Genomic DNA, 56,442 nt, shown 5'->3' with positions numbered 1-56,442 from the left:
TGCCACACGGCCGTGGCGGCGGCCGGGTGTCACCTTCGGCAGGGGGTCGCGCCGAGGGCGTCGAGGGGGCGCGACATCATGGGACGTACCGGCGCATGGCCGGCCATCCGTATCGGCGCGGCACCTGGGAGCACCCATGTCCGACCTGTCCGTTGATCTGAACGCCGACCCGGCCACGCTGGTCGACGCGCTGGGCTCGTTGTCGGAGTCCCAGACGGAGACGGTTCTGCGTGGCCCGTCGGGCGACGCCGTCCTCGACGAGCTGTTCGCCCGGATGCGCGACAGCTTCCAGCCCGAGAAGGCCAAGGGCGAGGACGCGCTGGTCCAGTTCGTCCTCAGCGGTGGGCCGGGCGGTGCGACGCGGGTGTATGTGCTGGCCGTCCACGGTGCGGCGTGCGAGCTGACCATCGACCCGCCCGGCGGCCCGGCGCCGGGCGGCGGGCGGACGGTGACCATCACGACCGACCGCGTGCGGCTGGTGCGCGTTGTCACAGGGCAGGCGAATGCCGCCAAGCTCTACCTCACTCGCAAGATCAAGATTGACGGTGACCTCAAGTTCGGCGGGCAGGTCGTCTCCTGGTTCGGGGTTCCCTCCGAGAACTGAGCGCCGCCGGTTACCGAGCGCACACCGCTGCGGGATCGCGTTATGGTCCGGCGGGGATCCGTAAACGGGCTGTAATCGATCCGCAGGACGGGTCGCGTCGCCTCGAGGTCCGTTCCGGTGGCCGGTCTGGCAGGCCGCCGGAACAGCTGTTGTGCAGGGTGTTGCCAAGACTTCCTGCTCACGCAACCATCTATCACCGTGACATGTGACGAGGTAATGCAGGTAACTGACCCGATCGAACGTGCGGGGCTTGCCGACGAGCTGATGTGGACGTCACATCCGCAGCGTTCGGCCCTGCGCGCAATCAGGGCCGCCGCCATCAGGCAGGCGCTCGAGGGCGGGTACGCCCCCACCGATCTCGCCAGCCGGATGAAGGTGACGGTCGCCGACGTCGGATGGATGGCGGACCACCCGGTGTCCGTGCTGCCGGCGGCGCCGCGAATGGCCGAGCGGGCGACACGCATCGCCTGAGCTCGCGGTCGGGACCGCGACGAGGGACGTAGTCCGGTCAACGGCGACCGGGCACACCTTTCGCCGGCCCCCTGGAACCGCCGAATCCCGGGGTGGCTCCCGCAGGCGGATCCGCTTTCTGCCTTTCTCCTCGCCAGCCCACCCTTGGCCCTTGGCCCTCGCTCGTCGCGGAGCAGGGCGACGTCGGCCCGCCGGGCGGCCCCGGTCGCAAAAGCTTGACCTGAAGTCAACTTCAGGTATTAGCGTCCGAGCCGGCTCGTGATCCCCCGGCCGTCCGGCCGAGGGGCCGCGTGCCCCGAACGCCGCCGGCGCGCCCACCTGGGACGCGCGGAAAACTGTCGGACCTCCGTGTTCCGATACGTGCGGCCGTACGGACCTCGGCGACGGACAGGTGGTGTTCAGATGAGCATGGAGTTCGCGGCCTGGAACTCGATGTATTCGGCGATGCACGCCCAGGAGGAGCGGCGCCCGTTCTCCCGGGCGACCGTGCGCCGGATCGCGGGATTCGCCCGGCCGCACCGCCGCACCCTGGGCCTGTTCCTGGTGACGAGCATCGCCGGAGCCGTCCTGGCGGTGGCGACGCCGGTGCTGGCCGGCCGGGTCGTCACCGCGATCGTGGACGGCTCCCGCCCCCGCACGGTCATCGTCCTCGCGGCGCTGATCGCGGCGATCGCGGTGGCCGAGGCCGCCCTCGGCGTACTCAACCGCTGGCTGTCCGCCGGCATCGGCGAGGGCCTCATCCTCGACCTGCGCACCGCGGTGTTCGACCACGTCCAGCGGATGCCGATCGCCTTCTTCACCCGCACCCGCACCGGTGCCCTGGTCAGCCGGCTGAACAACGACGTGATCGGCGCCCAGCGCGCCTTCAGCGACACCCTGTCAGGAGTCGTCGGCAACCTCGTCGCGCTCCTGCTCACCCTCGTCGTCATGATCAGCCTGTCCTGGCAGATCACCCTGCTCGCGCTGGTCCTGCTCCCCGTGTTCGTCCTGCCGGCACGGCGGATGGGCTCCCGCCTCGCCCGTCTGGAGCGCGAGGCCGCCCACCACAACGCCGTCATGGGCTCGCGGATGACGGAACGCTTCTCCGCCCCCGGCGCCACCCTGATCAAGCTGTTCGGCCGGCCCGCCGACGAATCCGCCCAGTTCGCCCGCCGCGCCCAGCGGGTGCGCGACATCGGCCTGCGCACCGCCATGGTCCAGTGGGTGTTCGTGACGGCCCTGACCCTCGTGTCCGCCCTCGCACTGGCGCTCGTCTACGGGCTGGGCGGCTACTACGCCCTGCGCGGCGAGCTGGAGCCCGGCGCCGTCGTCGCCCTGGCGCTCCTGCTCACCCGCCTCTACGCGCCGCTGACCTCACTGGCCAGCGCCCGGGTGGAGGTGATGAGCGCCCTGGTCAGCTTCGAGCGGGTGTTCGAGATCCTCGACCTCGAGCCCCTCATCGTGGAGCGCCCCGACGCCCGCCCGCTGCCCGCCGGCCCGGTGTCGGTGGAGTTCGACCACGTGCACTTCGCCTACCCCTCGGCCGACGCCGTGTCACTGGCGTCGCTGGAGGAGGTGGCCGTCCTGGACGAGCGCGAGAACGGTGAGGTGCTGCACGACGTCTCGCTGCGGGCCGAGCCGGGCCAGATGATCGCCCTCGTCGGTTCGTCCGGGGCTGGAAAATCGACGATCGCCCAGCTCATCCCGCGTCTCTACGACGTGGGCTCGGGCGCGATCCGGCTGTCCGGGGTGGACGTCCGTGACCTGACCGCGGACTCGCTGCGCGAGACCATCGGCATGGTCACCCAGGATGACCACCTCTTCCACGACACCGTGCGGGCGAACCTGCTGCTGGCCAGGCCCGAGGCCACCGAGGCCGAGCTGTGGGACGTGCTGGGCCGGGCCAGGCTGGCGGACCTGGTGACCCAGCTTCCCGACGGGCTGGACACCGTGGTGGGGGAGCGGGGCTACCGCCTCTCCGGCGGGGAGCGCCAACGCCTCACGATCGCCCGCCTGCTGCTGGCCCGCCCCCGGGTGGTGATCCTGGACGAGGCCACCGCGCATCTGGACTCCACGTCCGAGGCGGCCGTGCAGGAGGCGCTCGGCGAGGCGCTGGCCGGCCGGACAGCGCTGGTGATCGCGCACCGGCTCTCCACCGTGCGGTCGGCCGACGTCATCCTCGTCATCGAGGCCGGCCGGATCGTCGAGCGCGGCAGCCACCCCGAGCTCATCGCGGCGGGTGGTCGTTACGCCGAGCTGTACCGGACCCAGTTCGAGCAGCGGGACCCCGTCGCGGAGGTGCCGCTTCAGCCTGCGCCTGCGCTCGCCGGCGCCGAGTAGGCCCGGTGGCGGCGAGCGCAGGCGGCGGTTGGCGCGGCAGCGTGCCAGCCATGGCGAGCGCGGCGGCCAGCGCCGTGGCGGGCGCGGTGGGTACGGCTGCGCCCGCCACGGTGTGGTCAGCCGGCTGGCAGCGCCTTCGACCACAGGACACCGCCGGCCGCGTCACGCAGCTCGACGGTCAGCGCGCGGGAGCCGCCGTCGATCGCGAGGCGGCCGAAGAACTGCAGCCCGGCGGAGGGAGGGAGGTTCGACTGGCCGGGCGGAGGCGTCCGGGCGAAGACCTGCTCGGGACCGAAGGTGGGATCGAGCGCGTTGGGGCCGAACGTGCCCGCGTTCAGCGGCCCCGCCACGAACTCCCAGAACGGGTCGAAGTCCCGGGTGGCGGCCCGGTCGGGGTGATAGCTCAGCGCCGCGGTGTAGTGCACGTCCGCGGTGATCCATACGGTGTTGCGCACCCGGTTGCGCCGGATCGCCGAGAGGACCTGCCCGATCTCGACCTCACGACCCAGCGGCACCCCGGGCGAGCCCTGCGCCACTCCCTCGATGGCGGTGGTGCCGTCCGGAACGACGATGCCGAGCGGCAGGTCGTTCGCGATCACCTTCCAGGTCGCCCTGCTCCTGGTCAGGCCGTCGATGAGCCAGTCCCGCTGCCGGGTGCCGAGAATCGCCGCGCCGGCCGGATCCGTCTGCCCCACCCCGTTGTTGTTCTTGTAGCTGCGCATGTCCAGGACGAACACGTCCAGCAGCGGGCCGTAGGAGATCTTGCGGTACAGCCGGCCCGCCGGGTCCGGCCGGCCCGGCAGTGTGGGGGTGTACTCGAACAGAGCCTGCCGCGACCGGGCGGACAGGACGTCCACGCGCTTCTCGGTGTACCGGTCATCGGTGAGGATCTCGCCCGGATACCAGTTGTTCGTGGTCTCGTGGTCGTCCCACTGGAACACCCAGGGAACCTCGCGGTTGAACGCGAGCAGGTTCGCGTCCATGAAGTTGTAGCGGAAGTTCCCGCGGAACTCGGCGAGGGTCTCGGCGACCTTGCGCTTCTCGTCGGTGACCAGGTTGCGCCACACACTGCCGTCGGGCAGCGCGACCGTCTCGGCCAGCGGCCCGTCGGCGTAGACGAAGTCACCCGAGCAGATGGCGAAGTCCGGCGACAGCCGGCGCATCGTCTCGAAGATCGTCATTCCGCCGCGGTCGGGGTTGATTCCCCAGCCCTGGCCGCAGACATCACCGGACCACACCAAAGACACGTCCCGGGGGCGGACCGGCGCGGTCCGCAGACGTCCGACCAGGGTCTCGCCGACGCGGCGCGGATCATCCGCCGCCGCCAGCCGCACCCGGTAGAAGACCTCGCTGCCGGGCGGGAGCCCGTTCACGGCGACGACCCCGGTGCGGTCCGTGGCATCGGTGAGACGCGTGACGCCCACCGTCCGCGCCGACCGGAACGACTCGCTGCCTGACACCTCCACGGTCATCAGCGCCGGGCGGTCCGAGCGGGCCCAGATCACGGCGCCGCTGGTGTCGACATCGCCCGCCTGCACCCCGGAGGTGAACGCCGGGCGCCCGCCCAGCACCTGCCCCGGCCCGCCGGCGGCGACCGCCGGCGCACCGGTCGCGGCGCCGGCCCGCCCGGCCCCGCTCCCCAGCCCGACGACGCCGGCGGTCGCCACGACGGCGCCGCCGCGCAGCAGCGCCCGGCGTCCCACTCCGGCCGGCCCGAGCTCCGCCGGACCGTTCTCGAGGGGTGACGTGGATCGGTGGTCAGGTGCGGTCATGAGCGTCCTTCCTCCGGCCGCACCGGCCCCGCGCGCGCCCCGGCGGTCGCTCCCCCATGGCCGCCATCCCGCGCGGTGGCTCCGGCGCGGCGTCAGCGCGATGGCCCCAGTGGGGAGAAGCCTGGCAATCACGGCGATCCGGCGACCGACTCCCCGCCGACGCTCCGCGTACGGCGCGATGAACGTTGCGGAACGCGATGAACATCGCGCAGAGGTATGAGCGCTGCGGATCGGGCGGGCCAGTCAGCCCGGCAGCCGGCCAGCCGGCTGGTGAGGCCCCGATCCCGGCTGGTGAGGTCAAGAACCCGGCTGGCGAGGTTCTGAACCCGGCCGCGGGCGGCGCGGAACAGCCCCCGTGGCGATCTGGCCCGGTCGGAGGGTGTCTCCGCGTGGGCGCTCCTGACCAGCGCGGACGGGACCACCGGGTGGTCCCGTCCGCGAGTGCATAGCCTATGATTTCCGCCCCAAGCGCTGTTTTCCGTGTGGTGCGCCGGAGGGAGACCCTGGATTGGGCGGGCGACCGGGTGTGCCACGGGATCCAGAGCGGCGATCCAGAACGCTCCCGTTCGACCTGCGCGGCGGAGGCCGGCCGCGCCGCAGCGCCTCCTCGCAGCTCTACCGGGTGCTCCTCGGCTTCCTGTCCGTCCTGGTCTTCGCCGTCACCGCGGGCGGATGGGCCGTCTACACGTACGCCAACGGCCGCATCGGGCAGGTCAACCTCGACCTCGGTGACGACCGGCCCGAAGAGTCCGAGGGCGCCACCAACTTCCTGCTCGTCGGCACGGACAGCCGTGCGGGCCTCGAAGGGCAGCGCTCCGATACCACGATCCTCGCCCACTTCGGTGAGGACGAGACCGTGACCATGCTGTCCATCCCGCGCGACACCTACGTCACGATCCCCGAGTACACCGACACCGACGGGCGCAAGCACGCCCGGCACAAGGCCAAGTTCAACTCCGCGATCTCCGACGGCGGCCCGTCACTGCTGGTCCGCACGATCGAGTCGCTGACCAACATGCGCATCGACCACTACGTCTCGATGGACCTGGCGGGCTTCAAGTCGATCACCGACGCGATCGGCGGCGTGGACGTCTGTGTCCTACCCTCGGACCACAAGGAGTTCGTCGCCGAGAACGGCCGGACGAGCCGCAACACCAACGACCCGATGAGCGGCTTCGTCGGCGGCCCGGGGACGGTGCACGTCGGCGGCGAGCAGGCCCTGGCGTTCGTCCGGCAGCGGCACGGCCTGCCCGGCGGCGACATGGACCGCATCCGCCGCCAGCAGCAGTTCATGGGCGCGGTGTTCCACAAGGTCGTCGGCGGCGGGGTCCTGACGAACCCCAGCCAGCTCGAGCAGCTCCTGTCCACGGCCACCGGCGCGCTCACCCTGGACGACAACACCGATCTCCTGGACCTGCGGAAGCTCGCGACCAGGCTGAAGGGCATCGCCTCGGGCGGGGTCGGCATGCAGACCCTGCCGACCCATCCGCCCACCAGGGCCGAGGGCGCGGTGAACGACCGCGGCGAGATCCTCGTCGGAGGGCAGAGGGTGTCCGTCCAGTTCTACAACCCGGCCGATCTGGAGCGCATCGTCGCCCCGCTGGGCGGCTCCACAGGTTCGGCCCCGGGCGCCGGCGGCGCCGACGCCACCGAGGTCGCCGTCCAGGTCTTCAACGGCAGCGGGATCGCCGGACTGGCCGCCGACGCCGTCGACGAGCTGAACGGCAAGGGCTTCCGGGCAACCAACGCCGGCAACGCCTCCACCAGCAACTACGTGACCTCGCGGGTCCGCTTCGGCACCGGCCTGGACGCCGCGGCGGCCACCCTGCAGACCCTCGTACCCGGGGCACGGCTGGAGAGCGACCCCGGCATCGACGGGCTCCAGCTGATCCTCGGATCGTCCTTCGACGGCATCGCCGACGTCCCGGTCACGGCTCCCGCGGCCGCTCCGGCCGCCACCGGCGCCGAGACCGCCGCCGCCGGTACCACGGCAGCCGGAACCGTCCCCGGCGCACCCGCGCCCCCCGCGGCGGCCACCCCACCCCCCCCGCCGAACTGCACCTACTGACCGTGGGATGTCCACCCGACCGCGGGACGCCGTAGTCGGCCCGGGGGCTGACCGGGGTGCCGGGGCGGGTCAGTCGGGGTCCGGTTCGTCCGTCGCGTGGCTGGCGGAGCCCTTCGGGATCCGTTGGCGTGGACTCAGCGCGACCCAGTCCTGGGCCCAGGCGGACAGCGGCTCCAGAACGCCCAACAGCCGACGTCCATGGCTGGTCAGGCGGTACTCGCCGGCCTCGTCGACCTCGACCAGGCCGGCTTCGCGCAGCTCGCGCATCCGCTGCGAGAGCTGGGACTCCGGCGCGCCGACCCGTCCGGTGAGAGACCGGAAGGAGGACGAACCGCCGCGAAGGCTCCAGAAGGCGGCCAGCGTGTACCGGCGTCCCAGCAGTTCCAGGATGGCGGCGAGCTCCTCCGGCACACCGGCCGCAGCCTGCCCGGAGCCGGAGCCGGAGCCGGAGCCGGAGCCAGGCCCGGACCCGGCACCTGACCCCGGCGTGGCACCGCCGGCATGCGTGGACGTCCGCCGGCCGCCGGGGCCGCGCCGCCCCCGGTCAGCGCGCACGGACACCGGTGTGGCCGCCGGCGGCCGGGTGGACCCGTGCCGAGCGCTCGCCAGCGGGACGGACCCGGACGGCCTGCAGCCAGACCGCCCGGAACCGGCGTTTCCTGGGGTGGTCCCCCAAATGGGGCAGGGCCCACACCGCGGTGTGGTGGGAGATGCTGGTCGTCGTCAGCGCGAGTGCACCCCCACACCGTTGGAGCTGTGCGCTCCCAGGGACGCGGCGAAGGTGGTGCCGTCGCTGTCCTGGGCGCTGCCCAGCACGGTGCGGACCCGCTGGGCGAGGGCCCCGGCCTGGGCCGAGACCACCCCGGCGACGCTCTGGACCTCCGGGCGTTCCCTGACCTCGCGCGCCTGGCGCATGATCGCGTCGTAGTGGTCACGCCCCGCACGGGCACCGAGGACGTACCCGATGCCGAGGGCAACGACCACACTGGGCCTGATGCGCATGGTTCCTCCCGGGGCAGGGGCCGGGCGTTCGCGGCTGACACCGCGCTTGCTCCGGCTTGTCACAGGCTTGTTTACTACCCCACCGACAGCCGTGCCGGAACCTCAGGTAGGCTGACGACGTCAGGCACGATCCGTCGCCGCCACCCGCCCGGTTCGGGCGGCTAGATCCAGGCGGCACGGCGGCCAGGCCGCGGAGCATCTGGTCGCTCGGCGGAACCTGGGCGGTTCGGGCCTGACGGAAATGACGGTCCCGCGTAGCTCAATTGGCAGAGCAGCCGGCTGTTAACCGGCAGGTTATAGGTTCGAGTCCTATCGCGGGAGCATCGCCGCAGGTCAGAGACCTGCAACCTCCTTCTCGTGTAGATCATCTCCACAGATTATCCACACTTTATGGGCCGTGCCTGGCCACAGGTTTGCCGTCGAGCCGAGAGCGCATGACCGACATCCTGCGTCCGCCTCGCGCGCGGAGCGCGATCGAGATAATGTGACTGGCGCCATATTGATCTTGGTTGTGGTCCCTCACGGAAGTGCGCTCCCGCGTCGGTCTGTGGACGACGGGCGATCTGCGCAACGCCCTCGGAGGTCCGCCGAAGGCGGACCTCCCTATGTGCCGGTGCCGATCGGGTGACCACGGTGGCGCTGTCGGGAACCCTTGTCGTTTGCGTTTAAGGATCATTTTGTGATCGTTCTGCCGTGCGACCGTCGGCTCGCCGGGATCATGACGGGCGGAGGTCAGGGCTGCCTTCGCGCGGCTTCGCGGGGTGCGGCGTGAGGCACGGGTGTCGTCAGGTGCGTCCAGGACAAAAGATGATCATCCGGTGTCTGGCGGGTCCGGCCTGAGTGAGTGTGGGATGGCCTCGCCTGTTCTTGCATGAGACTGCGCCGCGATACCGTGGACGGCGGCCTGTCGCGGGCGCTCGTGGCTATGCCGATGAGATCTGACCGCGTTCGTTGACGGACCAGACCACGTGGTCGTCGCTCGAACCTGACTGAGGGCGCCACGACCTGACTCGCTGTGACCGGTTCGGATCCGGCAGGATCAGTCGCATGGCGGCCCGTTGGTTCAGCGTCGTCGTCGACTGTGACGATCCTGTGGCCTTGGCCGAGTGGTGGGCGACGGTCCTGGGGTTCCGTGTGGTCTACCGCAACGAACGCGAGGTCGACATCGCGGCGGACGCGGCCAGCTTTCCCGGCCTCGTCTTCCTGCGAGCGCCTGACCGGAAACGGTCCAAGAATCGGCTGCACCTCGACCTCAACCCCGACGACCAGGCTGCTGAAGTCGCCCGCCTCCTCGAATTCGGAGCGACCCGTGTCGACGTCGGGCAGGGCGACAGCGTCGACTGGGTAGTCATGGCAGACCCAGAAGGCAACGAGTTCTGCGTCCTGGCTCGTCAGGACGGCTGGTAGAGGGCTCCAGCATGCCCAAGCCAGGCCCCGCCAAGTGGTGCCCCGCAACAGTACCGACGGCCATCACGTGATCGGTTCATCCTGAGTTTGGGCACCACTCGGGGCCGGGCGTGGGAAACGTCCGGTGGGGAGGTGTCCTTTGACATCGAACCTGCCCCGCGTGCCATCGAATGTGGTCCGGTCATGGTTCGTGCCATCGAAGTTGACCCGGCTCGGGGCCTGGTGATCTACCGTCCGGCGGGTGTCGGTGGGTGGCGGGTTCGTGCTGGAGTTGGTGGAGGCGGCCGGGTCGCGGTGTCGGGAGGCGCTGGCGACGTGCTGGGACGTGCCGTTCGAGAAGGTCTCGCCGGTGCGGCCGTTCGGCTGGCCGCGAGGAGGACGCAGTTTTCCGGGCTGGTGGTGGCCGGCCACTCTCGGTGATCATGTGGGGTTCGAGTCGTGGCTGGAGCGGGATCACCTGATGCTGCTCGACTTCGATCCGGACGTGGTGGGCCTGGCCGCGCAGCCGTTCTGGCTCCGCTGGCAGGACGGTGTCCGCCAGCGGCGGCACGCGCCTGACTTCTTCGTCCGGCTCGCCGACGGCGGGGGCGTGGTCGTCGACGTGCGGGCGGACGACCGGATCGAGCCGTCGGACGCCGAGGCGTTCGCGGCGATGGCGCGGGCGTGCGTGCGGGTCGGCTGGCTGTTCCGCCGGGTCGGGGTGCCCGATGGGGTGTTGGTGGCGAACGTGCGCTGGCTGGCGCGTTATCGGCATCCCCGCTGCGGCGGCTCCGGGGCGGTGGCGGACCGGCTGGTGGAGGTGTTCGCCGGGCCGAGGTCGCTGTTCGACGGCGTCGCTGAGGTCGGTGACCGGCTGGCGGTGCTGCCGGTGCTCTAGCACCTGCTCTGGCGCCGGCTGTTGGCGGCGGACCTGACCGGCGGGCTGCTGGGGCCGTCGACGGTCGTCGGTCCCGCGGCGTGGTCTCGATGAGGAGCGCTGGGTGGGTGTCGCCGCACGGGGTCCTGGAGGGCCTGCCCGCCGAGGCGGTCGAGCGGGCGCTGTGGTGGGAACGGCACGTTGTCGAGGTGCTGCGCGGCCTTCCACCGGACAGCCCACCGGGGACGGCGCCGCGGCCGGACTACGACCCCGGCCGGTGGTCGCTGACCCGCCGAGAGCAGGTGAAGGCCGCGGAGCTGGCCGCGGCAGGCCACCCGGTGAGCGCGGCGACGGTGAAGCGCCATCGGCAGCGCTACCAGGCTCGGGGTGTTGTCGGCCTGGTCGACCATCGGGTGGACCGGCGCAGGGCGGTGTTCGGCAGGCTCGCGCACGGCCGCCACGTCACCGGTTCGGCGCGCGCCCGCCGGTCGCTGGTTGCGCGTCCCGACGGCCCGTTCTCCTGACACCGTCGGTTGCATAGAGGCGCCCGCTGATCGGCGTCCCTCCGTGAGTAGCCGCAGGTAGGGCGGTCGGGTGCGGCGCGCTACGGAAGCATCCGCGCGGACCGACCAGCCCCCAGACGCGTCTCGGCCTGCACGGCCGTCTTGATCGCTCCTAACTGTTGCCAGCTGGTGGGGTACTGGCAACAGTCGTAATGTTGGCCGGATTCCGGCAACTACACCTCGTGAAGACCGAGCCCTTCACCGGCAGGCGCTCCGCGTGACCTCGCGCCGACGGCGACACATGGGCCTTCGCGGAGACCGTGGCTGAGCGACGGGTACTGAGGCGGGCCAGAGGGTGCCGGGCCGAGCGGCGCCGGCACCCTCCCTCTCAACGTCAGACGATGATCAGCGTCGCGAGGTCGGTGCTGTCGGTGATGCCCGTAGTCGAGCACTGGAGCAGGTTGAGCTGCGGGATCTGGATGGTCTCGACGGCCGTCCGGCCCTTGAACCGGCCGGCGGTGATCGTCCCTGCCAGGGTGACGACGGACGCGGCCGGGAGCGTCTGGATCTGTGCGGTGAAGGTGAAGGTGCTGGTTTGGCCGTCGTTCCACGTGATCACCCGGGCGCCTGGACCATTGAACGCCGCCTGGACGCACGAGGCACCCGGGCGGTTGAAGACCTCGGTGTAGGTCGCGGAGGTGATACCGGTGCCTGGCGCCACGCAGGCGCCCGGTCTCGCGGCGGAGCCGAGGGAACCGAGGGAGCCGTTGATCGTGACCGTGGTGTCGTGCGGGGTGTAGGTCAACCCCGGGCTGTAACTGACTGCTTCCGTCCCCGTACAGGTGACGAGATTGATGTCCGCCGAGGCCGCGGCGGGCGCGAGCCACAGGCCGGCCGCCGCCGCGGACACGGCGACGACGCCGGCGAACGCGCGACGTGGCAAGAAAATCAGCTTCATGATTGCTCCTCCTGGTCATGGAACCCATCACTCGCCCACGGTGCTCACCCGGTACCTGGTGGCCAGGTTTTCGTTATCCTGCCGGGGCACGGCGACCTACCCGCCGGCTGGCCGAGGGCTCGCCTTAGAGTAGGGGCCCGCGGCGGCATGAATGAACTTTTCCATCTAACGCCGTTCCTCCAAGGAGGCCTCAGGAACAAGCCTGCCATAGAAAAGCTTCACTGTTACGCTGGAGGAGCTTCTCGGCTGGCTCTGGCGGGTGAGTGTGCATGCTGACCCGCTATTCAGTACCGAAGTCCTGGGCTGTGCGGCATCGGAATGTTACGGGACACGCAGCCGGTTCGGCGCGATGCCGGCAGGCGTGTCGCGCCGCGCAGTGCGGTGCCCAAACGGTTGATGGACATATATCCGGCGGCGCCGGCTTCAGTCCCCGATGTCATCATCGTCGACGCTGTCGAAGCAGAGGAGATCGTCCAGTTCCGCTCGAACCGCGGGCGCACGAAGGCGCAGGTAGAGCCGGGAGTAACCTGCGACGCGCACGATCTGGTGGGCGTCTGCAAGGTGCCCACGCTTCGGTCCCTTTTTCAGGCCCCGGGCGAACGACGGGGGCGACTTTCACCGCACGTTGCTGTCCGGTGGCTGTCGCGCGAGCGGCGGGGGCGCATCAGCAGCGGCGAAGGGTGACGGTTCGGCCGGTGGGGCTGGTGGCAGTGATCTTGGTGCGGGGGGTCTTGCCACCGCGGTCGTCGAAGATGATCAGGACGGTAGAAGCCGTTCTGATGCCATTCTGAAGCCGGGTGGCTCTGCTCGTGTGAACCGACCGCAGATGTTCGCGAGCGGCGACCGCACCCCTGTTGTCTCTGGGGTTGCTGTTCGCGAGTTCCGACCGCACCCTCCGAGCGACGACGGGAAGATCGGCACCGTCGAGCGAGGGGTGCCGGTGGCCAGGCTGTCGAGGGTCGAGTTGTACGCGGCGATCCGCCGTGACGCCCGGACGGGGATGTCGAGCCGGCCGATCGAACGCAAGCACGGGCAGGCCGGCGCACGGTCTGAAGGCATTGGCGTCGGCGTGACCCGAGCCGCGGAAACAACAGGTCGCCCGGGGTTCGAAGCTCGACCCTGTGGGGCTCCGAAATTCGGGTTTCGGCCTGTGCGCTGCTCTTTTATGGCTGACGTGATCGTCCGGGGGGTGTCGTCGGGCGGCGTTGCGGTATTCGTTGATCAGCCCGTCGAGGATGCGTGTGTGACGGACGGTGGAGTCCGGGGTCGGGGCAGTGGCGGGTCGGGTGGGTGCTGGCTGAGGGAGTGGTGGGGCCGGTGGGTGTTGAAATGCTCGGAGTAGCTGGTGAGGGCGGTGGTCAGGTGCCGTTCAGAGACGATCAGTAGTCTGTCGGTGCATTCGCGGCGGGCGGTGCCGACCCAGCGTTCCGCGATCGCGTTCGCCTGGGGTGACTGTGGCGGTGTGCCTACCACGTCGATGCCGGCTGCGGTGAAGACGGCGTCGAACGGAGCCGTGAACTTTGTGTCGCGGTCACGGATGAGGAACCGGAACTGGTGGGTACGCTCCTCGAGATCCATCGGCAGGTTTCGTGCCCGTTGGGTGACCCAGGTCGTGGTTGGGTGTTTCGTTGCTCCGAGGACATGGGCACGGCGGGTGGCGTGGTCGACGACGAAGAACACGTAGATCCGTTGGAGGAACGCGGTGTCGACGGTGAAGAAGTCGCAGGCCAGCAGGCCGGAGGCCTGGGCGCGTAGGAACGTGTGCCAGGAGGTGTCGGCCCGGCGGGGTGCGGGGTTGGCGCCGGCGTGGTGCAGGATCCGCCAGACGGTGGCGACCCCGACCGGGTAGCCCAGCCCGACGAACTCGCCGTGGATCCTGCGGTGGCCCCAGGTCGGGTTCTCCCGTGCGAGGCGCAGGACCAGCTCGCGGATCTCCCGGCGGATCGGTGGCCGACCGGGTGACTTCCGCGGGTGGGTTCATTTTCGGGCGAGGAGGTCACGGTGCCAGCGCAGCACGGTGGCGGGGGTGACGAAGAACGAACCCCAGCAAGCCCGGGGTAACAGCCGGGACAGGGCTGCGAGGATCATCCGATCCGCCGGTTCCAGCGTCGGACGGTGGACCTGTCGTCGCAGCACCGCCACCTGGTGCCGTAGGACGAGGAGCTCCACGTCTTTCGCGGTGTCGCCGCGCACGCGGAGCAGCATCAGTCCGAGAGTGTTGCGTGTCAGGGCGTAGAGCAGCGACCACACCATGACCATCCAGCCTGCGTGACATGGGCCCCGTCCGGCAGGTAAACGCGCAGGTCACCGCCCAAATCGGGGTTCTGGAGCCCCACAGGGTCGCTCCGACCTCACGGCTGCACCTGCTTCGGCAGGGTGAGGATTTCGGCTCCGTCGTCGGTGATGGCGATCGTGTGCTCACTGTGCGCTGTCCGGCAGCCTGTCGCGCTTCGGAGGGTCCAGCCATCGGCATCGGTGACGAGCTCGGCGGTGTCCGCCATGACCCACGGCTCCAATGCCAGCAGCAGCCCGGGGCGCAGTCTGTATCCACGGCCGGGCCGTCCGGTGTTCGAAACGTGCGGGTCCTGGTGCATCGTCGATCCGATGCCATGACCTCCGAACTCGGTGTTGATCGGGTACCCGGCCTCGCTGAGGACGGAGCCGATGGCATGGGAGATGTCACCGATGCGAGCTCCGGGGCCGGCAGCGGCTATCCCTGCGTACAGCGCGCGTTCGGTCGCGTTGATCATCGCGACGCTCTCCGGGGGCTTTGAGTCGCCCACGATGAAGCTGATGGCGGAGTCCGCGGCGACTCCGTCTTTGGAGACGGCGAGGTCGAGCGTCAGCAGGTCGCCGTCGGCAAGCGTGTAGTCGTAGGGCAGGCCGTGGAGCACGGCGTCGTTGACGGCCGTGCAGATGTAGTGGCCGAACGGCCCGCGTCCGAAGGACGGCTCGTAGTCGACGTAGCAGGACTGCGCTCCAGCCTCGACGATCATGGTCTCGGCCCACCGGTCGATGTCCAGGAGGCTCGTGCCGACCGTGCTGCGGCTCTTCAGCGTCTGCAAAATGTCAGCGACCAGGGCGCCTGTGTCCTTTGCTTGGGCCAGTTTGGTGGGGCTCAGGATCTCGATCATGCGGCGCCCTTCTCGCACTACCAATAACTATCCCGGCCATATTATACCGGTACTATAATTGGAGTCATGGTCAGGTTGCCGCTCACTCCGGCAGAGGTCGAGCGCGGGCAGCGCCTCGGCGCCCTCCTGCGTCGGGCCAGGGGGGAGCGCTCGATGCTCGATACCGCGCTGGATGCAGGTGTCTCACCAGAAACCCTTCGGAAGATCGAGTCTGGTCGCGTAGCCACCCCTGCCTTCCCGACCATCGCGGCGATCGCCGATGTCCTCGGCCTTTCCCTCGACGAAGTGTGGGCCGAGATCAACCAGCCTGACGGCGAGGTCGAACCCACAAGATCAGGTCGCAACGCACGCGAGCGGTCGGCCTCGTGAGTCTCGGGCCCGCAGCTCCGTTGCAGGTGCCGACGGCAGAGAGCCCGTGGGCGCGGTGCTCAACCAACGTCCCCGGTCAGTACACCTGGCAGGCGCTGACAAGGCGCACGCGGGCCAAGGTGTCCCACCGGTACGCGCGTTCCTCGCGGCGTAGTTCGACCAGCGTGACGGCGCCGACCGTGACACGGACGGGTGGAAGCTCCCGGAGATCTCTGACGGCCGAGATGATCGGATGGGCGTCGGTCCGACTGTTGCAGTAGGCGATGCCGACGTGGGGCCGAAACCCGTTCGGCTTGACCACCACCGCGGCGGGCCCGAGTACGGCCGTGATCGCCTCGATGAGCCCGTCCCGAACGGCGACCACCGGTGCCCAGGGCAGGACGCTGAAGCGGACGGCACCGGACGACCCCGCCAGTGGCCCCACAGCCAACGAGAACGGCTCGACACCGGCCAGCCGTACACACGTCTGCTCCACGGCTCTGTCAACATCAGCCCGGCCGATCTGATCGGTGAAGGCGAGACGTTGGAGCGTCAGATGCAGCCCGTCAGGCGGTACCGGGTCGAGGACGGGCAGGCGCAGCCGCTGCTGGCACCGGTCGGCAAGGGCGTGCAGCTCGGTGGCGTTCTCGAAGGTCAGCATCCAGTGGTAGGAGCGGCGTCCGGGCGTCCAGCCGAGCCGGTCCCAGTGGTTGTCGAGCCGGTCGAGGCTGGTGAAGCGGTGCCAGTCGTCCATGACCGGGTTCGTGGTGGGTGACGTGGTCACCGGTGTGCGCCGGCGGGGAGGGCGAGCGCGCGGGAAGCCTCCGCGAGTTCGGTGACCGGGCCGATCTGCTGCCATGGCCTGGCACGGGCGACCAGCTCGTGGCTACGACGTCGGATGGACTCGATCGGGTTGCCGGCCGCGCTAGTCAGAGCCTCGATCCCAAGTGCGGCAGCCTGCTCCGGGTCGGGAGCGTCGGACAGGAGCAGCGCGGTCGCCAGGTCGAGGCGGACGAGACAACGGCTCCACATCGATGGGGATCGGTCGGCTACCTGCACGGCCATGTCCGCATACTCCCGCACCCTGGCCGTTTCGCCCAGGGAGACGTATGCGGTCGCTGCGTTCGCGGCGACACGGGCCGTGCTGTAGGGCCCGAAGGAGATACAGGGTGACATCCCGTCGGGCACCGGATACTGGTCGGCCAGGTCGAACGCTTCGGCCACGGATCGGTCCACGCCGGTGCGGTCACCGAGCCGACCGAGGGCGCGTGCCTCCCCGTTCACGGCAAGCCGGATTGCCTGGGCCGACCGACCGGCGACTCGGCGACCTGACGTCCGCGCGTCGGGGACCGGTGGTGTTCAGCGCAGGGTGAGTGGGGTCGCGGATGCGACGTGGGACAGTTTCTCCGGGTTGCGGACGTAGTAGAGGCCGGTGATGCGTGCGTCCTCGACACGGATCGCCATGACGCCGTCGATCTCGCCGTCCAGGCGGACGAGGAGTGCCGGGTTGCCGTTGACCACGGTCGGTTCGGCGGTGAGCGTGCCTTCGAGCTTGCCGATGCCGCCGGCGAACATACGGGCCACCTGCTCGGCGCCAGTGACCGGCCGCAGCGCGGCGTGTTTGATGCCGCCGCCGTCGCTCATCAGGACGACCTCGGGGGCGAGCACCTCAAGGAGGCCCTGCGGGTCCCCGGTTTCGATCGCGCGCTGGAACGACTCCAGGACTGCCTGGCCCTCGTTCGAGGAGACCACCCGGCGGGGGCGGCGGGAATCGACGTGCTGGCGGGCGCGGTGGGCGATCTGGCGGACGGCCGCAGGGCTCTTGTCGACGGCGGCCGCGATCTCGTCGTAGCCGATGTCGAAGACCTCGCGCAGCACGAAGACGGCGCGCTCGGTCGGTGACAGCGTCTCGAGGACGAGCATCAGCGCCATCGACACGCTCTCGGCGAGCTCGACGTCCTCGGCCACGTCCGGCGCGGTGAGCAGCGGCTCGGGCAGCCAGGGGCCGACGTATGCCTCCCGGCGGCGCTTCATGGTGCGCAGCCGGTTGAGCGCCTGGCGGGTGGTGATCCGGACCAGGTAGGCGCGCTGGTCGCGCATCTGCCCCTGGTCGGCCTTGACCCATCGAAGCCAGGTCTCCTGGAGGACGTCTTCGGCGTCGGCCGCCGATCCGAGTATCTCGTAGGCGACGGTGAAGAGCAGGTTGCGGTGTGCGAGGAACGCCTCGGTCGCCGGGTCGGTGGCGTCGTCGCTCATCTCTCGTCCCTTCTCCTCGTCCTTCGCGGTCGGCCCTGGCGGCCGACCGCGTTCGCGTGCGTCCACAGCAAGATCCTCGCGGCACGCACCGGTCAGGCTGCCCGGTCGGCGGCGGCCGGTGCCTCGGCGCGGTTGGCGCGCAGCAGCTGCTGGCGCTTGGCGACACCTCCCGGAATGCGGTGCAGCCTGAACGAACCGGGCTTGTGCGCCTCTTCGGCCAAGTGCTTGGGGATGACCTTGCAGACCAATTCCTTGACCCTGGCGCCCAGGCCGTCGTCGATGTGCAGCCACACCGCGACGTCGGACCTGTTGGCGAACTGGTAGATGCCCGCGCTTCGGCCCAGGCTGATGCACTGGGCGCCCAACGACTGGTGGATGTCGTCGGGCCGCTCACCCGCGAGCCTGCTGAGTACGGTGTCGGCGGCCCGCGCGCCCAGCGGCATCGCGTTCAGGCAGCTCATCCGCAGCGGCAGGCCGGACGGTGCCGCCGAGTCCCGGCCGCGACGATGCGCTCGTCGTCCACGCTGGTCAGCGTCTCGTCGGTGCGCAGGCGGCCCACGGCGTCGGTGCTCAGACCGCTGCGTACGGCCAGTTCAGGAACGCCGAAGCCGACGGTCCAGACGGTGACCTCGCTCGGCAGTTCACGGCCGTCAGCGAGCCGTACGGTGTCGCGGGTCACCGCCGTCACCTTCGCGTCGGAGCCGTCGATAACCGTCACACCGAGCTTGGCGAGCCGCTTCGCAACCGAGCGCCGACCCCGGGTGTGCAGGTACGGGCCGAGCACGCCGCCGCAGACCAGGGTCACCCGGCGGCCCTGCTCCGCCAGCTCGGCGGCGGTCTCGATGCCGGTGGGACCGGCGCCGACCACCGTCACGGGGGCCGTCGCGGGCGCGGCGTCGAGGACCGGGCGCAGCCGCTGTGCCTCCTCCAGGGTGGAGATCGGGTAGGCGAACTCGGCCGCCCCTGGCACGCTCAGTTCGGCGCTGCCACTGCCCACGGCGTAGATCAGGTAGTCGTAGCCGAGCGTGCGGTCGGCCGCCAGTGTCACGCTGCGCTCGGCCGCGTCGATACGGGTCACGGTGTCGACCACCAGCCGGACGCCCTCGGCCAGGACGTCCTGGTAGGCGACGACCGCGTCGTCGGACCCGCCCACCAGCTGGTGCAGGCGGACCCGGTGGACGAAGTCCGGGCGCGGGTTGATCAGCGTCACGGTCACGTCGTCGCGCAGCGTCAGCCGGTTCGCGGCCATCACGCCCGCGTATCCGCCACCGATCACGACCACATGCGTGTTCCCAGTCATAGTGCCTCCTCCGTTTCCAGGTGGTCGGCCTCAAGACACCGCGTCATCAGTCGCTGTGACAGGACGTGAGTCAGATCACTTCACGGGGGCTCGGCTGGAGCTGTGACCGCATTGGTTCGCCGGGTTGGGTCAGGCTGCGGTTTTGAGAGGGCGTCCGCCCCAGCGGATGCCCTTCTCGCTTCGGATGCGGGCTCGTTCCTTGCGTTCGGCGGCCAGGACGTCGGGCGCATGAGCCCGAGGCGGCGGCTGCGCTGGTCGGGAGCGCCTTGAACGACGACGATCGGGAGTTCGTCGAGTACTGGTGTGTGCGGAGCCCGTCAACCTGTACGAGGCCGGATGCCCGACAACGCCTCAGTCCGCGGTCGGTTCCGGTGCCACGCTGATCAGGTCGACGACGAAGACGAGCGTGTCGTCGGCCGCGATGTCCGGGGGCTGGCCACCGGCGGGTCCGTAACCCAGATCGGGTGGGATGACGATCTCGCGGCGGCCGCTGGTGCGCATCCCCTCGATCCCGCGTGCGAACCCGTCGATCACCGTTCTGAGCGAGAACGTGTCGGATGCGCCGCGGCCCCAGCTCGAGTCGAACACCTTTCCGTCCCGCCACCGGACGCCGACGTAGTGGATGGTGACGGTGCCCGACGCCGATGCGGCCGGGCCGATGCCTGCCACCAGGTCCCTGGTGACCAGCGAGGTCGGTGGACTGCCCGATCCGGCACTGACCACCGGCTCGGTTGTCAGATCGGTCGCCCCGGCCACCGCGGGTAGATCGTCGCCGGCCGTGCCCTCCTCTGGGTCGGATGGTTCGCCGCCCTGCCCGTCCGAGGCCGGTTCCGCCTGCGACCCCGCGCCGGCCGAGGAGTTCGCCGCCAGCGGCATCTGGTCGCTGGTCGATGCCGCCGTCACGCCGAGGGGGAGCGCCACGACGACCACCGCGGCGAGCGTCGCCGCGAGCTGCGCCCCGGCCGAGCCGAGTGTTCTGATCGGCGGTGGACCCGCTGTTCCTTCGGCCCCAGGCCGCTCGGCGCCGGCCGGTCCGACCCGCCGGTGCCGGCGGCGTGCCGCGACGAACCCGGCCACGACGAGCAGCGCGAATCCCCCATAGCCGATGGTGCTGGCCACGGCGTACCCGGACGGCTGGTAGTCGACGAGCACGCGGACTGCGAGAAGCGGACCGGACAGGCCGGCGGCGAGCAGGAATGCACGGTCTGTCTTCCGGCGCGGGTCCGTCACGAGTGACAGGGCCAGCAGCGCGATCAGAACCGTGGCGTTGCCGACCTGGAAGTTCGGTGTCGTCCGGAACCATCCGAGGAGATCGACCGAGGTCACCGCCACCGCTGCGGCCGTGAGCAGGGCGGGTGGCGCTCCCCGGCGGAAAAGCAGGACGAGCAGAGCCAGCCCGGCGAGCACCGTGACCGCCGTGGCCTGTCCGAACCGGAACGACGCCTGGTGCGTCCAGTAGGGATCATCGGGAAAAAGTAGCAGCGCGACGAACCCGAGGGCGGCCAGCGCCGGGCCGACCCGACCCGCTGCGTCGGGCGCCCGCCGCAGCCGTGCGAACGCCGTGACCGCCAGCACGAGCGAGGCCGCGGCCACGGACACCCACCAGCCGGCTCGCAGCGGATGGCTGTATTCGATCGCCTGCTGGCGTACCTCCGCCAGCGCGCCGAGGGTCAGTGCAGCCAGGCCGAAGGCGGCTCCGGTCGTCGGCGCGCGCACCGCCGCCCACCGGTCGAGCGTGACGCGCAGCGCGAGCACCACCGGCAGGGCGGCCAGCACGACCGCGAACGGTCCCCAGACCGCCCACGCGCCGAGCGTCCCGTAGTAGGCCATCGTGGAGGTCACGGGGGCCAGGAACGGGCCGATGCTCGCCAGGGCCGCCACGCCCAGCACGACGTGCGGCCAGATGCCCGGCGAGTCACCCGTGCCCGGCGGTCGGTCGCGCGGGCCCGCGGCCGCAGGGGTGTCCACCGCGGGCCAGGGCCCGTCCCGTGATCCCGGCCGGTTCCGGTCCTCCTGCCCGAGCCGGTTCGTGTCGTCCGGTCGGTGTGTGGTCCCGTCCTCGTCGAGCGCCTCGTCACTGGTCGGCGGCGCCTCGGGCGGGCGGATGGTGCTCGGCCCGATCGCCTGCTGCGCTGAGGCAGCGGTCGTCGTGACACCGGTGGCCGCGCCTGCGTCTGGCCCGGCGTCGTTCGCCGGCGGTTCGGACGGCGGCGGGTTGGACGGCGGCGGTTCGGACGGCGGGGTGTCGGCCGGCCTGGCCGCGGTCGGTGTGGAGTCGGGTGTCGCGGTCGGCGCGAGGTCGGACATCGTGGTCGGCGAGCCGATGTCGCCGCCGGTGCTCCAGGCGAGGACCCGTACGTCGTCGTCGAGGTGGGGCACGAGCTCGGCCCGGTCGAGCCAGCCGGCGCCGAGGGTGTCCCGCGCCGCGCGGGCGAGCTGGAGTGCCAGCTCACCGGCGGTGGCCGGCCGGTCGTCCGGCGCCTTGGCAAGAGCACGCGCCATGACGTCCGCGATCGGGCCCGGTATCCCGACCGGGGGTGGCGGCACCTCGTTGAGATGGCAGTGCTGCAGCGCGGCAAAGGAACGCCGATGGTCGGCGAACGGGTGCGCCCCGGTGAGCACCTCGTAGAGCACGACGCCCAGGGCGTACACGTCGGTCGCCGGCCGCAGCTCACGCAGGTCGAACTGCTCCGGCGCCATGTACAGCGGAGTGCCGACGATCCGGCTGGCCGCCACGGCGCTGCCGTCGATGGCCTTGGCAAGACCGAAGTCGGTCACTTTCAGGCGATCGTCGGCCGCGAACAGCATGTTCTCCGGCTTGATGTCGCGGTGGAGCACGTTGCGCCGGTGCGCCGCGCCGACGCCGCCGGCGACCGCCAGGCCGATCGCGCACGCGGTCTCGACGCTGCGCCGCCGTGATCCGTGCCGCCGGGCCGTGCGTTGCCGCAGACTCCCGCCGGGCAACAGCTCCATCACGATGAAACCGAGCCCACCGTGCTCGCGACAGTCGTAGATGCGGACCACATGGGGGTGATCGAGCCCGGCGAGCACCCGAGCCTCCGCCTCGAACTCGTCGGCGTCCAGCTCGCTTGCCAGGATCTTGATTGCGACGTCGCGGTGCAGACGCCGGTGACGGCCGGCCACGACAAGGCCGAAAGCGCCGCTGCCGAGCTCCAGCCCCAGCTCGTAGTCGGGCAACGCGGCTTCCACCCGGGCACGATCGATGATCAGAAAGCGTCCCCCACGCCGACCCGGTGATCTGACTGCCTGGCCGACACTGTACCGACATATCCAGTCACGCACCGGACCACCGGACAGCACCCCGTGGCCCCCGCCTGCTCCATCGCGGCGAGGTGGTCGCCGTAAAGCGCCACCTGCGCCGGCGTGGCCGCCCCCAACGCCTCCCGCGCTGCGGCGTCGGCCTTGTCGACGATCAGATCAGTCGTCGCAGGGGTTCCGCGCGCCCCCTGCCGGCGCGCGGAACCTGACAGCTTCGTCGTGGCTGACGGTGCCGTGTGGCGTCAGCTGACCTCGAACCCGGCGGCGATGACGCCGCTGAACTGCGGGGGCGTCCCGATGGGCGTGGTGACGATGTAGCGTCCGGCAACGAGTGTGGTGAGGCCGTAGGCGGGATCGGAACCGGTCGGTTGGGCCACGGCGACGATGTCGGCGACAGCCTCGATGTTCGTCTTCCCGGACTGAACGTCGGCCGCGGTGGCCGTCTCGCCGTCGCGGACCCTGCCGAGCAGCAGGATGAATCCGGCCTTTGCCGGGTCGCCGGTGTTGGTGAACTTCAGTGCGACCGGGCCGGCGGGAAGTGAGGCTGGGACACCGGCGAGGCCGCTGCCGTCGCTGTTGGTCACGTCGAGCGTGGTGTAGCCGCAGGTGTCATGAGCCCATGCGTTGACGGCGGTGAGCGCGGTGTTCATGGAGCCGTCGGGGTCGGCGGGCGGCTTTCCCTCCGCGGCGCCCCGCACGGTCTCGGCGAGGACGTCGACCTGGCTCGCCACGTCGCCGGGTACGCCCGCTCGCAGCGGCCCGAGGTGCGGTTCGACGGACGCCGCCCAGGTCTGGACCTCGGTGGCGCTCGGCGGCGGCGCGTCCGGGTCGAGCCCCGGGATGCCGACCCAGTTGCTCGCCAACTGGGCGGCGCAGGCCGCCTGCGTGGCGTCGGTGGTCGAGGCATCGGGAGTTGTCGTGGCTCCGCGTGTCTCTGTCGCGCCCGCCGTGCCGGAGGAGTCGGAGCAGCCGGCGAGCGCGACGACCGCGCCGAGGCCGAGGGCACCGGCGGTGATCATCCATCGGCGGCGGGCCTGGCCGGCGATGCTGTGGGTCTTCATCGTTGTCTCCCGATCGGATCCCGGGCCGGACCGGTCCTGCTGACCGGTCGCGGCGACAGGCTGATCATTCGGGTGGAACCGTCCCGCCGGCACGGGCGCGCGTTCCCGGCATGGCCGGGAGAAATTCCCGACACCGTCGGGAACCGCGGTCCCGCACACTGGGTCCACACGGGTGCGATCATGCGATCCTGCGCGCCCCACGGGTCTAGGTGAGGGAGCTGGCTTGGACGTGTTCGCTCAGGACCCGTCGCCGGCGCGGTCAGGGCGTCGGCGGGCCGCGCACGTTCTCGCCCTGGCCGCGCTCGCGCTGGCCGTCGCCGGCGCGGTGCTGGCCGTCGCCAACCGGCACGGGTTCCTCACGCCGTCCGGGGACTCCGCGAGCGTGGCGGGCTGGACCCAGGTCGTCCTCGCGGTTCCGTTCGTGGCGGCCGGTTGGCTGCTGGCCACGCGCCGGCCGGAGGTTCCGTTCGGCTGGCTTGCGCTGGCCGCCGCGATCGGCCACGGCGCGGCCGCGGCCGGCACGGGCTGGGCGGTGTTCACCGTGTTCGGCGACCGGGAGCTGCCGGGGGCTGCGCCGGCGCTTCTCGCCGCCTCCACGTGCGAGGCGCTGGGGCCCCTCGTGCTGGCGATCATCTGGGCGACGTTCCCGCAGGGGCGGTTCCCCCACGGCTGGGTCGGGCGGCTCGCGGCGGTCAGCGTCGGGCTGTGCGCCGTGGGCTGGCTGAGCGGACCGCTGTGGTCCTTCAGATCCGCCGAGTCTCCGCCGGCCTATGCCGGGCTCACCAATCCGATCGGGGTGGACGCCATCCCCGGCTGGCTGCCGGTCGCGCTGTTCTCCTCGGGCCTGCTGCTCGGGTCGGCCGTGATGGTGGTCCGCTGGATGCGGGCGGACGGCGAGCTGCGCCAGGTGCTGCGCTGGCTGGCCGTGATCAACGCGGTCGCGATCGTGCTCACCCCCGTCGTCGTCGCGCTTCCCGCCGGAGAGCTGATCGGCAGTGTCGGCACCGTGGTCGAACTCGTCGTCGTCGTCGCCGTGGTGCTCGCGAACCGTGTCTACGGCATCGAGGCGGTCCTCAACCGCACGCTCGTCTACACGCTGCTCACCGCGTTCGTGGCCGTCGTGTACGCGGCCGGCGTCGCGGTCCTCGTCGCGTTCGGCCAGCAGGTGGGCGGGACGTCCACGGTGCTCGCCGCGGTCGGCGCGGCGTTCAGCCTCGCCCCGGCACGCGACCGGGTGCAACGCATGGTGAACCGCTTTCTCTACGGCGAACGCGACGAGCCGTACACCGTGGTGACCGGGGTGGCGGCGCGCCTGGAAGCGGCCGGCAGCGTGCAGACCCTGCTGCCGGGCCTGCTCGAAGCCCTGGTCGGGGCACTGCGGCTGCCGTCGGCCGCAGTGGAGATGCGCGGCGACGACGGCTCCGTTCGTTCCATCACCCACGGCGAGGCCGCGCGGCCGGGCGCGTCGGTCCGCTTCCCGCTGGTGCATCAGGGGCAGGACATCGGCGCGCTCGTCGTCAGCCTGCGGGCCGGGCAGAACGCGCTGGCTCCGCGGGAGAACCGCCTGCTCACCGACATCGCCCGCCAGGTCGCGGTGGCCGCCAGCAACGTGCAACTCACCGAGGCGCTGATGCGCTCGCGCGAGCGCATCGTCAGCGCGGCGGAGGAGGAGCGCCGCCGGCTGCGCCACGACCTGCACGACGGTCTCGGACCGACCCTGACCGCCGCCGCGACCAAGGTGGACGCCGCCGGGAACCTCGTCGACCGGGACGTGGCGCGGACCAGGAACCTGCTCGACTCGGTCCGGCGGGACCTCACCTCGGCCCTCGCCGACCTGCGCCGCCTGGTCTACGCCCTGAGGCCGCCCGTCCTCGACGAACTCGGGCTGCTGCCCGCGCTGCGCGAGCAGCTTCGGCACGCCGCGGTCCCGGTCGTGGTGTCGGCGCCCGAATCCCTGCCGCCGCTGCCGGCGGCGGTGGAGATCGCCGCTTACCGGATCATCACGGAAGCCATCACGAACGTCACCCGGCACGCCCGGGCGTCGTCCTGCGAAGTGTCGATCACCTGCGTCGATCACCTGCGTGTCGAGATCCGCGACAACGGAACAGCCGGCGACGGCGCGACAGGCGACACCGCGACAGGCGACACCGCGACGGGCGACAGCGCGACGGGCGACACCGCGACAGGCGGCACCGCGAGCGCGAGCGGGAGCGGGAGCGGCGCAACATGGGCACCCGGGGTCGGCCTGACCTCGATGCGGGAACGGGCGACCGCGCTCGGTGGCAGCTGGATCGCCGGACCCACCGCTACCGGCGGCCGGGTCCTGGTAGAACTCCCCCTCTCCCTCGCCGGAAGCGCGATACCCCGGTCCGCCGTCGTGGTCGCTCCAGAAAGGGATCACGGATCTTCTTCATCCGCGCACACCGACGTCACCGGAATGCTCACGAGGAGCCAGCAGTGACCGAACCCCCCGCCACCATCCGGGTGCTCCTCGCCGACGACCACCGCCTCGTGCTGGACGGCCTGTCCGCGCTGATCGACTCCGTCGACGGCCTCACCGTGGTCGGGGAGGCGACCTCCGGCGAGCAGGCCGTCGCCCTCGCCGGCACGGAACAGCCCGACGTCGTGCTCATGGACATCGAGATGCCCGGGATCGGCGGGGTCGAGGCAACCCGCCGGATCACCACCGCCCAGCCGACGATCGCGGTCGTGATGCTCACGATGTACGGCGAGGACGAGTTCGTCTTCGCCGCCCTACGCGCCGGCGCCCGCGGCTACCTGCTCAAAGGCGCCCAGCAGAAGGACGTCGTACGCACCATCGGGGCCGTGGCCCGCGGCGACGCCGTGTTCGGACCGGACGTCGCGCACCGCGTACTGCGCACCTTCACCAGCCCACCCGCGGAGAACGCCCCGTTCCCCGAGCTCACCGAACGGGAACGTGAAGTACTCAGCCTGCTGGCGAACGGCTGGCCGAACAGCCGCATCGCGCGCCATCTCCAGCTCACCCCGAAGACCGTCGCCAACAACGTCTCCAACATCCTCACCAAACTGCACGCCCCGGACCGCACGGCGGCAATCCTGCGAGCCCGCCGCGCCGGCCTGGGTGAACCGTGACCGACCCTCCCGACGGCCCGAACGGGCAGGTGAGGAGGGTGCGCACGGCCTGGCGCAACCAGCCCGCAACAGGACGCCGTTAATGTCCAGCCATGACCTTGAGCATCCGTAATCGGCTGGCTGGCACCGTCGCTGATATCACGGATGGTGCTGTCATGGGCACTGTCCGCATCGCCCTCGCGAACGGCGACACCCTGACATCGGCCGTCACCATGGACGCCATCAAGGACGTCGGCATCGGCATCGGCTCGGCGGTCGAGGTGCTGGTCAAGTCGACGGACGTCTCGCTCGCCACGGGAGAGACGTCGGGCCTGACCATCCGGAACCGGCTGGGCGGGACGCTGGTCGGCATCGACACCGGCGGCGCGATGGCGCTCGTCCGCATCGACCTCGGCACGGACATCGAGCTGACCGCGGCGATCACCCGCGCCGCCGTCGACGAGCTCAAGCTTGCCCCGGGCCTGCCCGTGACCGCACTGATCAAGTCAACCGAGGTGGCCTTCTCCGCACTCTGACGCCCGCGCCGCGACAACCGTGCGTGGATGCCGATGCCGATGCCGACGTTCAGCCGCCGGTCACATCTTCCGGAAGTCCCAGCTTGTGATCTTCTCCGGGGTCACCCGCAGCCAGGCGTGCCGGCCGTCGTAGTGCATCTCGTCGCGGCCGGCGTACTTGCGGGCGTAGAGCAGCTCCGGCGTGGCCAGGCCGGGGTCGGGGGTGCCAACGCGGGGCGCCTCGCCGACGCTCTCGGCCCGGCCGCGGATCTCCACCCCGCGCAGCTCGGTGAACTCGTGACCGGTGTCCACGACGATCGCCACCCGCGGGTCACGCTCGAGATCGGTCCAGCGCTGGCTCTTGACGACCGAGTTGAGCCACAGCGCCTGCCCGTCCCAGACGAACCACAGGGGCGTCAGATGCGGCCCGTCCGCGCTGGTCGTCGCCACCCGGCAGGTTCGCTCCTCGGTGAGGAACGCATCGACCTCGGCCGGGCTCATGGCGATCTTGCGGCCTCGACGCTGATCTTTCATCGTTTTTCCTCCAGGTGCGGACTTCCCGCGGTGCCCGCTTCGGTGGCGGTGACAGCATCGGCCGTAGTGACAGCGGCGGCTGTGGTGACAGCGGCGGCCGCGGCATCGCTGAGGGCCTCGCCCTTGGCGAAACCGTAGTAGACGGCGAACTGCAGCACGATCTCATCCATCTCCGCGCTGGTGAGGTCGCCGGAGCGCAACGCCACGTCGACGTGCGTCCGCAGCGGCATCGGGGAGTCGTCGATCCCCACACAGGCGACGGTGATGATCCGGCGTTCCCGGCGGGTGAGACCGGGCCGCCGCCAGACGTTGCCGAACACGAAACCCAGGATCCCGGCCTGGCGGTACGGCGTGTCCGCGGGTGGCGCCGGCATCAGATTCACGTCGGCGAACTCGGCCCTGCCCCCTTCCAACCGCGCGTTCCAGTCGCCGGTCTCGAACGAGGGGACGTCCAGCGGGGGCCATCCCGTCGGCTCCACCCCCCGCTCCCGTTGGACCCGCGCCCACTGCCGGCCGACGACCCCTTCGAGGTGGGACGCCTTCGGCCAGCCGCAGTAGACCGCGAAATGCAGGACGAACTCGAGCATCTCCGCGATCTCGATGTCACCGCTGCTCAGAGCGGCATAGACGTGCGCGTCGATGGGACCGGGCGCGTCGGCCGCCGCGACGCAGGTCAGCGTCACCCACCGCCGGTCCCGCCGGCTCAGCCCGGGACGCCGCCACACCTCGCCGAAGACGAAGTCCCGCGCCGCCGCCTCGAACGGAGTCAGTGCCGGTGGTGCCTCGGTGGCCATGACCTCCCGGAACACGCGCTCGGCCACGCCGGTGCGTCCCGCATCCCGCTCGTCGTCTGCCTGCGCGGGGTCCCGCTCATCGCCCGCGTGCCCCGCGTGCCCCGCGTGCCCTGTTCGCCCCGTTTGCCCCGCCTGCGCGGTGCCTTCCGTTGTCATGGACGGCTCCGCTCCTCCGGACTGCTTCTCCGGACTGCGTTCAATCGGTCGACCGCAATCTAAGGCAGGTGACTTTCCCGGGTCCAGAGGCGCTGCCGGGCCCGGGTCAGCCCGCGGACCCGCCGACCGCCTGCCCGAGCGCGACCCCGGCGAAGGCGGCCGCGAGACCCACGGTCAGGCTCACGACGACGTTGGCGACGGCGTGGCGATGGGTCCAGTCCCTGTCCAGCCGCAGCGTCTCGTAGCTGAACGTCGAGTAGGTGGTCAGTGCGCCACACAGCCCCGTACCGGCGACGGACAGTACCTCGGACGACGCCGGCAGGCCGACCAGGAACCCGAGCAACAGGGACCCGGCGGTGTTGACGGTCAGGGTGCCCCACGGGAAAACCGAGCTGTGACGGCTCTGGACCGCCCGGTCGGTGAGGTAGCGCAACGGCGCCCCGACCGCCGCTCCGAGCGCGACCAGCAGCACCGTCACCGTCCACCCCGCACTTCGCCAGCCCCGTGAGCGGCGCCGCGGGGGCGATCAGGGGAGCGGTCAGGGGAGCGGCCACCGGTGCGGTCACGGGTGCGGTCACGGGAGCGCAGCAGCCGCGCGGTGAGACCTGAACCGACGGCGACCGCGATGAGCGCGGCGGCGAGGGACACGAAGAGGAACAGAAGGGCGGTGCCGGGCGCGTCCGCTTCGACGGCACGCTCGACGTCCACGACGTAAGCGGAGAACGTGGTGTAGCCGCCGAGCACGCCCACGCCGAGAAACGGCCGGACCAGCCGGCGCCCGGCCCAGACGCTCCCGACCAGCTCCATGAGCACGCCGATGAGCAGGCAGCCGGACGTGTTGATCGCGAACGTGGCCCGGTCGAAATCGGCCGCCTCGTGCGGGAAGGCCACAACCAGGCCATGCCGGGCGAGCGCGCCGAGCACACCACCGGCCGCGATGGCCGCGAGAACCGGCCAGGGACTCGGCCGCAGCTCCGCCCGCTCCTCGGGATCGGACAGATCGACATCGGGGTCGACGGGCCGAGCCACGGTTTCGGATGCCCCGCCGGGCTGGACGACGGGCCGCGGAGCATCGACGTCCGAGCGGCCGGGACGGGCAACGGGTTCGGACATGGCGGGCCTCCTACCAGCGGAAACAGCTACTGGCAGGGACCGTTGGCGACGCCGTCGCGGTTCTCCCCAGGCGCGGGGACGGCGGGCCCCACCGCCGGCAGGGCTGCCTCGCCCAGGGCCTCACGATACCGGCCGCCGCCGACGGCAACGCGGGATCACCGCGTGGCGTGCAGGTGGCCGACGCTCAGCTCTCTCGCCCGTTCCCTGCTCGGAGATTCGCGCAGCCCGGATCGCATTGACCGGACCGGTCTGACCGGATCACGTTGGAGGTAAATCCGCCGGAGACACCGAGGGCGGCGAAGCGGGGGAGGGGCCGATGCCCACGGTGACAGCCAACGGAATCGAGATCTACTACGAACGGCGTGGCACCGGCCCGGCACTGCTCTACCTGAACGGTTCCGGCACCACGCTGGCGACGACAGGACGGCTGCTCGCCCCGTTCGCCGCGCACTTCGACCTGCTCGCCCATGACCAGCGCGGCCTGGGCAGGACCGCGGTACCACCCGGCCCCTACTCGATGGCCGACTACGCGGCGGACGCCGCCAGCCTGCTCGACCAGGTCGGCTGGGAGCGATGCCGGGTCGTCGGCATCAGCTTCGGCGGGATGGTCGCCCAGAAACTGGCCGTAACCTGGCCGGAGCGGATCGAGCGGCTGGCGCTGCTGTGCACGTCGGCCGGCGGCGCCGGCGGATCGTCGTACCCCCTTGACGAGCTCGGCAGGCTCGCCCCCGCCGAACGGGCGGCGCTGGCACCGCGGCTGCTCGACTCGCGTTTCACCCCCGAATGGCTGGCGTCGCATCCCGCCGACCGGATGACGGCGGACGGCATGGCCGGGCGTGCCTCAACGCCGCGTACCGACGAGCAGCGACGCGGGGAAACCGCGCAGCTCGAGGCCCGCCGACACCACGACGTGTTCGACCGGCTCGGCGCGATCACCTGCCCGACCCTGGTCGCCTGTGGCCGCTACGACGGAATCGCTCCCGTCACGAACAGCGAGGCGATCGCCAGCCGGATCCCCACCGCCACGCTGCGCACCTACGAGGGCGGCCACACCTTCTTCGCCCAGGATGTCCGAGCGTTCCCCGACGTCATCTCCTTTCTGGCCGGCCCGAACCCTTGACCATCCGGGCTGCTGGTGGCGCGCACCGCTTGAGGCAGCCCCGCCCGGCCACTGCACCCGTTCGGCGACGAGCCGGGCGCGGGTGCCCCCACGACGTCCTCGGGTGGCTGCCGGCGACGGCTCACCGATGGGAACAACGGGTCGGCCGCGGTGAGGACTGTCGGGTGTGATCTGCCTGAGATCGCCGGATGCGCTCGCGCTGCCGCAGCCCGATCACCCGGATATGCTTGCCCGTGGTGCGCCCCAGCCGAGGTCGGGTGGCGCGCAGCTCCGGGGCGGTAGCTCAGCCGGTTAGAGCAGCGGACTCATAATCCGTCGGTCGTGGGTTCGAGCCCCACCCGCCCTACCAAACCCGCAGGTAGATGGCAATTTTTGAGTCATCCAGGCTGCCGTCCGAGCAAGGTCATCCCGTACTTACCCCGTACTTTGAGAAGATCTTGATGGCGTTTGTGGTCAGTCATCGACCTTGATCAAAGTTCTGCATTCCCACCCTTTTCTCGCGATGAATTGTGGCCCAAGTCACATTGGCGAAGGTGTGTGTCGGGCTCCCACCCCGCGCCGCCGCGCCCGCGTTCGACGCCGGGCACAGGATGCCCCGTCAACGTCAACCGCCGTCCGAGGCTGGCACCCGCTGGACACGGAGTGCATCCGTCAGAGTCTTGCTCGATGCTCCACACGCGCCGTGAACCCACTCGTCCTCGATAACTCTGCGTGCGCACCAACGCCTACGCGCCCTGTCGCCGCGTCCTGACCGGCCGCACCGCCACGATGCGCCGGGCGCAGGCTGGTTCGTCCCATGTGTGACTTTCCGGGTATGTCAAAGGACCACGCATGGAACACTTGGCCACGAGCGGAGCCAAGCGTGCGGCGGGGGGACGGTGTCGACGGGTCGCAAGCTCGCGCTTCGTCTTCTGGTGGTGGTGGTCGCTGCCGCCGCGTCGATCGGGTTGTGGGCCGCCGGAGCGTCGGTGTCCGCGGACAAGGCCGGTGTCCTGTGGCAGCTCGGGTTGGGCCTGTTCACGACGTTGCTGACGGCGCAGACGATCGTGTTCGCGGTCAGCGCCGATCCGGAGACGGTGTGGCCATCGTTCCTTGACCTGGTCGAAGAGACCGGCCTGGTGCTGTGGCTGACGGCAGGAACGTTCTCCGTGCTGCTGCCCGCGGCGGCGGATATCACCGGTCGGGGCGGCTTTCTCGCTGACCTCGGCGTCGGGCTCGTGGTCGCGCAACTCGCCCTGGGGATCGACTCGTTGCAGGCGCTTCTGCGGGTGCTGGCGGGTGAGAGCCGACAGCAGTTCCTTGCCCGGCTGGTGTCCGAAGATCTCCGGCGTGCCGCGCGGTCCGGCCGTCCAGTGCAGGTCGACCGGGCCCACGCGTTGGCTGGCTTCCTGAGCGCGGTGGAGACCGCGATCGACAGCGCGGACGTCTCGGCATTGGGCCAGCGCATGACGGAGGTGGCACGGCAGGCACGGGACGACGAACGCGCCGAGGTGGCCCGGTGGCGACTCGCCCTGCTCACGTATCTGATCGAACGGGTCGGACGCGCGGTGCTGTACCACGACCTGACCGGCGACGCGGCGCGCGTCGCACTCCCGCACCTGATCGACGGGGCGTTGCATTCGAGCTACCGGCTCACCGAGCTGACCGGTGCCGGGGCGGCACCGGGGGAACATGTCAGCGAAGTCGAATCCGCGGTCACCCTGGGCCAGGTATGCCGGGTGATCGGCTGGCTTCAACAAGCCGCGCACGAGCGACTCCAGGAACGTCCCGACGACGTCAGCGCCCGGCAGGTGATCTCATCTGTTGCCCGCGGGCGGTTGCGGATCGTGCAGTTCGTCGATCCCGACCCACCGGGGTTCTACCGGCAGGGAGAGGACCCGTGGCCCTACGGGCTGAGCGACCCGGCCGCGGTGCTGGTGTGGCTGTGGTCCATGTGCGAGTTCGGCGGGTCGTGGGTCGGCAGCGGCCTGTACGTGCTCGCCGAGGTCATCACCGGCGAGAAGTTCTATGGCAACTACTGGAACGACGACTGCATCTTCACCGAGATCGAACGGCGAATCGGTGCCGACGGTGCACGTCCGCACCACACCAGCGACGGACGTGCCGCCGAGGTCGTTGCGGCGTGCGGGGGGCTCCCGACGATCGCCCTGGAACTGTGCGCAACCGTCGTCGCTGGCCTGCGTAACACCCGCTTCACCCCACCGGCCGGTTTCGAGCAGGACCCGGCGTTCTCCACTGATCGGCGCTATCTGCGATCGCAGGTCACGATGTTCGCCACGTATGGCTGCCTGCCCGACGCGGACAGCGCGTTGGACTGGCTCTCCACCGCCCTGTCCCAGTTCCCGACGCAACGTTCGCTGTGGCGCACGGTTCACACTGCGATCACCGCGTCCGGCCATCCCGGCACCCTTGACCTCTACGGGCCGGACGCCCGCCCGGCCGCCACGACTCTGGCGGCGCTCTGCTGTCTCCAGATGAACCGGGCCGGTGACGCCCGTGACTTCGTCGAGCGTCTGCCGGAGCCACTGGTTGCCGGAGCACTGCAACTTGCCCGCTTCGCGCTCACCTCCGACGGTCCCGCGGAGCCGGTCATGCTCACCTGGTCACCCCGGAACGCCACACAGCTCGGGGACCGGGCAGCACAGCAACACGAACTGCTGGGCATCGTCGACGCGGTGCTCCGATGAGCGCCGGGCCCGGACCCGATTCGGTGGACCGGTGGCGACGCAGCTTGCCCGCGGTGTCGAGTGCGGGAACTGTGTGGATGGTGCAGGTCTCTACCGCGTGGCTCACCGACCCGGCCCGCCAACAGGTCCGGGATGATGTCGACCTCGTCCTGTTCCGCCGCGCGCTCAAGGAAGGTGCCGGCTTCCGCTTCCGGCGCATCCTGCTCTACGACCCTCCCAGCGACCTCGGCGGCACGCCCGACCGGTACGCCGCCGCCCAGGCGGACCACGCCGCGTGGGTCGGCCGCGTCCGCGGCCACCTTGCCGCCATCGGCGCCGAGGGCAGTGCCGGCGGGTCGCTTCCCGAGGGGTGCGAGTACACCGTCCGGCTTCTCATCCTCGGACGGGCGGGCACCCGTACCGGGCCGACGGTCGACGATGGGCTCTGGACCGATCCGACACCACCGGCCGATGTGCAGGCCGCGTGGTCCGACCCGCGGCTGATCCCGCTCGACCCACACGAGGAACTCATCATCGGACCGCACCGGGACCGCAACCCCCTGTGGCAAGGGGCATTCCTTGGCTGACGAGCCCTTCATCGATCCGGCCCTCGGCCTGCCCCTGGTCGGGCACCGCTCCCTCACCGACCGCACCGGACCGGTGAGCATCTGCATTCCCGCCCACAACGAAGCCGAGACCGTCGCCGAGGTCATCAGCGACGCCCACCGCGCCATCGAAATTCTAGGGGCAGACGGTGAAGTCATCGTCGCGGCGAGTGCGTGCACTGACGATACCGCCGACATCGCCCGTGCGGCCGGTGCGCGTGTGGTCGAAGCCGGGAAAGGGAAAGGGAACGCGGTCAAAGCTGCGCTGTCCGTGGCCACCGGCTCAATCGTGGCGACCGTAGACGGCGACTTTCGGTACTTCGGCCCCGAACCGATCGCGGCGACCCTCATCCGGCCGATTGTCACAGGGACGGTCGACGCAACCATAGCTGATCTTTACTGGCGTCCCCTCTACCCTCAGATGTGGCTGTACGGATTCTTCGCTCCTCTCGCCGGCCGTATTTTTCCTGAGATGCTCCCCAAGGTTGGCACGACCCCCTGGTCAGGTCAGCGGGCCGCCGTCCGTGTCCTGTGGCCTACCGAGCTACCCGAGGAATTCACCGTCGACATGACGTTGAACCTCGCGTGGAACGACGCCGCCGCCCGCGTTCGTCCCGTACCGGTGGATGACTGGGTAAACCCGCAACGACCGAAGCCGGAACTACTCCGCCAGGAGTTCGACGCGATCGTGGCGCACGGGGTCGCCAAAGGTCGCCTGAGTTCCGAAAGTATCGAGTTGCTGAACTCTTGGTTCACTGGAACCCAGCACAGGATGGCAACCTATCGGCCCGACGGTGACGATGTCGCAGAGTTCGAGCAGATGCTTCTTCGGGAAGCGATAAATGCCTTGCTGTCGTGGGGTGGTACCACTTGACGCGTGATCGCTTTTCTGGCTCTTGGTGCTGGTGGGTTGGTCGCCGTAACGGCATCGTGGGGTGCCGGCGCAGTTGAATGACTGCCGTGTCCGGGCGACTCCCACGTAACGGCGCATCAGTCTTCCGTAGTCACGCGAACCGGATCGGTGCGGCGGTCACGAGTCGCCGCGCCATCCGGGGCGGTTCCGGTCCATCCACGCTTCGATGTCGACGCGGAGCCACAGCCGTTCCTTCTCGCCGGTGTACCAGGGTGCCGGGAAGTCGCGGTCGCGAGAGATGGTGTGCGCCCGCGAGCGCGCGACGCCCAGCAGGGCGCGAAGCTCGCCGAAGCCGATCAGGTCGGCGGGGGTTGCCGGTCTGACCTCAGGTCCGTCGCTGCTGGCCACGGATCCGCATCCTGGTTGCGGATCCGGATCCGTAGTTCGGGCTCTTCCTTCGCATCCTCTTACGCGCTACGGTGCCTGAGTGATCGCGCGTCGTACCCGACGCGCGGTGCGTCAGGAACAGGTCGGGCCGGTCCGGTGTGTCACCACCGAGACCGGCCCTCGGCATCGACCCCACGGAGGTCAACACCGTGTCCGAGAGTCTGTCAGTTACCGCTCTGAGCGGTAGGTCCGCCGGCGGCGCGCCCGCCGCCGGCGCATCCATCCCACAAGCGACGGTCCGCGAGACGGGAACGGGGCCGTTCCGGTGCGTCGTGGTCGACGTGCCGGCCGGTTTGCACCCGGCGAGTCTGGCGACGGTGTTGCGGAGTCTGCCGATCGCGTGCGAGTTCCTTGACGCGGCAGTCGCCTTGACCGGGACGGGTTCGGGTAGTGAACTGCGATTCCGTGTCCACGAAGCACACGGCGGCGTGGGGGTGCCGCGTCTGGACGAGATCAGCCCATCCGCCGTCGCCGAGGGCCCGTCTGGGGGTGTGCGGTGAACCTGACGTTGATCCCGGCCGCGATCCGGCCGACGGGGGTGCAGATGTCCGAAGCGCGGGCGACGTTGGCCGCGCGGGGCGCCTACAGCGACACCTACGCCGCCGCGTACCTGTTCGCGATCGCGCAGAAGGTTGCCTGCGGCGGGAAGCTCAAGGCGGCCGACGTCGCCATGGCGTTGGCATCGTTGGAGATCGTGCGGTGAGCGCGCACGTGGTGTTTCCCACCGCCGTCCACCGTCTACCGGCGGCCCGGCGACGGGCCCCGAGGGCGGGCGGTCGACCTCCGCTGCTCGTGGGTCTTCTCGTGGTCGACGGGGCGGGCCTGCCAGTGGAGATCGTGAGTCCGTTCGGGAGTGAGACGGCCGCGCGGCAGTGGGCCGACCAGCAGGGCATCGAGAGGTACCAGCTTCTACCGGCGCGCATCGCAGGCGGACGGGTCTGACCTCCAGACGTTCGCCGCGTACCGCAGCCAGATCGGTCCCCACCTGACCAGGTGGGGACCGATCGTGCGTTAGGGGCCCGACCCCGCGGGTCGGACCGGCGGTGCCGGTTAGGTGCAGCCGGTGAGCTGCCCGTACAGGGTGAGCGCGAGTTCGGTGACGAACGCGGGCTCGTAGCGCTGTTCGGACCGGAAGGTCACCGGCTGGATGTCGAGCAGTTCGGCGGCGTGCCTGCGCCGAGCCGACAGTGTCAGACCGGACGTGCCCGGGGCCAGACACAGCATGATCAGCATGACGCGGTCCATCGGCGGGTCCAGGGACCGGACGGCGTCGGTGATCAGGCTGGCGGTTTCGAGTGCCCGTTGCGCGTCGGGGCGCCCGTCGCCGGGGGTCGCCGGGTTGAGCAGGTCGACCAGGGACATGCGTTCCAGCAGCGACCGGGCCCGTGCACCGTGGCGCATGGTTGCGCGCAGTGCGGACCGGAGGACCTCGAAGTCAACGGGCGGAGTAGTCATCGCGTTGCGACAGGGGCCATGTGACCCCTCGGCGTCCCCCGTCGGTTCGCCTCCTCTCTGTGGCGGGTGTCCCGGACCTTGCCGGGGGACGTGTTCCGTCCGGGACAGCATCTGAGTATGCCAGGTTTGTACGTCTCGTGTGGCGTTTGCTGTCGTTTGCCTCCGACAGCGACGGTCTAGAGCGTTCGGCGCTGCTGTCCTGCCGGTGCTTCGGTCGAGTGCCGGTCCGCGTGCCGACGGGCGGCGGACCTGCGGTTTCAGCAGAGTCCCAGCAGTCCGCCAGCAGTCCTACCGTCGTTCCGGGCGCATTCATCTCTCAGCCTCCGGCGGTCACGCCTCAAAAGTCAGCGGAGATCCGGCAGATTCACCGGCGAATGCCAACAGCCGGTGGCCGGACTATAGGAAACGTCCGCGGAGAGCGACCGAAAACCGCGGTCCGACGCCCACCGGTAACAGTGAAAGCCTCGCCGCTTCGGGTGTCGTCCACTGGGGTGTAGGGGGAGATTCCGTGTGCCGCTGTCGTGACCGCCGCCCGCTCTGGCCGTTCACTTGGTGGATGTTGGGGACCCTGTTCCTCGTCCTGGTCGCGACGGGGTTCCAGTGGTTCATGGTTCACGTCCTGCCAACCATGGCGCCGTTCCTCATCGTCGGTTTCCTGGTGATCCTCGTGGTGTGGGACGTGCATCGCCTCCGCGGGTGACCATTTCCGCAGTGGCGCGTGCCGAAAATCCGCATCCTCGGTAACCAGGATTCGTTAGCGAGTCGGCTCGCGACGTGAGGCGCCGTGCGGGCTCCGGGGCTCGTCTCGCCGTTCTTCTGATCCCTCTCTTTTCTGAATTTCGTTTCTCTGAAAGGTGTGTTGACGTGACCACATCCGACCTGTCCCTGCCCGGCGGTATCGGCGAGTCCGACGTGCCCGTTCCGGGCGCCGGGGAGCTGCTGTTGGCGGACCTGGCGAACCGTGCCGACCGGGCCTACGCCGTCCACCTGGACGGCTACACCGCGTCATCGTTCCTGCATCTGCTGTGGATGGACAGCGCGGACGAGGTGCTCCGGGCGACGTTGAACGTCGTCTTCTCCGCGCTGGGGAGCTACCACGAGGTGACGCGCAAGGCGTGGCACGACGCCTACAACGAGTGGGCCGCGGCCGCCGGTGTCGAGCAGATCAGCGACGACACCGACGAGTCCGAGGACAGCGTCACCGCGTTCGGTGACGGCGCGGTCGAGGTGGTTCCCAAGAACCCCGAGTAGCCGAAGCCGCAATACCCATAACTCAGACGACATCCGTATCGGGAAGAGGCTCACGGCCATCATGGTCAGCATCTCCATCATCGTTCTTCTGTTGTTCGCGGTCGTCGTTCTCGTCCGTTCCTACCGGCTGTCGCTTTCGTCCGCGCTGTTGTGCATTGTGCTGGGCTTCTACCTGGCATCCTCGAAACTCGCCCCGACGATCTCCGACATCATCGGGCAGATACTCGGGATCGTTTCGACTATCGGAGCCTAGGGCAGCAGAGGTCAGGCCATCGGCCATCGTCACCTGTTGCTAGAGCCGCCGAATAACGCTGCCGTATAGAAGCACGATCGCGCAGTGAAGGAATCAATTCTCGCCTATCCCGGGGCGCGGTCGCGCTGTTCATCGGGTGACCGCGCCCCGGATCATCGACATCACATGGAGGTCTTCTCATGCCCGAAAACATCCCGCCGCCGCAGGCCGATTCCGGCGATCCGCCGTCCGGTCCCGGCGGTTGGGTGCCCGACATCCGCGCCGCACGGGCTGACCTCGTCCCCGCCGGGCCGGAGCGGCTCCCGGCGACACCCGCGCAGATCGTCCGCGAGCTCGCCGCCACGCCCCGACGGGCCGACGGTGCTCGTTCCGAGCCGGTGGTCGTGACCGGGGTCCCGGTCGACCTGCCCGCGCCCCCGCCGAGCCCGTGGGCGATCGCCCGGTCCGGCCGGCGCCGTGCGCTCGTCCCGCCGTGGATGCGCTCGTGGTCGACGTTGCGGGCGGCGGTGCGGTGGCTGATCGGGTACTGCGTCCACACGGTGCTGTTCCACGCGCTCCGGGTGCCGGTCTACGGCGGTCGGCTCGTCTGCCGCGCCCCCCGCGGTCTCTCCCGCGCGGTGACCGGGCTCGTGGGGTGGATGACCGACGCGGAGACCCGCCCTGTGCGCGCCGCGGCGATCGAGCGCAAGGACGGGGCCGAGTACCTCAAACTCGCCAAGGTCCGCGACGGCCGCGTCCGCGTCCGTACCGTGACCACCCTTGGGATCGGCCTGCCCGCGCTCGTGGCGCTCGTGCTCGTCTGGACGGGCACGCCGCCTGCCGTCCACCTGCTTCTGATCACGGTTGCGGTTGGCGTGCTGGGGTTCGTCGGTGCTCCGGCGGACCGGCCACTGGTCGGACCGGCCGTCACTCCCACCAAAGTCGGTCGGCTGACCGCTGACATCGTGGTCCGTGCGCTGGAGTCCCTGGGGATCGCTGAGATCAACAAGGCGCGGCGGGAAGGCGGCGGGATCACCTTCCCCGCGCCGATCACCCGTGACGGTCCCGGATGGCGCGCGGACGTCGACCTTCCCTACGGCGTGACCGTGTCCGACATCCTCGACCGCCGGGAACGTCTCGCGTCGGGCCTGCGGCGTCCGCTGGGGTGCGTGTGGCCCGAAGCGGTCCACGACGCGCACGCCGGTCGGCTCGTGCTGTGGGTCGGGGACGAGGACATGTCCGCCGCCCCCGCCGCCGAATGGCCGTGGGCGCGCCGCGGCACCGCGGACGTGTTCGCACCGCTGCCGTTCGGATCGGACGCCCGGGGCCGCCCGGTCACGGTGGCGCTGCCAGAGAACAACATCCTCGTGGGCTCCCTGCCCGGTGCGGGCAAGACGTCCGCGGTGCGGGTGCTGTTGCTCGCCTGCGGGTTGGACCCGACGTGCGAGACGTGGGTGTTCAACCTCAAGGGCACCGGCGACCTGGACGCCGCCGAGAAGTTCGCCCACCGGTACGTCAGCGGTATCGACGATGCCAGCATCGAAGCGGCGCTGGTCGCATTGCGGGATCTACGCGCCGAGGTCGTGCGCCGGGCGGCGGCGTTGAAGAACCTCCCGAAGGATCTGTGCCCGGACGGCAAGGTCACCCGCGCACTGGCCAACCGCCGCTCCTTGGGCCTGCATCTGCTGGTCGCGTTCTTCGACGAGTGCCAGAACCTGTTCACCCATCCGGTTCACGGGGAGGAAGCCGGGACGCTGGCCACCGACGTCATCAAGCTCGGCCGGGCCCTCGGTGTCGTCCTGGTCCTGGCGACGCAGCGTCCGGATGCGAACAGCCTGCCGACCGGGGTGTCGTCCAGTGTGTCGGTGCGGTTCTGTCTGCGGGTCATGGGCCAGGTCGAAAACGACATGATTCTCGGCACGTCGATGTACAAGAACGGCGTCCGCGCCACGACACTGCGGCCCACCGACAAGGGAATCGGCTATCTGGTTGGCGCGACGGACGATCCGATGATCGTGCGCTCCGCGTACATCGACACACCGACCGCGGACCGGATTGCCGACCGGGCGCGCGCGGCCCGCATCGAAGCGGGCACACTCGCGGGCATCGCAGCAGGAGAAATCGTTGCCGTGACGGCCGACAGGACTCCGAACCTTCTGGCGGATGTACTGGCCGTGATCCCGGAATCGGAGACCAAGGTCTGGTCAGAGACGATCGTCACCCGTCTCGCGGATATCCGTCCGGACGACTACGCCGGATGGGGCTCCGAACAACTCGCCGTGGCCCTGCGACCTTACGGTGTCAGCACCATTCAGGTGTGGGGAACCACGGCCAAGGGGAAGGGAGCCAACCGACGCGGAGTAGAGCGCTCCCGGATCGTCGCGGCCATCGCGGAACGTAACGGAAGCGCTGGCCGTGCCTGACTCGGGCAGCCGCTATCCCTAGCGTAGAGCCTTGCTAGGTCTAGCGGCACCCCTAGTGGCCAACACCGCTGCTGAGCTGGGAGTTCGTGTCTAGCGAACGCCCGCCGAGAAGCTGCGAAGTGGGCCGATGGGCACCCTGCGGACCCCTCCGGGCACCGCTAGTCCCAACAGACCATAGATACTACCGAGAGTAGTCGTGTGGGTCGCGCTTGCGTGGCAATGATCCTGATAACTCATCGCTGGGAAAGAACGGAGAGAACGGATGGGAACGCTACTACCGGGTGCCTCAACCCCGAATTCGAGTGCGGAACAGAAGAAGCTGTGGACCGTCCGTGACCTGGCCGAATACCTCGGGGTTCCCGTGAACACCATCTACAAATGGCGATCCATGCGGGAGGGGCCGCCGGCGTACAAGGTCGGACGACATATTCGTTTCGATCGCCGGGAGGTAGACGAGTGGCTGGAAAAACAGCGACCGGTCTAGTCTAGATTTTCTAGCAAAAATGGCTCTCGGTGGGTGTCGCCAACCGAGAGCCATTTTGCTGTTCGGGGAAACTGGTAGGTAGAGCGTGTCGTGTGACAATCTGTATCCTGCTGGTCGGTGCAGTAGCACGCTCTGCGCCGACTTCTCTGGCAGAAATTTTCTCGTCTAGCACCGGGCCACGGGAAAGCCGGTCGAGTTCGTGGCCCGTCGCGTGCGCCGCCCGGTGTCAAAAATCTGATGGTGCTGCCGCCCGCTTGTCTGGTGGGTCGTTCGGGTGGTGGATTCGGGTGGGGGTACCGTGATCCGTACGCTGTTCGGGACGGGGGTGTTCGGTGATGGCGTGGCCTTCCTGGGGCGGTCAGGCGATCGGTGTCGGGGTGTCGACGGTGGCGGCGGTGGGAACGGGTGTCGTCACGAACGTGGTGACGGACCAGCCGTCCGTGCCGTGGGTCGCGGCGTTCGTCGTTCTGGTGGTGGTGATGGTGGTGGCGCAGGTCTGGCTGACCGTGGCCCAGCGTCGCCCGGCGGGCCGCAGTCATGGCGCCGGGTCGGTGTCGGTGGACGGCAGCAGCTACGAGCCGATCAGCACGCGGGTTACCGGTGTCCGGTCGAGGGTGGATGTGCCTGCCGATGGTGGCGAGCACCGTGGGCCGGGCGCGGTGGTCATTGGTGGTGATGCCCGCGGCCGGATCGATACCGACGTAGACGACGTCCGGGAGCGGTAGCGCGATGCCGGGACGGCGCGGCCACCCTGAACCGGAGCGGCTCGGTGACGCCGCCGTGTCCGTCAAGGGCGATGCCCGCGGGGATATCAGTACCAGCTACACCCGGATCGACCGGCAGATTGTGATGCCTCCGCCAGTGCCGGCCGCGGCCCGGTCGCCGGAAGCGATCGGCGTGCACCTGCCACTGTGGGGGATGGTCTGGCCGCGCAACCCGTCGTTCACGGGTCGGGCGGACGAGCTTGCGGTGGTGCGCGCTCGGCTTGCCGGGGACGGTGCGGTGGCGGTGGTACCGCAGGCGTTGCACGGGTTGGGTGGTGTCGGGAAGACGCAGTTGGCCGTGGAGTACGCCTACCGGCACCGCGACGATTACGACCTGGTGTGGTGGGTCAGCGCGGACCAGCCTGGTGACCTCGCTGCCGGTCTGGCGCGGCTGGCGGGCCGGTTGGGGCTGTCGTCCGAGGGTGAGACCAGCGACGCCGCCACCGCTGTGGTGGACGTGCTTGGGGACGGGCGGGCGGTACCCCGATGGCTGGTCGTGGTCGACAACGCTGACGCCCCGTCAGACCTGCACGGGCTACGGAAAGCGGCGAGTGGCACCGGCCACGTGTTGATTACCTCGCGGCATCCGGGATGGGCGGCCCCGAAGTCGGCTATCGAGGTCAACGTGTTTCCCCGGGCAGACTCGATCGCGCTGCTGAGTGAGCGCGCGCCACGGCTGACTGACGAGGAAGCCGACCGGATCGCCGTACTGTTGGGCGATCTTCCGTTGGCCGTGGAACAGGCTGGTACGTGGTTGGGGCAGACCACCATGACCGCGGATGATTACTGTCGGCATGTTGATCAGCAGATTCGTGACATTCTCGCCGAAGGTAAGCCAGATGGCTATCCGGTGCCAGTCGCCGCTACCTGGACCGTGGCGGTGGACCGGTTGAATGACCCTACTGCGGTCGAACTGCTGCACCTGTGGGCATTTTTTGGCCCGGAACCGATCCCGGACGATCTGATCACGCTTGCACAGGCCGAGATTCTGCCCTCGGTGCTGGGCCGGGTGGTCGCAGATCCGCTTGCCTGGGGTCGGCTCGTGCGTACCCTGCGTGCTCTCGGCTTGGTACGTCATACTCGTGGTGGTACGGTAATGCATCGCTTGGTGCAGGCTGTCTTTCGAGATCATACGCCGGCGGACGAACGTAACAGCTTCACAGATACTGTTCACCGCCTTTTGGCGGCCGGTGATCCCGCAAGTCCTGATCACCCGGACTGGTGGGGCCGATACGACCAACTACGCCCTCACATCCTTGCCACCCGCATGATAGACAGTGCCCGACCTGACTGCATGCGTTTGATGAATAATCTCTGTCGATATCTGTATAGGGCGGGAGATTATTCAACCAGTCGTCTACTAAGTAATTCTATTTACCTGCAAAGAAGCCAGATTCTGGGTGAGGATCATCCAGACACGCTATCGGCTGCTGGAAATGTCGCGGCCAGCCTGATGTCAGTGGGGGACTATGTCGGTGCTCGTAAATTATTTGAGCAGACTTTGGCGCGCAGTCGAAACATTCTTGGAGAGGACCACCCGGAAACACTGACTACCACCGCCAATCTTGCGGCAGTGCGATGGTCAGAGGGAGACTATAGCGGATCCCGTCAGCTATTCGAATTGGCGCTATCGCGTCGTCGGACTATCCTAGGTGAAGATCATCCGGACACACTATCGACAGCAGCGAATCTGGCGTCCGTGATGGGATCTGAGGGGGACTATGTCGGTGCTCGTAAATTGTTCGAGCAGACATTGGCGCGCCGCCGGATTCTCCTGGGTGAGGATCATCCGGACACGCTTGCTACTGCTGCCAACCTGGCAAATACCCTGCGCCTGACGGGAGATTATTCCGGAGCGCGCGAACTTTTCGAGCAGGTGTTGGCGCGGCGGCGGACTATTTTGGGAAATGATCATCCAGAGGTGCTATCGAATGCTACTAATTTAGCGACAGTACTCCGATTCGATGGAGACTATTCTGGAGCCCGAGATCTGGAAGAGTGGGTGCTCGAACGTAGCCGAGCGATCTTAGGTGAAGATCATCCTGATACTATTCTTGTCGCTGGAAATCTCGCCACCACTATAGCAATGGCCGGAAATTCTGCCGGTTCCCTTCAATTATTTGAGTCTGTGCTGAAACGCCGCGTGGCGAATTTTGGTGATAGCCATCCGGATACGTTAACGGCAGCCGCTAATCTCGCGGCCGCGAGGTGGTCGGCGGGTGATTTAGTCGGTGCTAGGCAGCTGTTCGAGCAGGTGTTGGCGCGTCGTCGGGTTATTTTGGGTGAGGATCATCCAGACACGCTATCTACTGCAACAAATCTTGCGGCCACATTGGGGGCAACGGGAGACTTCGTCGGTGCCCGCCATATTCTTGAGCAGGTAATAGAACGTAGTCGGACTGTTTTAGGTGAGGATCACCCGGATACATTTGCAGCAACCGAAAACCTTGCGGTCACCCTGCGATCTGCTGGGAATTATGCTGGTGCCCGCCAGCTGTTCGAGTCGGTGTTGGAACGCATCCGGATCGTTCTAGGTGGAGATCACCCTCGAGTACTAGCTGTCGAAGCAAATCTTGCCATCACCTTGCGATCAATCGGCGAGGTTGCTGCCGCTCGCGAGCTGCAGGTGCAGGTGCTAAATAGTCGCCGGACCATTTGGGGTGAGGATCATCCTGATACGCTCTCCGCTGCAGCGGATCTCGCGATAACGCTAAGTCTAGCGGGAGATTTAGTCGAAGCTCGTAGTACTCTTGAGCGGGTTCTGGAACGTCGAAGATCTATTTTAGGTGAGAACCATCCGGATACGTTGTCTGTGACCAGCGGTCTCGCGCTGATTCTGGCATCGGTCGGCGATGTTGCTGATGCCCGCCGACTATTTGAGCAGGTTTTTGAGCGTCGGAAAGTGATTCTGGGTGAATCTCACCCTGATACTTTGTCTGCCGCCGAAAATCTCGCAGTGACTTCGGCATCGGTTGGTGACCTTTTTGGCGCCCGCCGGCTATTCGAACAGGTTTTGGAGCGTCGGAAGATCGTCCTGGGTGAGTCTCACCCCGATACTTTGTCCACTGCTAGAAATCTTGTGGAAACGGTGCGCTTGATCGAGGGTTAGGTCGCGTCTCGTGTTTTAGGCTCCCCGCGAGAAAATACTTTGCTCGCGGTTTGCGTCGGCGAGCGTAATTGTCAAGATTTCTATATCTCGAGAAGGGGGTGGATTGAAGATGCGTATTGCTTTTTTCGGCTAGAATCCGAGTGCGGTGAGGGTTTCTGCAGCTCCTGGATTAGAAACCTTTCGGCCAAGGTAAGTGCTCAGCGTTAGCGATGGGTTCTGGTGACCGAGAACATCGGCGATCTGGCGGGGCGAGTGCCCGTCCTCGTCCAGCAGGGTGGCTACCGACTTGCGGCCGAACAGGTGGGAGGTCAGCCCGGGGAATCCGGCGTCCGTGACCGCGTCGCGGATGTCGGCCTGCGTGTTGCTGGGGTCGCGTAGGCCACCCTTCGGCGCTGGGAACACGACGTCCGACGGTGCCCGTCCTGTCTGCCGGGCGCGCAGCATCGCCACCGCCCACCCAGGGATCAGGAGCAGCCGATGTCCCGCCTTGGACTTCGGGCGCGGCTTGTTGATCAAACCTTCTCCCGGCACCCGGACGACCGTGGACCGGATCTCGATGGTGCCCGCGTCCAGGTCGACCGCGTCCCAGACCAGGCCGCAGATCTCGCCGATCCGCGCACCGGTGGCCATCAGCGCGTCGACCAGGTCCGGGATGTCGCGGCGTCGGGCGCGCTCGTCATAGGTCAGCAGGGCCCGCAGCTGTCGGAGCTGGGCGAGGCTCAGGGACCGCGGTGCCGGTTTCGGCGTGCTCCGGGCGATCGGGCCCGCGTCGCGGACCAAGTTACGGTCCAGCGCATCCACACGGGCCGCCATGGCACACATCCCCGAGAGCACCGCGCGGGCCATCTTCGCCGTGCCGGGGCCGCTCTTGTCCGTCACCGCTGCCAGGAAGCGGTCCACGAGCCCGACCGTGAGCTGACGGACCCTTACCTCACCGAGGGCCGGGTACACGTGCCGGTCCAGCGTCCCCCTGTATGCCGAGATCGTGTTGGGGGACAGGTCTCGCTTGCTCACCGCGACGAACCACGCCTCCCCGAGGACCTTCACCGCGGTGTCCCCGGTGATGTCGCCGTCCCCGATCGCGACCCGCACCCGGTCACGCAGAGCACGCCGCAACGCCTGTTCCGCGGCGGCTTTGGAGGTGCCGCTACGTTCCACCTCACGACGGACGCCGTCATGATCACGGTAGAAGCAGCGCGCACGGACGCCCTTCGTGGTCGTGCTGAAGAAGATCTTCCCGCCGGTGCCGAGGTCCATCGCCGGACGCGCCATGCCCCACCGTCCACATCGTCAGGGTGTCGGAGAACGGTGGTAATCATAGCTTGATCATCCCGTACTAACCCCGTACTTCGGCTGATCAAAAACGCCGAGAGTCGACTATTCATCGTCTGCAGGAATGTCTAGCAGTGCAGGTCATGGCAGGTTTCGGAAGACAGCGATGAGCGCCGAGGGAATGTAAATGCTAATCCGTCGGTCGTGGGTTCGAGCCCCACCCGCCCCACCCCTCCTGACCTGGCTGTTTGCACCGGCCAGGCCGCTGCGGAGATCGATAACTGGTACTGGTGATGACATGCCGGTGACGTTGCGACCGCAACTATTTTCCGAGGCTCGGATGATGGTTGCGGAGAGTAATCGCCGGTGGTGCGGTTGCGCCTCGAACAACCGATCCCGAATGCTTCACATGTCCAGGCCGGGCCCGTCATGGAACGTGGGGGGCGTGAGGTCGTCGGGGCCCGTTGATTCCGCCGGACCTGGCCGATGCCGGCGGGGGACGATGTCGGCGGCGGCTTTGGCTGCGGCGCGGTCGGCGTCGGCGAAGATCGAGGTGTAGATGTCGCCGGTGAAGTGGACGGAGGCGTGTCCGAGGAGTTCGGAGACGACCTTGAGGTCCTTGGTGGCGCGGTAGGTGTGTGTCGCAGGTCGTGCAGTCGGATCGGTGGCAGTGGGCCGAACGTGAGCGCGGTGTCGATGGCGTGGGCGGGCATGAAATGGCGGGCGGCGAGCTGGTCGACGGTCCAGTCGTGCTCGGTGTGCTCGCGGCGGATGGTGGCGAAGCGAGTGATGAGTCGTTCGAAGCGTTGCGAGACGTCGTTGGGGGTGAGTCTGCTGCCGTCGGGGTGGGTGAAGATCCGGCCACTGTCGATCCAGGCGGTGCGGTGGGTGGTGCGTTCCTTGTTCTGGCGGTCCTGCCAGGTGGTGAGGACTTGTTTGGTGGCTGGGTCGAGGCTGACGGTGCGGTGGCCGGCTTCGCTTTTCGGGTCGTCGTAGTCGTCGAGGTCTGGGTCGAGGTCGTCGGTGGGGCTGGATCCCCAGTACGCGCTGTTCGAGAACGCGCGGCGGGCGAGGCTGAAGCTGTCCCGCGCCGACTACGCCCTCGCGATGGGCGCGCTGTTCGCCCCGTTCACGAAGGTCGCCGCCGCCAACCCTTACGCCGCCGCCTCCGTCCAGCGCGACGCCATGGAACTCGCCACCGTCACCGAACGGAACCGGATGATCGCCGATCCGTTCCCGCGGTTCGTCGTCGCCCGGGACCAGGTCAACCAGGGCGCCGCCGTCCTGCTCGCCTCGGTCGGCACCGCCCGCCGCCTCGGCGTCGCCCCCGACGACCCCACGGCCTCACCCTGACCGGCGGCCTGCCCTTCTTCGGCGGCGCCGGCAACAACTACTCGATGCACGCCATCGCCGAGACCGTCACCCGTCTGCGCGCCACCGGCGGCCACGGCCTCGTCGGGGCCAACGGCGGCTTGCTGTCGAAGTACTCGGTCGGTGTCTACTCGACCACCCCCTCGCCGTGGCGGCCCGACGCCGGCGCCACCCTCCAGGCGGAGATCGACTCCTGGGAGCCGGTCGAGGTGGCGACGCGCGCCGACGGCTGGGCGACGATCGAGACGTTCACCATCACCCATGGCCGCGACGGACGACGCACCGGCATCGTCGTCGGCCGCCTCGGCCGCCTCGGCCGCCTCGGCCGCGACGGCCGACGCTTCCTCGCCACCACCGTGCGCGGCGACGCCGACCTGCTCGACCTGCTGACCGGCGAGTCCCCGTTCGACGAACGGATCTTCGTGCGCGCGACGCCCCCCGGAAACCGGGCGGCGGTGAGCCGGATCGCCGGCGGCATTCAAGGCGGCCGTGGCCGGGACCCGCCCGGACGGCACCGTCGTCGCCGCGCACCACCACAGTCTCGGTCAGCAGCACCCCGCCCGCGTGGACACCACCCCACGACCGGCGGTGTCCACGCGGGCAGACGAGTACACGGCGGTAGTCTTCACCGCGAAGGTGCTCCTCGGTTCGGGACGGACAAGGGCCTCGACAACCTCAATCCTCCCAGGTAGGAGCACCTTTCTCATTCCCGGCGCACCCTCAAACAATAGCCGGTGAAAGCCCGAGGCCAACTGCCGCCAGACACTAGGGTTCTGTCAACAGTGTCGGCCTTTCCCAGGAGTCAGGCGCCGCGCTTATACGCCTTCGCGGTGGGGCCTTCGTAGAGCGTGGCCACGATCACGCTGGCTGCCGGCGCGTCCGCGTCGGGGCGGGCGATGAAGTTCTGCTTGGAGGGGGAAACGCCGAGCTGGGTGTAGTCCAGCGTTCCGGTCAGCCCATCGGTCCCGACGTTGTTCAGGCTGCGCTTCGCCGCGATGACGCCGGCACGGGTGAGATCACCGTTCTCGCACCCCTTTGTCAGAATGGCGTCCATGATTCGAGCCGCGACATAACCTGTGACCACCCCGTTACTGAACGCGCCGTTCGGGCGTTCTGCAGCGATGGCCTCGGCGATGGCCTTGGTCTGCGGTACACCGAGCGAGGTGTTCGGCCCCGAATGGTAGAAGCGATTGATCAGAACGTCACGCGCCGGCGTGTTGAGCAGCGAGGGCTGGAACGTCGGACTGTTCCCAAGCAAAGGCACCCGCAGCCCGGCTGCTTCGGTCGCGCTTGCCGCGACGGCCGCCTGCGGCGGTGAGGTGGTCAGTACGATCGCCTGCACGCCTGCGGCCCTCAGGGCGGTGACCCGCGAGCTGAGATCACCCTCGAGCGCGGAGATCCGCTGTTCCACCACTGTCATCCCGTGCTGCCTGGCGAAGTATTTCGTGCCGAGGAGGGCGTTCGCGCCGTACTCGCTGTCGTGGAAGATGTGCCCGATCGGGCCACCCTTTTTGATCAGTCCCTGTTCGAGTAGGAAGTCCAGCCCGTTGATGGTCTCAATGTCGTAGGTCGGGCCGGTGAGCGCGAACGCGGGGCTGTCTGCGAGGTTGAGCGCCCACGCCATCGGTATCGTCAGGACGTTATCCTTAACCAGGTCCGGCGCCAGCGCGCTCGCCATGGGTGAGCCGAGCACCTGGTTCAGCGCGAGCACGTTTTTCCTCATCGCGCTGTACTGGGTCGTGACTTTCTGCACGTTGTAGCCGTGATCGGCGATCTCGAGCTCGACCTTGTACCTTCCGCACACCTTACCGGCGGTGTTCTTGGCGTCCCAGTAGACCTGCTGGCCGAATGTGACGTCCTTGCCGAGCGCGGCGAAGGGGCCTGTGGTGTCCGTCAGAAGGCCGAGCGTGATCGTGTCGGCGGTGACGCCGACATCGGTCCGGACCGCGCCTTGGCCGGCCGGGGCGCTGGCGGCGGTGTCCTCGGCCTTGGTGCTGCACCCACTTACTACCAGGGCGCTGACCAGCGCTATCAGCGTGGTGACGGTTGGTAGCGTCCACCGTCGACCGGCCCGGTTGTTCGCTCTCCGGCGGTATCGGATGCGGTCATCCTCGGGAACGTCGTCGGGTCCGGCTGATCCGTTCACGGGCATCTGCGTACGTCTCCTCGGTCGGATGACGGTCTCTGGTCGGAGTGGCGGGGGCACCGCCCGCTCGGCATGTTCGGATCGGTAGGGCCGGTCAGCGTTGCCGCGTACGTCGTCGGATACGGTTCGACGCCCGGCGGGTGATACCGGCGAGCCCAGCCGGCTGGATAAGGATGACCACGACGATCAGTGCTGCGAACGCATACCGGGATGCCTCCGCGTAGCTCACCCCGCCGGAACCCGGATCGGAAAGCCCGGGAACGGACTCGCTGTACTCGTCGAGGATGAGTGGCAATGCCGTCACAAGCAGAGCTCCGGCCACGGCCCCGCCGGCCGATCCGAGCCCACCCAGGACGATCATTGCCAGGTACTGGACCGAGACGTCGAACGTGAACGACTCCGGTGCCACACTGCCGATCGACAGGGCGTACAGCACGCCGGCGAGTCCCGCGTACATCGACGAGACCGCGAACGCCTTCGCCCGGTAGACCGGCACGTCGACCCCGGTCACCGCTGCCGCGATCTCGCTGTCCCGCAGTGTGCGCATGGCGCGACCCGGCCGGCCGGCAAGCAGGCCACGGGCGAAGAACCAGGCCAGGCCAGCCAGGACGAGCCCCACATACCACAGTCGTTCCGCCCGGTCGAACGGCACGTTGAGCACGTACAGGTTCGGGTCGGAGTCGGTGAAGGTGAACCCGAACAGCTCGAAGTCGGGGGTGCGACGGCCGTTGTAACCACCGGTAACGGGGGTGGCGGAGTTGAGCACGTGCTGGCCGACGAAGACCAAACCCAGCGAGGCCACCCCCAGGTAGATCCCGCGCAGCCGCGCCGCGACCGGGCTGAACAGCAGGCCGGCCAGGCCGGCCAGGCAGACCGCCAGCACCATCGCGAGCAGCGGTTGCAGGCCCAGGCCGCTGATTCGGATGGCTCCGGTATCGGACGGTTCACCGGCCAGCCAGCAGTAGCTGACCGCGCCCACCGCCAGGAAAAAGGCATGTCCGAGGGAGAGCTGCCCCGCCGTCCCGACCAGGATGTTCAGCCCGATTGCGCCGATCGCCGCTCCGAACACGGCGAATCCGACCCGCAGCCAGAACTCGTCCAGGTAGAAGGGAAGAGCGGCCAGGACGACGAAACTGATCACGATCGCGACCGATGAGCGGAGCTGCCCGGCAACCCCCCGGGGACGCCGGGGCTGACCGGCCCGGGTTGAGTGCGCGGCCGGCTGTCCGTCAATGGACCGGTCATCGGTGGTGATGGCCGTCGCGTCGGCCGCCGAGGCCGCGGCGGGCTGCGGGTCCGGAAACGCCGGATTGGACGGCGAGACAGTCGGGGATGCGTCAGACACGGGCCAGCTCCCTCGTCCCGAACAACCCGGATGGCCGGACGAGCAGGACGAGCAGCATGACGGCGTACGGAACCACGCTGCCGACACCGCCACCAAGGAAGCCCAGACTGTTCTGGTAACCGGCGACCAGTGACTCGGCCACTCCGATGATCAGGCCGCCGGCGAGTGCGCCGGCCATCGAGTCCAACCCGCCGAGGACCGCCGCGGGAAACGCGGCGAACGCGACCATGCGCAGACTCGGTTCCACCCCCGATATGGGACTGCCGGCGAGAAAAACGCCCGCCACCGCGGCGAGCGCCCCGGCGATGAGCCAGGCGACCGCCTTCACCCTGGCCTGCCCGATGCCCATGAGCGAGGACGCTTCCGGGTCCTCGGCACTGGCCCGCAGCGTCACACCCCAGTCGGAGAACCGGAAAGCCAGGAAGAACAAGCCGATCAGCACGGCTGCGACGCAGAAGGCGATCAGACGGTTGGCCGTGATGCCGACCCCGCCGAGACCGACCGTGTCCGCCCCCCATGGCTGGCCCGGCGGCAGCACGTCGGATCCGATCCGCCGGGTCAAGTCGGTGGTGATCAGAATGTCGATCCCCAGCGTCATGATCGTCAACTGGGTAGGGTGAGCGTGGCGGATTCGGGCGAGCAGGCCCCATTCGATGACCACACCCAGCAGGGCGGTCCCTGCCACGCCGATCGCGACTGCGGCCGGAAACCCGAGCGAAGGTGCGGCCCGCGCGGTCACGTACGCGCCGAACAGCACCATCGATCCGTGCGCGAAGTTGAGCACCTCACTCACCTTGAAGATGATCACAAATCCTAGGGCCACCAGGGCGTAGACCGCGCCGAGGGACAACCCGTTGGCGAGCAGGGCAAGGAAGGTTGTCACTGCGCCGCCTTCCGTGAGCTGGGAGCGGATGCCGGGTCGGCCACTACCGGCTCCCCGTGCGCCCGGATGGCTGCGGAGATGCGCTCGGCCGCCTGGCCGTCCCCGGCCCCGAGGTAGGCGCGGACGACCGCGGGGTCCGTCTGCACACGCTGCGGTGCCCCGTCGGCGATGAGGCGGCCGAAGTCGAGCACGCTCACCTGGTCGGCAATGGTCATCACCATGGTCATGTCATGTTCGACGAGCAGAACGGTGACGCCGAGGGCATCCCGGATCTTTCTGATCATTACGGACATGCTGTGCTTCTCGTGCGCGTTCATACCGGCGACCGGCTCGTCCAGCAGCAGCAGCGTGGGCTCTCCGGCCAGTGCCCTCGCCACCTCGACCCGCTTGCGGTCGCCATAGGAGAGCCCCGCGACCGGAAGGCCGAGCAGGCGCCCGAGGCCGAGAAACTCGGCTATCTCAACCACCCGCTCCCGGTGCACACGTTCGGCGAACCTGGCGGAGGGCAGCCTCAGGCCGCTGGCGAGGAATCCCGTCCGCATAAGGGGATGCCGGCCGGCCATGATGTTGTCGGCCACGGTCTCCGCACCGGACAGCGCGATGTTCTGGAACGCGCGGCCGACCCCGAGGGCGGCGATCTGGTGGGGGCGCATCCGGGTCAGCACCTCGGACCCGAGCCTGATCTGCCCGGACGCCACCCGGTACACCCCCGATATCGCGTTGAACAGGGTGGACTTGCCGGCGCCGTTCGGCCCGATGACCGCATGGACGGAGCCTGGCGAGACACGGAGCGACACCTCGGACAGTGCCGTGATTGAGCCAAAACGGACGGTTACTGTTTCTATGGTCAGCGGCCTGAACTGTCGGCCGAGCGGGGTGACATGGGGAAGGCCCGGCAGCGGATTCATCGTCGATTGCCGGGTGCCGGGCTGTATACCCTGGACGCTTCCGTCGTCATCCGCGATGGCCTGAGCGTTCATCCGCGTCTCCGGACACGGGAGAGCTGCCCTCGGGCATTTGCCGAGACCCACCGTCCGCGCCGCCACGGCGATGGTGACGGTCGCTGCGGCGCCACCCACGGGGCCAAACCCATGGCAGGCCCAGTGTCGGCATGCCCACTTTCATCCCACTGGACTGGCTGCTCGCCGGTGTCGCACGTGTCCTCGGTGCCGCCCGCGGCGAGGTACAGCCGGGCGACCGCATCCGATGCCGCGAGCTCGGTGGCGGGGCCGGACAGCGACACCTGCCCGAGGTCGAGGACATAGGCCGTGTCCGCGACCGACAGCGCCAGGGTGGCGTTCTGCTCGACGAGGACGATGGTGGTCCCTTGACGGTTGATCTCACGGAGGATCTCACCGATCCGGCCGACGACCCTGGGAGCCAGGCCCAGCGAAGGCTCGTCCAGAACAAGGATCCGCGGACTGGCCATGAGTGCCCGGCCGATGGCGAGCATCTGCTGCTCACCGCCGGATAGAAGACCCGCGCGCTGGTGGGCACGCTCGGCCAGAACCCCGAACATCTCGTGAACCCGCGCCCGCGCGCGGGTCCGGGCCGCCCGGTCACGCACGCTGGCGCCGCCGGCACGCAGGTTCTCCTCCACGGTGAGCCGTTCGAAGATCCGACGTCCCTCCGGGACATGGACGAGTCCGTACCGGACAATGGCGGCTGGGTCACGGCCGACGAGCGGTATGCCGTCGAGCGTGACCGAGCCCGCACCGACCCGACCATTGTGGTGGCGCAGGGTGCCAGAGATTGTCCGTAACAAGGTGGTCTTTCCTGCACCGTTACTGCCGAGCACGGCAACCACACCAGAGTCGGGTACACTGATATTCACGGAGTGCAAGGCTCGGACCGTGTTCTGGTAGGTCACCGTCACGTCGGTGACGTTGAGCATGGCCGTTCACTCCCTGGGTGACTCGATGTTATGGAACATGGATGTCGCAGCAGGATGCGCTCACCCGGCCATTGTCGGGTTTCAGACGCCTCCAGACAGGGGCGATAAGAAGATTCGATCGGTCGCGTCGGGGTCCCTAATCCACTGAGTTTTTACCTTGCTGTTCGTAAAATTCATGTTCGAGGGTGAGGATCGCGCGGGCGAAAGTCCGGACTCGGCGCGTGCAGCTGCGGAATCGGCTGAGGACCTTCCAGATTTTCAGGACCGCGAAGCCGCGTTCGCCGTGGGCTCTGGTGGCGGCGTGGGCGGTTGGATTCTTTGTAGTTGTCGGGAGGTCGCGGCCCTTGTAAGGGACGACGAGGAGGGTGTCGCCTTCGCCGCTGACGTAGCCCTTGTCGACGTAGAGGTAGAGCCCGGCGCGGGCGGTCGTGAGCAGGACGTCGTGGTGGCGGGCCGCGGTGAGGTCGTGGGTCGAACCGGGCAGCCCGTCAGAGATCCACCACAGCCGGCCGTACGGGTCGGCCAGCCTTTGGAGGTTGACGCCGTGGTGCATCGTGCTTCCCGGAATAGTGGATCTTGTTCAGGGCGCCGAGGCCGTCGGTGCGCACGACGTGCCGTCGAGGATGGCGAAGTTGCTCCGGGTCCAGGCCAGCGCCACAGGGCGGCGGTCAGGCCACGGGCCAGGTCGGCGAGGAGACCGAAGGCGCGGGCGGCGATCCGTCCGGGACGTCGGATGTCGGCGGGGCGGGATCATCCGGATGCAGAGCCGTCTCATCGGCGGCTGATGCGGCCGGGCCGGCTGCGGCCGGATGGTCAACGATTGGCGTGTTCGGATCATCGATGCTGGGTCCGGCTGGGTCCGGCTGGGGCTGGTGGATGTCGGGGAGCGGGCCGGGGAGGTGCAGGGCGGTGAGCGCGGCGAGGGCTATTGCAGGCGCGTGCGCTAAAGCTCGAACCCAGCGCTGTCCGGTCCGTCCCTGTGGCCTGGTGGGAGCGTGGCGGGCGGCGGCTGTGGAAGGCCGGGAGGGTGCCGGCGGTGGCTTCGGCTGCGGCGCGCCCGCTGCACTGTCCAGTGGGCTCCAGGCAGTCACGCCAGGCTCAGGATCACTATGGGAACAACAGGAACGGGTTCCGTGCACCGTGCGTGTCCGATGCCCGGACACCGTGACGTCGGAGACGTCATCCGGTGCTGGGGTCTGTTGCGTCCGTCCGAACAGACCGGGCTGTTACGTGTTTCGCCTCACCTGCACACTGAACGTATGGACAAAGTGTTGCGGGCGGAGTTGGCGCGGCGGGTCGAAGCTGACCAAGCGATGCGTCGGGCCTGGCCAGCCCGTCCCGGTGACGGCGCTGACGAGGACGAGCTCGCGAGGCTCGGTGCGGTCGACGAGGACAACACAGCCTGGCTGAGGAGCGTTGTCGCCAAGCACGGCTGGCCGGACAGCTCCCTGGTGGGCGAGGCGGGCGCGCACGATGCCTGGCTGCTGGCTCAACACGCCGATCAAGATCGTGTCTTCCAGGCTGAATGCCTGGAGCCGACGGCTTGGGCGAGCTGCAGCCCCAACCGATCGCCGAACCCGACCGTCTCGACGAACGGCGAGCCGCCGCCGGGCTCGGACCGTTCGACGAGTACCAGGCCCTGATGATGGACATGCACGGCTGACAACGCAGCACTCGACCGAGCGCCGGAGACGTCCCACAACCAGCCGAGATGGGCTGGGTCGCTTCGCTGAGGGATCTGTCCGATGCCCGCCGCCGCGACCCCGCCGCGGTCGAGGCCGGCCTGGACCTGCTCGTCGAGACAGGACCTTTCAGCCCTCGATGGGTGGGATCCCGAGTGCCTGGCATCGGGGACGGGACGGCCCTCGGCGTTCGAGGTCGCGGCAAGGTCGCCTCGGACACACCGCCGACGCCGCGCGCCGGTCCGGCCGTTGCAACGAAAGCGTGGTGAACTAGACCATCCCACGAGCATCGCCGAGGTCTGCGTCCCGTCGCCGAAGGTCTCCACGACGGCGTCGAGGTCGAAGTCGACGCCGGCCTGTTCGAACAGAGGCAGCGCGGGCTGTGCGTCACGAGGCGCTGTGATCCGTGTGTGGGTGTCAGACCCGCGCCGCCTTTCGTCGCCGCGGAGCGGACGAAGCTGTCATCGACGGTTTGGGGAGCTCCCCGGCGAAACGCTACGGAGGGATCATGAGTACACGCAATCGTGAGAAGCGCCGGGCCAAGCAGAAGGCGCGGGCGGAACGCGGTCGCGCGGCCGCGGCGGGACCGGGGAGTCGGTACGACCGGGAGCGTGAACAGCGCGAGCTGAGCCTGCGGTCGGCGCGGGCCCTGATCGCGGCCGCGCTGGACGCCCATGACCAGGGCGATGACGCCGCGCTGGCGAACCATCTGGCGAGCCTGGCCACGCCGCCGGGAGGCGCCGGCGGCCACCGGATCGTCAACACCTGTCTTGACTCCCTGCTCGACGGCCTCGTCGAGATGCTCTGGGAGGCGGGCTGGCAGCCCGCTGACCTGCACCGGGTTGTGAGCAGGCGGGCCGGCGTGCGGGTGGCGGCGCTCGCCGTGGACGCGGTCGC

Annotated in this window: 51 protein-coding genes, 2 tRNA genes and 3 pseudogenes; 30 read left to right on the top strand and 26 right to left on the bottom strand. The window is 69.1% G+C overall.

All coding sequences use genetic code 11. From position 1 onward, the window contains the following. Positions 1-136: 136 nt before the first annotated feature. The 3 genes from AC559T_RS05095 (at position 137) to AC559T_RS05085 (ending at position 3,394) form a co-directional block, all read left to right on the top strand. A complete protein-coding gene (locus AC559T_RS05095; protein ID WP_498867937.1) occupies positions 137-604 on the top strand; it encodes an SCP2 sterol-binding domain-containing protein in 468 nt (155 codons plus the stop codon). A 216-nt stretch (positions 605-820) separates the two neighbouring features. Continuing rightward, positions 821-1,075: a hypothetical protein gene (locus AC559T_RS05090; RefSeq protein WP_020458932.1), complete on the top strand. Its 255-nt coding sequence runs from the start codon at positions 821-823 to the stop codon at positions 1,073-1,075. 402 nt (positions 1,076-1,477) lie between these two features. Next, positions 1,478-3,394, top strand: a complete 1,917-nt coding sequence (locus AC559T_RS05085) for an ABC transporter ATP-binding protein (protein ID WP_112108265.1) — start codon at positions 1,478-1,480, stop codon at positions 3,392-3,394. 116 nt (positions 3,395-3,510) lie between these two features. On the opposite strand, the gene AC559T_RS05080 is transcribed toward AC559T_RS05085, so the two are convergent. Next, positions 3,511-5,166, bottom strand: a complete 1,656-nt coding sequence (locus AC559T_RS05080) for an alkaline phosphatase D family protein (protein ID WP_498867936.1) — start codon at positions 5,164-5,166, stop codon at positions 3,511-3,513. Positions 5,167-5,692: 526 nt separating this feature from the next. On the opposite strand from AC559T_RS05080, the gene AC559T_RS05075 reads away from it, so the two are divergent. Continuing rightward, complete coding sequence (locus AC559T_RS05075; protein WP_498867935.1) at positions 5,693-7,234, top strand: LCP family protein; 1,542 nt, start codon at positions 5,693-5,695, stop codon at positions 7,232-7,234. Between the two features lie 69 nt (positions 7,235-7,303). Here the strand turns inward: AC559T_RS05075 and AC559T_RS05070 are convergent, their stop codons facing one another. Then, on the bottom strand, positions 7,304-7,789 hold the full coding sequence (locus AC559T_RS05070; RefSeq protein ID WP_498867934.1) for a winged helix-turn-helix transcriptional regulator: 486 nt from the start codon (positions 7,787-7,789) through the stop codon (positions 7,304-7,306). A 168-nt stretch (positions 7,790-7,957) separates the two neighbouring features. Further along, positions 7,958-8,236 carry a hypothetical protein gene (locus AC559T_RS05065; RefSeq protein ID WP_020458943.1) on the bottom strand — a complete coding sequence of 93 codons (279 nt, stop codon included), beginning with the start codon at positions 8,234-8,236 and terminating at the stop codon, positions 7,958-7,960. Between the two features lie 248 nt (positions 8,237-8,484). Here AC559T_RS05065 and AC559T_RS05060 point away from each other — a divergent pair. The 4 genes from AC559T_RS05060 (at position 8,485) to AC559T_RS05045 (ending at position 11,023) form a co-directional block, all read left to right on the top strand. After that, positions 8,485-8,557, top strand: a tRNA-Asn gene (locus AC559T_RS05060). A gap of 726 nt (positions 8,558-9,283) precedes the next feature. After that, positions 9,284-9,643, top strand: coding sequence for a VOC family protein (locus AC559T_RS05055; protein ID WP_498867933.1), 360 nt, complete (start codon positions 9,284-9,286; stop codon positions 9,641-9,643). Between the two features lie 241 nt (positions 9,644-9,884). Beyond that, positions 9,885-10,520, top strand: a complete 636-nt coding sequence (locus AC559T_RS05050; protein ID WP_498867932.1) for a TnsA-like heteromeric transposase endonuclease subunit — start codon at positions 9,885-9,887, stop codon at positions 10,518-10,520. Between the two features lie 107 nt (positions 10,521-10,627). Then, complete coding sequence (locus AC559T_RS05045) at positions 10,628-11,023, top strand: hypothetical protein (RefSeq protein ID WP_498867931.1); 396 nt, start codon at positions 10,628-10,630, stop codon at positions 11,021-11,023. A gap of 373 nt (positions 11,024-11,396) precedes the next feature. Here AC559T_RS05045 and AC559T_RS05040 read toward each other — a convergent pair whose 3' ends face one another. The 3 genes and pseudogenes from AC559T_RS05040 to map all read right to left on the bottom strand — a co-directional run bounded on the left by AC559T_RS05040 (position 11,397) and on the right by map (position 15,094). Then, complete coding sequence (locus AC559T_RS05040; RefSeq protein WP_498867930.1) at positions 11,397-11,960, bottom strand: hypothetical protein; 564 nt, start codon at positions 11,958-11,960, stop codon at positions 11,397-11,399. A 1,198-nt stretch (positions 11,961-13,158) separates the two neighbouring features. Next, a pseudogene (locus AC559T_RS05035) lies at positions 13,159-14,213 on the bottom strand (integrase core domain-containing protein); the annotation flags it as partial. Between the two features lie 98 nt (positions 14,214-14,311). Continuing rightward, on the bottom strand, positions 14,312-15,094 hold the full coding sequence (gene map, locus AC559T_RS05030) for a type I methionyl aminopeptidase (RefSeq protein WP_498867929.1): 783 nt from the start codon (positions 15,092-15,094) through the stop codon (positions 14,312-14,314). 66 nt (positions 15,095-15,160) lie between these two features. Between map and AC559T_RS05025 the strand changes: the two genes are divergently transcribed. After that, on the top strand, positions 15,161-15,463 hold the full coding sequence (locus tag AC559T_RS05025; RefSeq protein WP_498867928.1) for a helix-turn-helix domain-containing protein: 303 nt from the start codon (positions 15,161-15,163) through the stop codon (positions 15,461-15,463). Positions 15,464-15,539: 76 nt separating this feature from the next. On the opposite strand, the gene AC559T_RS05020 is transcribed toward AC559T_RS05025, so the two are convergent. The 7 genes and pseudogenes from AC559T_RS05020 to AC559T_RS04990 all read right to left on the bottom strand — a co-directional run bounded on the left by AC559T_RS05020 (position 15,540) and on the right by AC559T_RS04990 (position 23,338). Beyond that, positions 15,540-16,226 (bottom strand): 2'-5' RNA ligase family protein, encoded by a 687-nt coding sequence (locus AC559T_RS05020; protein ID WP_498867927.1) that lies wholly within the window; start codon positions 16,224-16,226, stop codon positions 15,540-15,542. Beyond that, positions 16,223-16,762 (bottom strand): annotated as a pseudogene (locus AC559T_RS05015) (NsdA family TPR-like regulatory protein); the annotation flags it as partial. The gene AC559T_RS05020 and the pseudogene AC559T_RS05015, both read right to left, overlap by 4 nt. A gap of 39 nt (positions 16,763-16,801) precedes the next feature. Next, positions 16,802-17,764, bottom strand: coding sequence for an RNA polymerase sigma-70 factor (locus tag AC559T_RS05010; RefSeq protein WP_243657818.1), 963 nt, complete (start codon positions 17,762-17,764; stop codon positions 16,802-16,804). A gap of 26 nt (positions 17,765-17,790) precedes the next feature. Next, positions 17,791-18,159, bottom strand: coding sequence for a hypothetical protein (locus AC559T_RS05005; protein ID WP_498867926.1), 369 nt, complete (start codon positions 18,157-18,159; stop codon positions 17,791-17,793). After that, on the bottom strand, positions 18,156-18,998 hold the full coding sequence (locus tag AC559T_RS05000; RefSeq protein WP_498867925.1) for an NAD(P)/FAD-dependent oxidoreductase: 843 nt from the start codon (positions 18,996-18,998) through the stop codon (positions 18,156-18,158). Before AC559T_RS05000 ends, AC559T_RS05005 begins: the two co-directional genes overlap by 4 nt. 351 nt (positions 18,999-19,349) lie before the next feature. Further along, positions 19,350-22,208 carry a protein kinase domain-containing protein gene (locus tag AC559T_RS04995; protein ID WP_498867924.1) on the bottom strand — a complete coding sequence of 953 codons (2,859 nt, stop codon included), beginning with the start codon at positions 22,206-22,208 and terminating at the stop codon, positions 19,350-19,352. A gap of 311 nt (positions 22,209-22,519) precedes the next feature. Further along, the gene (locus tag AC559T_RS04990) at positions 22,520-23,338 is read right to left on the bottom strand and encodes a hypothetical protein (RefSeq protein ID WP_498867923.1); all 819 of its coding nucleotides are present in this window, start codon (positions 23,336-23,338) and stop codon (positions 22,520-22,522) included. Positions 23,339-23,567: 229 nt separating this feature from the next. On the opposite strand from AC559T_RS04990, the gene AC559T_RS04985 reads away from it, so the two are divergent. The 3 genes from AC559T_RS04985 (at position 23,568) to AC559T_RS04975 (ending at position 26,967) form a co-directional block, all read left to right on the top strand. Continuing rightward, positions 23,568-25,799, top strand: a complete 2,232-nt coding sequence (locus AC559T_RS04985) for a sensor histidine kinase (RefSeq protein ID WP_498867957.1) — start codon at positions 23,568-23,570, stop codon at positions 25,797-25,799. Beyond that, entirely contained in the window at positions 25,796-26,452 is a 657-nt protein-coding gene (locus tag AC559T_RS04980) for a response regulator transcription factor (protein WP_112108496.1), read from the top strand. Before AC559T_RS04985 ends, AC559T_RS04980 begins: the two co-directional genes overlap by 4 nt. A 92-nt stretch (positions 26,453-26,544) precedes the next feature. Beyond that, complete coding sequence (locus tag AC559T_RS04975) at positions 26,545-26,967, top strand: TOBE domain-containing protein (protein ID WP_112108497.1); 423 nt, start codon at positions 26,545-26,547, stop codon at positions 26,965-26,967. A gap of 60 nt (positions 26,968-27,027) precedes the next feature. On the opposite strand, the gene AC559T_RS04970 is transcribed toward AC559T_RS04975, so the two are convergent. The 4 genes from AC559T_RS04970 to AC559T_RS04955 all read right to left on the bottom strand — a co-directional run bounded on the left by AC559T_RS04970 (position 27,028) and on the right by AC559T_RS04955 (position 29,543). After that, positions 27,028-27,480 carry a pyridoxamine 5'-phosphate oxidase family protein gene (locus AC559T_RS04970; RefSeq protein ID WP_368954471.1) on the bottom strand — a complete coding sequence of 151 codons (453 nt, stop codon included), beginning with the start codon at positions 27,478-27,480 and terminating at the stop codon, positions 27,028-27,030. Next, positions 27,477-28,274, bottom strand: coding sequence for a carboxymuconolactone decarboxylase family protein (locus tag AC559T_RS04965; protein ID WP_498867956.1), 798 nt, complete (start codon positions 28,272-28,274; stop codon positions 27,477-27,479). Before AC559T_RS04965 ends, AC559T_RS04970 begins: the two co-directional genes overlap by 4 nt. Positions 28,275-28,536: 262 nt before the next feature. Then, the gene (gene crcB, locus AC559T_RS04960; RefSeq protein WP_498867922.1) at positions 28,537-28,908 is read right to left on the bottom strand and encodes a fluoride efflux transporter CrcB; all 372 of its coding nucleotides are present in this window, start codon (positions 28,906-28,908) and stop codon (positions 28,537-28,539) included. Further along, complete coding sequence (locus tag AC559T_RS04955; protein ID WP_498867921.1) at positions 28,905-29,543, bottom strand: fluoride efflux transporter FluC; 639 nt, start codon at positions 29,541-29,543, stop codon at positions 28,905-28,907. Before AC559T_RS04955 ends, crcB begins: the two co-directional genes overlap by 4 nt. Positions 29,544-29,859: 316 nt before the next feature. Here AC559T_RS04955 and AC559T_RS04950 point away from each other — a divergent pair, with 316 nt between their 5' ends. The 5 genes from AC559T_RS04950 (at position 29,860) to AC559T_RS04930 (ending at position 34,808) form a co-directional block, all read left to right on the top strand. Further along, entirely contained in the window at positions 29,860-30,663 is an 804-nt protein-coding gene (locus AC559T_RS04950; RefSeq protein WP_498867920.1) for an alpha/beta fold hydrolase, read from the top strand. 272 nt (positions 30,664-30,935) lie between these two features. Further along, positions 30,936-31,012: transfer RNA gene (locus AC559T_RS04945), tRNA-Ile, on the top strand. 529 nt (positions 31,013-31,541) lie between these two features. Further along, complete coding sequence (locus tag AC559T_RS04940) at positions 31,542-33,350, top strand: hypothetical protein (RefSeq protein WP_498867919.1); 1,809 nt, start codon at positions 31,542-31,544, stop codon at positions 33,348-33,350. 77 nt (positions 33,351-33,427) lie between these two features. Beyond that, positions 33,428-33,916: a hypothetical protein gene (locus tag AC559T_RS04935; RefSeq protein ID WP_498867918.1), complete on the top strand. Its 489-nt coding sequence runs from the start codon at positions 33,428-33,430 to the stop codon at positions 33,914-33,916. After that, the gene (locus tag AC559T_RS04930; protein WP_498867917.1) at positions 33,909-34,808 is read left to right on the top strand and encodes a glycosyltransferase family 2 protein; all 900 of its coding nucleotides are present in this window, start codon (positions 33,909-33,911) and stop codon (positions 34,806-34,808) included. Before AC559T_RS04935 ends, AC559T_RS04930 begins: the two co-directional genes overlap by 8 nt. 156 nt (positions 34,809-34,964) lie before the next feature. Here the strand turns inward: AC559T_RS04930 and AC559T_RS04925 are convergent, their stop codons facing one another. Then, entirely contained in the window at positions 34,965-35,195 is a 231-nt protein-coding gene (locus AC559T_RS04925; RefSeq protein WP_018504738.1) for a helix-turn-helix transcriptional regulator, read from the bottom strand. 535 nt (positions 35,196-35,730) lie between these two features. Here AC559T_RS04925 and AC559T_RS04920 point away from each other — a divergent pair. Together AC559T_RS04920 and AC559T_RS04915 are read left to right on the top strand one after the other, a co-directional pair. Further along, on the top strand, positions 35,731-35,937 hold the full coding sequence (locus tag AC559T_RS04920; RefSeq protein WP_018504740.1) for a hypothetical protein: 207 nt from the start codon (positions 35,731-35,733) through the stop codon (positions 35,935-35,937). Beyond that, entirely contained in the window at positions 35,934-36,176 is a 243-nt protein-coding gene (locus tag AC559T_RS04915; protein ID WP_498867916.1) for a hypothetical protein, read from the top strand. Before AC559T_RS04920 ends, AC559T_RS04915 begins: the two co-directional genes overlap by 4 nt. Positions 36,177-36,284: 108 nt before the next feature. Here the strand turns inward: AC559T_RS04915 and AC559T_RS04910 are convergent, their stop codons facing one another. Further along, complete coding sequence (locus AC559T_RS04910; RefSeq protein ID WP_498867915.1) at positions 36,285-36,689, bottom strand: hypothetical protein; 405 nt, start codon at positions 36,687-36,689, stop codon at positions 36,285-36,287. Positions 36,690-37,245: 556 nt separating this feature from the next. Here AC559T_RS04910 and AC559T_RS04905 point away from each other — a divergent pair. From AC559T_RS04905 to fxsT, 7 genes are all read left to right on the top strand, one after another. After that, positions 37,246-37,389 carry a hypothetical protein gene (locus AC559T_RS04905; protein WP_498867914.1) on the top strand — a complete coding sequence of 48 codons (144 nt, stop codon included), beginning with the start codon at positions 37,246-37,248 and terminating at the stop codon, positions 37,387-37,389. Between the two features lie 164 nt (positions 37,390-37,553). Then, on the top strand, positions 37,554-37,940 hold the full coding sequence (locus AC559T_RS04900) for a hypothetical protein (protein WP_498867913.1): 387 nt from the start codon (positions 37,554-37,556) through the stop codon (positions 37,938-37,940). 61 nt (positions 37,941-38,001) lie between these two features. Beyond that, on the top strand, positions 38,002-38,193 hold the full coding sequence (locus AC559T_RS04895; protein ID WP_018504745.1) for a DUF2304 family protein: 192 nt from the start codon (positions 38,002-38,004) through the stop codon (positions 38,191-38,193). 179 nt (positions 38,194-38,372) lie between these two features. Continuing rightward, positions 38,373-40,595: a cell division protein FtsK gene (locus AC559T_RS04890; protein ID WP_498867912.1), complete on the top strand. Its 2,223-nt coding sequence runs from the start codon at positions 38,373-38,375 to the stop codon at positions 40,593-40,595. Positions 40,596-40,857: 262 nt separating this feature from the next. After that, a complete protein-coding gene (locus tag AC559T_RS04885; RefSeq protein WP_498867911.1) occupies positions 40,858-41,079 on the top strand; it encodes a helix-turn-helix domain-containing protein in 222 nt (73 codons plus the stop codon). 335 nt (positions 41,080-41,414) lie between these two features. After that, positions 41,415-41,804 carry a hypothetical protein gene (locus AC559T_RS04880; RefSeq protein WP_498867910.1) on the top strand — a complete coding sequence of 130 codons (390 nt, stop codon included), beginning with the start codon at positions 41,415-41,417 and terminating at the stop codon, positions 41,802-41,804. Positions 41,805-41,940: 136 nt separating this feature from the next. Beyond that, positions 41,941-44,952, top strand: coding sequence for an FxSxx-COOH system tetratricopeptide repeat protein (gene fxsT, locus AC559T_RS04875; RefSeq protein ID WP_498867909.1), 3,012 nt, complete (start codon positions 41,941-41,943; stop codon positions 44,950-44,952). 129 nt (positions 44,953-45,081) lie between these two features. Here the strand turns inward: fxsT and AC559T_RS04870 are convergent, their stop codons facing one another. Beyond that, the gene (locus AC559T_RS04870; RefSeq protein ID WP_498867908.1) at positions 45,082-46,224 is read right to left on the bottom strand and encodes a site-specific integrase; all 1,143 of its coding nucleotides are present in this window, start codon (positions 46,222-46,224) and stop codon (positions 45,082-45,084) included. 1,023 nt (positions 46,225-47,247) lie between these two features. On the opposite strand from AC559T_RS04870, the gene AC559T_RS04865 reads away from it, so the two are divergent. Both AC559T_RS04865 and AC559T_RS04860 read left to right on the top strand, forming a co-directional pair. Continuing rightward, on the top strand, positions 47,248-47,577 hold the full coding sequence (locus AC559T_RS04865) for a hypothetical protein (protein WP_498867907.1): 330 nt from the start codon (positions 47,248-47,250) through the stop codon (positions 47,575-47,577). Between the two features lie 44 nt (positions 47,578-47,621). Further along, positions 47,622-48,287, top strand: a complete 666-nt coding sequence (locus AC559T_RS04860; protein ID WP_498867906.1) for a hypothetical protein — start codon at positions 47,622-47,624, stop codon at positions 48,285-48,287. Positions 48,288-48,397: 110 nt separating this feature from the next. Here the strand turns inward: AC559T_RS04860 and AC559T_RS04855 are convergent, their stop codons facing one another. The 6 genes from AC559T_RS04855 to AC559T_RS04830 form a co-directional block, all read right to left on the bottom strand. After that, complete coding sequence (locus tag AC559T_RS04855) at positions 48,398-49,747, bottom strand: ABC transporter substrate-binding protein (RefSeq protein WP_498867905.1); 1,350 nt, start codon at positions 49,745-49,747, stop codon at positions 48,398-48,400. 88 nt (positions 49,748-49,835) lie between these two features. Beyond that, the gene (locus tag AC559T_RS04850) at positions 49,836-51,086 is read right to left on the bottom strand and encodes a branched-chain amino acid ABC transporter permease (protein ID WP_498867904.1); all 1,251 of its coding nucleotides are present in this window, start codon (positions 51,084-51,086) and stop codon (positions 49,836-49,838) included. Next, positions 51,079-51,969 carry a branched-chain amino acid ABC transporter permease gene (locus tag AC559T_RS04845; RefSeq protein WP_498867903.1) on the bottom strand — a complete coding sequence of 297 codons (891 nt, stop codon included), beginning with the start codon at positions 51,967-51,969 and terminating at the stop codon, positions 51,079-51,081. Before AC559T_RS04845 ends, AC559T_RS04850 begins: the two co-directional genes overlap by 8 nt. After that, on the bottom strand, positions 51,966-52,766 hold the full coding sequence (locus tag AC559T_RS04840) for an ABC transporter ATP-binding protein (RefSeq protein WP_498867902.1): 801 nt from the start codon (positions 52,764-52,766) through the stop codon (positions 51,966-51,968). Before AC559T_RS04840 ends, AC559T_RS04845 begins: the two co-directional genes overlap by 4 nt. 179 nt (positions 52,767-52,945) lie before the next feature. Continuing rightward, complete coding sequence (locus tag AC559T_RS04835; RefSeq protein WP_498867901.1) at positions 52,946-53,863, bottom strand: ABC transporter ATP-binding protein; 918 nt, start codon at positions 53,861-53,863, stop codon at positions 52,946-52,948. A gap of 136 nt (positions 53,864-53,999) precedes the next feature. Then, positions 54,000-54,416, bottom strand: coding sequence for a transposase family protein (locus AC559T_RS04830; protein ID WP_498867900.1), 417 nt, complete (start codon positions 54,414-54,416; stop codon positions 54,000-54,002). Between the two features lie 706 nt (positions 54,417-55,122). Between AC559T_RS04830 and AC559T_RS04825 the strand changes: the two genes are divergently transcribed. Beyond that, positions 55,123-55,506, top strand: a complete 384-nt coding sequence (locus AC559T_RS04825; RefSeq protein ID WP_498867899.1) for a DUF6624 domain-containing protein — start codon at positions 55,123-55,125, stop codon at positions 55,504-55,506. 547 nt (positions 55,507-56,053) lie between these two features. Continuing rightward, positions 56,054-56,442, top strand: a pseudogene (locus AC559T_RS04820) (DUF2786 domain-containing protein); the annotation flags it as partial.

The sequence above is a fragment of the Frankia sp. Hr75.2 genome (assembly GCF_949319125.1).
In the GTDB taxonomy this organism is placed as follows: Bacteria; Actinomycetota; Actinomycetes; order Frankiales; family Frankiaceae; genus Parafrankia; species Parafrankia soli.
Note: the sequence above shows the minus strand (reverse complement) of the source record. Positions and strands in the feature narration are given on the sequence as shown.

What these genes read in the sequence shown, in the direction of transcription:
- AC559T_RS05095 (WP_498867937.1), top strand. Translation starts at nt 137, where the DNA reads ATGTCCGACCTGTCCGTTGATCTGAACGCCGACCCGGCCACGCTGGTC.
- AC559T_RS05090 (WP_020458932.1), top strand. Translation starts at nt 821, where the DNA reads ATGCAGGTAACTGACCCGATCGAACGTGCGGGGCTTGCCGACGAGCTG.
- AC559T_RS05085 (WP_112108265.1), top strand. Translation starts at nt 1,478, where the DNA reads ATGAGCATGGAGTTCGCGGCCTGGAACTCGATGTATTCGGCGATGCAC.
- AC559T_RS05080 (WP_498867936.1), bottom strand. Translation starts at nt 5,166, where the DNA reads ATGACCGCACCTGACCACCGATCCACGTCACCCCTCGAGAACGGTCCG.
- AC559T_RS05065 (WP_020458943.1), bottom strand. Translation starts at nt 8,236, where the DNA reads ATGCGCATCAGGCCCAGTGTGGTCGTTGCCCTCGGCATCGGGTACGTC.
- AC559T_RS05055 (WP_498867933.1), top strand. Translation starts at nt 9,284, where the DNA reads ATGGCGGCCCGTTGGTTCAGCGTCGTCGTCGACTGTGACGATCCTGTG.
- AC559T_RS05040 (WP_498867930.1), bottom strand. Translation starts at nt 11,960, where the DNA reads ATGAAGCTGATTTTCTTGCCACGTCGCGCGTTCGCCGGCGTCGTCGCC.
- map (WP_498867929.1), bottom strand. Translation starts at nt 15,094, where the DNA reads ATGATCGAGATCCTGAGCCCCACCAAACTGGCCCAAGCAAAGGACACA.
- AC559T_RS05025 (WP_498867928.1), top strand. Translation starts at nt 15,161, where the DNA reads ATGGTCAGGTTGCCGCTCACTCCGGCAGAGGTCGAGCGCGGGCAGCGC.
- AC559T_RS05005 (WP_498867926.1), bottom strand. Translation starts at nt 18,159, where the DNA reads ATGAGCTGCCTGAACGCGATGCCGCTGGGCGCGCGGGCCGCCGACACC.
- AC559T_RS05000 (WP_498867925.1), bottom strand. Translation starts at nt 18,998, where the DNA reads ATGACTGGGAACACGCATGTGGTCGTGATCGGTGGCGGATACGCGGGC.
- AC559T_RS04990 (WP_498867923.1), bottom strand. Translation starts at nt 23,338, where the DNA reads ATGAAGACCCACAGCATCGCCGGCCAGGCCCGCCGCCGATGGATGATC.
- AC559T_RS04975 (WP_112108497.1), top strand. Translation starts at nt 26,545, where the DNA reads ATGACCTTGAGCATCCGTAATCGGCTGGCTGGCACCGTCGCTGATATC.
- AC559T_RS04970 (WP_368954471.1), bottom strand. Translation starts at nt 27,480, where the DNA reads ATGAAAGATCAGCGTCGAGGCCGCAAGATCGCCATGAGCCCGGCCGAG.
- AC559T_RS04965 (WP_498867956.1), bottom strand. Translation starts at nt 28,274, where the DNA reads ATGGCCACCGAGGCACCACCGGCACTGACTCCGTTCGAGGCGGCGGCG.
- AC559T_RS04955 (WP_498867921.1), bottom strand. Translation starts at nt 29,543, where the DNA reads ATGTCCGAACCCGTTGCCCGTCCCGGCCGCTCGGACGTCGATGCTCCG.
- AC559T_RS04950 (WP_498867920.1), top strand. Translation starts at nt 29,860, where the DNA reads ATGCCCACGGTGACAGCCAACGGAATCGAGATCTACTACGAACGGCGT.
- AC559T_RS04935 (WP_498867918.1), top strand. Translation starts at nt 33,428, where the DNA reads ATGGTGCAGGTCTCTACCGCGTGGCTCACCGACCCGGCCCGCCAACAG.
- AC559T_RS04910 (WP_498867915.1), bottom strand. Translation starts at nt 36,689, where the DNA reads ATGACTACTCCGCCCGTTGACTTCGAGGTCCTCCGGTCCGCACTGCGC.
- AC559T_RS04905 (WP_498867914.1), top strand. Translation starts at nt 37,246, where the DNA reads ATGTTGGGGACCCTGTTCCTCGTCCTGGTCGCGACGGGGTTCCAGTGG.
- AC559T_RS04895 (WP_018504745.1), top strand. Translation starts at nt 38,002, where the DNA reads ATGGTCAGCATCTCCATCATCGTTCTTCTGTTGTTCGCGGTCGTCGTT.
- AC559T_RS04890 (WP_498867912.1), top strand. Translation starts at nt 38,373, where the DNA reads ATGCCCGAAAACATCCCGCCGCCGCAGGCCGATTCCGGCGATCCGCCG.
- AC559T_RS04885 (WP_498867911.1), top strand. Translation starts at nt 40,858, where the DNA reads ATGGGAACGCTACTACCGGGTGCCTCAACCCCGAATTCGAGTGCGGAA.
- AC559T_RS04880 (WP_498867910.1), top strand. Translation starts at nt 41,415, where the DNA reads ATGGCGTGGCCTTCCTGGGGCGGTCAGGCGATCGGTGTCGGGGTGTCG.
- AC559T_RS04870 (WP_498867908.1), bottom strand. Translation starts at nt 46,224, where the DNA reads ATGGCGCGTCCGGCGATGGACCTCGGCACCGGCGGGAAGATCTTCTTC.
- AC559T_RS04860 (WP_498867906.1), top strand. Translation starts at nt 47,622, where the DNA reads ATGCACGCCATCGCCGAGACCGTCACCCGTCTGCGCGCCACCGGCGGC.
- AC559T_RS04855 (WP_498867905.1), bottom strand. Translation starts at nt 49,747, where the DNA reads ATGCCCGTGAACGGATCAGCCGGACCCGACGACGTTCCCGAGGATGAC.
- AC559T_RS04835 (WP_498867901.1), bottom strand. Translation starts at nt 53,863, where the DNA reads ATGCTCAACGTCACCGACGTGACGGTGACCTACCAGAACACGGTCCGA.
- AC559T_RS04830 (WP_498867900.1), bottom strand. Translation starts at nt 54,416, where the DNA reads ATGCACCACGGCGTCAACCTCCAAAGGCTGGCCGACCCGTACGGCCGG.
- AC559T_RS04825 (WP_498867899.1), top strand. Translation starts at nt 55,123, where the DNA reads ATGGACAAAGTGTTGCGGGCGGAGTTGGCGCGGCGGGTCGAAGCTGAC.